At 67.2% G+C, this 49,463-nt stretch carries 46 protein-coding genes; 20 read left to right on the forward strand and 26 right to left on the reverse strand.

Going from position 1 to position 49,463, the window contains the following annotated elements; genetic code table 11:
- Both EPO41_RS08595 and tldD read left to right on the forward strand, forming a co-directional pair.
- Positions 1-232: zinc-binding dehydrogenase (locus EPO41_RS08595; protein ID WP_296323276.1), on the forward strand; the 232-nt coding region annotated here is incomplete at its 5' end.
- A gap of 201 nt (positions 233-433) precedes the next feature.
- Complete coding sequence (gene tldD / locus EPO41_RS08600; RefSeq protein WP_296323417.1) at positions 434-1,795, forward strand: metalloprotease TldD; 1,362 nt, start codon at positions 434-436, stop codon at positions 1,793-1,795.
- A gap of 62 nt (positions 1,796-1,857) precedes the next feature.
- Here the strand turns inward: tldD and EPO41_RS08605 are convergent, their stop codons facing one another.
- The 6 genes from EPO41_RS08605 to EPO41_RS08630 all read right to left on the reverse strand — a co-directional run bounded on the left by EPO41_RS08605 (position 1,858) and on the right by EPO41_RS08630 (position 6,982).
- Positions 1,858-2,259, reverse strand: coding sequence for a DUF1801 domain-containing protein (locus EPO41_RS08605; RefSeq protein WP_296323281.1), 402 nt, complete (start codon positions 2,257-2,259; stop codon positions 1,858-1,860).
- A gap of 2 nt (positions 2,260-2,261) precedes the next feature.
- Positions 2,262-3,248 (reverse strand): 2-dehydropantoate 2-reductase, encoded by a 987-nt coding sequence (locus EPO41_RS08610; protein ID WP_296323285.1) that lies wholly within the window; start codon positions 3,246-3,248, stop codon positions 2,262-2,264.
- A gap of 1 nt (position 3,249) precedes the next feature.
- On the reverse strand, positions 3,250-3,795 hold the full coding sequence (locus EPO41_RS08615; RefSeq protein ID WP_296323288.1) for a hypothetical protein: 546 nt from the start codon (positions 3,793-3,795) through the stop codon (positions 3,250-3,252).
- 20 nt (positions 3,796-3,815) lie between these two features.
- Positions 3,816-4,670 carry a VOC family protein gene (locus EPO41_RS08620; RefSeq protein ID WP_296323290.1) on the reverse strand — a complete coding sequence of 285 codons (855 nt, stop codon included), beginning with the start codon at positions 4,668-4,670 and terminating at the stop codon, positions 3,816-3,818.
- Positions 4,671-4,684: 14 nt separating this feature from the next.
- Entirely contained in the window at positions 4,685-6,049 is a 1,365-nt protein-coding gene (locus EPO41_RS08625) for a glutamate--cysteine ligase (protein WP_296323294.1), read from the reverse strand.
- Positions 6,050-6,193: 144 nt separating this feature from the next.
- Entirely contained in the window at positions 6,194-6,982 is a 789-nt protein-coding gene (locus tag EPO41_RS08630) for a 16S rRNA (uracil(1498)-N(3))-methyltransferase (protein ID WP_296323297.1), read from the reverse strand.
- A 60-nt stretch (positions 6,983-7,042) separates the two neighbouring features.
- Between EPO41_RS08630 and ubiA the strand changes: the two genes are divergently transcribed.
- The 3 genes from ubiA (at position 7,043) to EPO41_RS08645 (ending at position 9,460) form a co-directional block, all read left to right on the forward strand.
- A complete protein-coding gene (ubiA, locus tag EPO41_RS08635; RefSeq protein ID WP_296323300.1) occupies positions 7,043-7,966 on the forward strand; it encodes a 4-hydroxybenzoate octaprenyltransferase in 924 nt (307 codons plus the stop codon).
- Positions 7,966-8,637, forward strand: coding sequence for a 50S ribosomal protein L11 methyltransferase (locus tag EPO41_RS08640; RefSeq protein ID WP_296323304.1), 672 nt, complete (start codon positions 7,966-7,968; stop codon positions 8,635-8,637). Before ubiA ends, EPO41_RS08640 begins: the two co-directional genes overlap by 1 nt.
- Positions 8,638-8,707: 70 nt before the next feature.
- Positions 8,708-9,460, forward strand: coding sequence for a hypothetical protein (locus EPO41_RS08645; RefSeq protein WP_296323307.1), 753 nt, complete (start codon positions 8,708-8,710; stop codon positions 9,458-9,460).
- 4 nt (positions 9,461-9,464) lie between these two features.
- Here EPO41_RS08645 and EPO41_RS08650 read toward each other — a convergent pair whose 3' ends face one another.
- Positions 9,465-10,730, reverse strand: a complete 1,266-nt coding sequence (locus EPO41_RS08650; protein WP_296323310.1) for a M28 family peptidase — start codon at positions 10,728-10,730, stop codon at positions 9,465-9,467.
- A gap of 4 nt (positions 10,731-10,734) precedes the next feature.
- A complete protein-coding gene (locus EPO41_RS08655) occupies positions 10,735-11,613 on the reverse strand; it encodes a LysR family transcriptional regulator (RefSeq protein ID WP_296323313.1) in 879 nt (292 codons plus the stop codon).
- 116 nt (positions 11,614-11,729) lie between these two features.
- Here EPO41_RS08655 and EPO41_RS08660 point away from each other — a divergent pair, with 116 nt between their 5' ends.
- The 5 genes from EPO41_RS08660 to EPO41_RS08680 all read left to right on the forward strand — a co-directional run bounded on the left by EPO41_RS08660 (position 11,730) and on the right by EPO41_RS08680 (position 16,276).
- Positions 11,730-12,494, forward strand: coding sequence for an amino acid ABC transporter ATP-binding protein (locus tag EPO41_RS08660; RefSeq protein ID WP_296323316.1), 765 nt, complete (start codon positions 11,730-11,732; stop codon positions 12,492-12,494).
- A 25-nt stretch (positions 12,495-12,519) separates the two neighbouring features.
- The gene (locus EPO41_RS08665; protein WP_296323320.1) at positions 12,520-13,329 is read left to right on the forward strand and encodes an ABC transporter substrate-binding protein; all 810 of its coding nucleotides are present in this window, start codon (positions 12,520-12,522) and stop codon (positions 13,327-13,329) included.
- A gap of 79 nt (positions 13,330-13,408) precedes the next feature.
- Positions 13,409-14,074 carry an amino acid ABC transporter permease gene (locus EPO41_RS08670; RefSeq protein WP_296323323.1) on the forward strand — a complete coding sequence of 222 codons (666 nt, stop codon included), beginning with the start codon at positions 13,409-13,411 and terminating at the stop codon, positions 14,072-14,074.
- The gene (locus EPO41_RS08675; protein WP_296323326.1) at positions 14,074-15,330 is read left to right on the forward strand and encodes a M20/M25/M40 family metallo-hydrolase; all 1,257 of its coding nucleotides are present in this window, start codon (positions 14,074-14,076) and stop codon (positions 15,328-15,330) included. Before EPO41_RS08670 ends, EPO41_RS08675 begins: the two co-directional genes overlap by 1 nt.
- Position 15,331: 1 nt before the next feature.
- Positions 15,332-16,276: an arginase family protein gene (locus tag EPO41_RS08680; protein ID WP_296323329.1), complete on the forward strand. Its 945-nt coding sequence runs from the start codon at positions 15,332-15,334 to the stop codon at positions 16,274-16,276.
- 85 nt (positions 16,277-16,361) lie between these two features.
- Here the strand turns inward: EPO41_RS08680 and EPO41_RS08685 are convergent, their stop codons facing one another.
- Both EPO41_RS08685 and EPO41_RS08690 read right to left on the reverse strand, forming a co-directional pair.
- The gene (locus EPO41_RS08685) at positions 16,362-17,147 is read right to left on the reverse strand and encodes a dienelactone hydrolase family protein (RefSeq protein WP_296323331.1); all 786 of its coding nucleotides are present in this window, start codon (positions 17,145-17,147) and stop codon (positions 16,362-16,364) included.
- A gap of 15 nt (positions 17,148-17,162) precedes the next feature.
- Complete coding sequence (locus EPO41_RS08690) at positions 17,163-18,143, reverse strand: tripartite tricarboxylate transporter substrate-binding protein (protein WP_296323334.1); 981 nt, start codon at positions 18,141-18,143, stop codon at positions 17,163-17,165.
- Positions 18,144-18,203: 60 nt separating this feature from the next.
- Here EPO41_RS08690 and EPO41_RS08695 point away from each other — a divergent pair, with 60 nt between their 5' ends.
- Positions 18,204-19,889 carry an amidohydrolase family protein gene (locus tag EPO41_RS08695; protein ID WP_296323337.1) on the forward strand — a complete coding sequence of 562 codons (1,686 nt, stop codon included), beginning with the start codon at positions 18,204-18,206 and terminating at the stop codon, positions 19,887-19,889.
- Between the two features lie 9 nt (positions 19,890-19,898).
- On the opposite strand, the gene EPO41_RS08700 is transcribed toward EPO41_RS08695, so the two are convergent.
- Entirely contained in the window at positions 19,899-20,333 is a 435-nt protein-coding gene (locus EPO41_RS08700) for a hypothetical protein (RefSeq protein ID WP_296323340.1), read from the reverse strand.
- A gap of 369 nt (positions 20,334-20,702) precedes the next feature.
- On the opposite strand from EPO41_RS08700, the gene EPO41_RS08705 reads away from it, so the two are divergent.
- Together EPO41_RS08705 and EPO41_RS08710 are read left to right on the forward strand one after the other, a co-directional pair.
- Positions 20,703-23,891 (forward strand): efflux RND transporter permease subunit, encoded by a 3,189-nt coding sequence (locus EPO41_RS08705; RefSeq protein ID WP_296323343.1) that lies wholly within the window; start codon positions 20,703-20,705, stop codon positions 23,889-23,891.
- Positions 23,888-25,072: an efflux RND transporter periplasmic adaptor subunit gene (locus tag EPO41_RS08710; RefSeq protein WP_296323348.1), complete on the forward strand. Its 1,185-nt coding sequence runs from the start codon at positions 23,888-23,890 to the stop codon at positions 25,070-25,072. The genes EPO41_RS08705 and EPO41_RS08710 overlap by 4 nt, the downstream gene beginning before the upstream one ends.
- 22 nt (positions 25,073-25,094) lie before the next feature.
- Here the strand turns inward: EPO41_RS08710 and EPO41_RS08715 are convergent, their stop codons facing one another.
- The 5 genes from EPO41_RS08715 to EPO41_RS08735 form a co-directional block, all read right to left on the reverse strand.
- Positions 25,095-26,156 carry a serine hydrolase domain-containing protein gene (locus EPO41_RS08715; RefSeq protein WP_296323351.1) on the reverse strand — a complete coding sequence of 354 codons (1,062 nt, stop codon included), beginning with the start codon at positions 26,154-26,156 and terminating at the stop codon, positions 25,095-25,097.
- Positions 26,153-26,461 (reverse strand): RNHCP domain-containing protein, encoded by a 309-nt coding sequence (locus tag EPO41_RS08720; RefSeq protein WP_296323355.1) that lies wholly within the window; start codon positions 26,459-26,461, stop codon positions 26,153-26,155. The genes EPO41_RS08715 and EPO41_RS08720 overlap by 4 nt, the downstream gene beginning before the upstream one ends.
- 91 nt (positions 26,462-26,552) lie before the next feature.
- Positions 26,553-26,786 (reverse strand): bacteriocin, encoded by a 234-nt coding sequence (locus EPO41_RS08725; protein WP_296323358.1) that lies wholly within the window; start codon positions 26,784-26,786, stop codon positions 26,553-26,555.
- A 319-nt stretch (positions 26,787-27,105) separates the two neighbouring features.
- The gene (locus EPO41_RS08730) at positions 27,106-28,053 is read right to left on the reverse strand and encodes an OmpA family protein (protein ID WP_296323360.1); all 948 of its coding nucleotides are present in this window, start codon (positions 28,051-28,053) and stop codon (positions 27,106-27,108) included.
- Between the two features lie 144 nt (positions 28,054-28,197).
- The gene (locus EPO41_RS08735; RefSeq protein WP_296323363.1) at positions 28,198-28,434 is read right to left on the reverse strand and encodes a hypothetical protein; all 237 of its coding nucleotides are present in this window, start codon (positions 28,432-28,434) and stop codon (positions 28,198-28,200) included.
- Between the two features lie 70 nt (positions 28,435-28,504).
- On the opposite strand from EPO41_RS08735, the gene EPO41_RS08740 reads away from it, so the two are divergent.
- Complete coding sequence (locus EPO41_RS08740) at positions 28,505-29,389, forward strand: TauD/TfdA family dioxygenase (protein ID WP_296323365.1); 885 nt, start codon at positions 28,505-28,507, stop codon at positions 29,387-29,389.
- A gap of 24 nt (positions 29,390-29,413) precedes the next feature.
- Here the strand turns inward: EPO41_RS08740 and EPO41_RS08745 are convergent, their stop codons facing one another.
- Both EPO41_RS08745 and EPO41_RS08750 read right to left on the reverse strand, forming a co-directional pair.
- Positions 29,414-30,982, reverse strand: a complete 1,569-nt coding sequence (locus tag EPO41_RS08745; protein WP_296323367.1) for an ABC transporter substrate-binding protein — start codon at positions 30,980-30,982, stop codon at positions 29,414-29,416.
- Positions 30,975-32,624 (reverse strand): GMC family oxidoreductase N-terminal domain-containing protein, encoded by a 1,650-nt coding sequence (locus tag EPO41_RS08750; protein ID WP_296323370.1) that lies wholly within the window; start codon positions 32,622-32,624, stop codon positions 30,975-30,977. The genes EPO41_RS08745 and EPO41_RS08750 overlap by 8 nt, the downstream gene beginning before the upstream one ends.
- A gap of 103 nt (positions 32,625-32,727) precedes the next feature.
- On the opposite strand from EPO41_RS08750, the gene EPO41_RS08755 reads away from it, so the two are divergent.
- Positions 32,728-33,870 carry an amidohydrolase family protein gene (locus tag EPO41_RS08755; RefSeq protein ID WP_296323372.1) on the forward strand — a complete coding sequence of 381 codons (1,143 nt, stop codon included), beginning with the start codon at positions 32,728-32,730 and terminating at the stop codon, positions 33,868-33,870.
- A gap of 57 nt (positions 33,871-33,927) precedes the next feature.
- Here the strand turns inward: EPO41_RS08755 and EPO41_RS08760 are convergent, their stop codons facing one another.
- The 6 genes from EPO41_RS08760 to EPO41_RS08785 form a co-directional block, all read right to left on the reverse strand.
- Positions 33,928-34,542, reverse strand: coding sequence for a hypothetical protein (locus tag EPO41_RS08760; RefSeq protein ID WP_296323375.1), 615 nt, complete (start codon positions 34,540-34,542; stop codon positions 33,928-33,930).
- 14 nt (positions 34,543-34,556) lie between these two features.
- Positions 34,557-35,087 (reverse strand): TIGR00645 family protein, encoded by a 531-nt coding sequence (locus EPO41_RS08765; protein WP_296323378.1) that lies wholly within the window; start codon positions 35,085-35,087, stop codon positions 34,557-34,559.
- The gene (locus EPO41_RS08770; RefSeq protein ID WP_296323381.1) at positions 35,084-36,154 is read right to left on the reverse strand and encodes a serine hydrolase; all 1,071 of its coding nucleotides are present in this window, start codon (positions 36,152-36,154) and stop codon (positions 35,084-35,086) included. The genes EPO41_RS08765 and EPO41_RS08770 overlap by 4 nt, the downstream gene beginning before the upstream one ends.
- A gap of 95 nt (positions 36,155-36,249) precedes the next feature.
- Positions 36,250-36,489 (reverse strand): Lrp/AsnC family transcriptional regulator, encoded by a 240-nt coding sequence (locus tag EPO41_RS08775; protein ID WP_068194247.1) that lies wholly within the window; start codon positions 36,487-36,489, stop codon positions 36,250-36,252.
- Between the two features lie 27 nt (positions 36,490-36,516).
- Positions 36,517-38,079, reverse strand: coding sequence for a DEAD/DEAH box helicase (locus EPO41_RS08780; protein ID WP_296323388.1), 1,563 nt, complete (start codon positions 38,077-38,079; stop codon positions 36,517-36,519).
- Positions 38,080-38,230: 151 nt separating this feature from the next.
- Positions 38,231-38,530, reverse strand: a complete 300-nt coding sequence (locus EPO41_RS08785; RefSeq protein ID WP_296323392.1) for a cupin domain-containing protein — start codon at positions 38,528-38,530, stop codon at positions 38,231-38,233.
- 77 nt (positions 38,531-38,607) lie between these two features.
- Between EPO41_RS08785 and EPO41_RS08790 the strand changes: the two genes are divergently transcribed.
- The 3 genes from EPO41_RS08790 to EPO41_RS08800 are packed head-to-tail and all read left to right on the forward strand — an operon-like array spanning position 38,608 to position 41,126.
- Entirely contained in the window at positions 38,608-39,960 is a 1,353-nt protein-coding gene (locus tag EPO41_RS08790) for an MATE family efflux transporter (RefSeq protein ID WP_296323395.1), read from the forward strand.
- Positions 39,961-40,016: 56 nt separating this feature from the next.
- Positions 40,017-40,700, forward strand: coding sequence for a class I SAM-dependent methyltransferase (locus EPO41_RS08795; RefSeq protein WP_296323399.1), 684 nt, complete (start codon positions 40,017-40,019; stop codon positions 40,698-40,700).
- 12 nt (positions 40,701-40,712) lie between these two features.
- Positions 40,713-41,126, forward strand: a complete 414-nt coding sequence (locus EPO41_RS08800) for an MAPEG family protein (protein WP_296323401.1) — start codon at positions 40,713-40,715, stop codon at positions 41,124-41,126.
- A 6-nt stretch (positions 41,127-41,132) separates the two neighbouring features.
- Here EPO41_RS08800 and EPO41_RS08805 read toward each other — a convergent pair.
- Together EPO41_RS08805 and EPO41_RS08810 are read right to left on the reverse strand one after the other, a co-directional pair.
- Positions 41,133-42,078, reverse strand: a protein-coding gene (locus EPO41_RS08805) for an IS630 family transposase (protein WP_296323404.1) whose coding sequence is annotated in 2 segments (ribosomal slippage) — positions 41,133-41,744 and positions 41,746-42,078 — 945 coding nt in all. Because the reading frame shifts where the segments join, the coding sequence is not laid out codon by codon here.
- 286 nt (positions 42,079-42,364) lie between these two features.
- Entirely contained in the window at positions 42,365-45,868 is a 3,504-nt protein-coding gene (locus tag EPO41_RS08810) for an FAD-dependent oxidoreductase (RefSeq protein WP_296323408.1), read from the reverse strand.
- 150 nt (positions 45,869-46,018) lie between these two features.
- On the opposite strand from EPO41_RS08810, the gene EPO41_RS08815 reads away from it, so the two are divergent.
- Both EPO41_RS08815 and EPO41_RS08820 read left to right on the forward strand, forming a co-directional pair.
- Complete coding sequence (locus EPO41_RS08815; protein WP_296323410.1) at positions 46,019-47,041, forward strand: COX15/CtaA family protein; 1,023 nt, start codon at positions 46,019-46,021, stop codon at positions 47,039-47,041.
- Between the two features lie 329 nt (positions 47,042-47,370).
- Positions 47,371-49,463 (forward strand): SEL1-like repeat protein (locus EPO41_RS08820; RefSeq protein WP_296323414.1); only part of this gene is annotated, 2,093 nt, incomplete at its 3' end.

Consider the following 49,463-nt stretch of genomic DNA (forward strand, 5'->3'; position numbering starts at 1 on the left):
CGACCTGCATGCGCTGAAGCGCATCGACTATATCGGCGTCACCTTCCGCACCCGCAGCCCCGAGGAGGTGCGTGATATCGTGCACGCCGCCCGCAGGGACCTCTGGCCCGCCATCGAGGAAGGCAAGCTCAGCCTGCCGATCGACAAGACCTTCCCCCTGTCCGAGGCCGCCGCCGCGCTTGCGCACATGAAGGCCAATGCCCATTTTGGGAAGATCGTATTGGTCGTCTGAGACCCATTGTCGTCCTGAGCGCAGCGAAGGACCTGGCCTCGCAACTGGCGGAGTGTCTGTCGCCGGCGCTAGGTCCTTCGCTGCGCTCAGGACGACATAGAGAGAAGGTGTGCCGCAATGAGCAAGTCGATCAACCATCTCGCCACCGCCGACGGCCTGTTCTTCGGCAAGGACGGCCTCGACAAGCGCAAGACCGAGAAGATGGTCGACGACGCGCTGGCCGGCACCGACGACGGCGAGCTGTTCCTCGAATATGTCCAGAGCGAGAGCCTGTCGTTCGACGACGGCAAGCTGAAGAGCGCGTCGTTCGACACCTCGCAGGGCTTCGGCCTGCGCTCGGTGGCGGGCGACGTGACCGGGTTCGCCCACGCCTCGGCGCTCGACGAGCAGGCGCTGAAGCGGGCGGCCGAGACGGTGAAAACCGTGCGGTCGGGCCGCGGCGGCACCTCCGACGAGTCTCCGCGCGGCACAAACCGGCTGCTCTATGCCGACGACAATCCGATCGACGGCGTGCCCTTCGCGCAGAAGGTTGCGCTGATGCAGGAGATCGACGCCTATGTCCGCGCCAAGGAGCCCAAGGCGCGCCAGGTCTCGGTCTCGCTGTCGGGCTCGTGGCAGGTCGTGGAGATCGTGCGCGCCGGCGGCTGGCGTGCCGCCGACGTGCGGCCGCTGGTGCGGCTGAACGTCAGCGTCGTCTGCGCCGACGGCTCGCGCATGGAGGCCGGCAGCACCGGCAGCGGCCGCCGCGCCGCCTATGGCGACATCTTCCTGCCGGGCTACTGGCAGAAGGAGGCCGACGAGGCGATCCGCCAGGCGCTGGTCAACCTCGACTCGATCGACGCGCCGGCCGGCGAGATGCCGGTCGTGCTGGGCGCCGGCTGGTCGGGCGTGCTGTGGCACGAGGCGGTCGGACACGGGTTGGAAGGCGACTTCCATCGCAAGAAGACCTCGATGTTCAGCCATCTGATGGGCGAGATGATTGCCTCGCCGGGCGTGACCGTGGTCGACGACGGCACGCTGAACGACCGCCGCGGCTCGCTCACCATCGACGACGAGGGCACACCCACCCAGCGTAACGTGCTGATCGAGGACGGCCGCCTGGTCGGCCTGATGCAGGACCGCATGAACGCCCGCCTGATGGGAGTGAAGCCGACCGGCAACGGCCGCCGGCAGGGCCATGCCTATGCGCCGATGCCGCGCATGACCAACACCTTCATGCTGGGCGGGGACAAAGACCCGAAGGAGATCATCGCCTCGGTGAAGAAGGGCCTCTACTGCGCCAATTTCGGCGGCGGCCAGGTCGACATCGTGTCGGGCAAGTTCGTGTTCAGCGTGACCGAGGGCTACCTGATCGAGGACGGCAAGCTCGGCCGCCCCGTGAAGGGCGCGACCCTGATCGGCGCCGGCTCCGAGGCGCTGACCCGCGTCGGCATGGTCGGCAACGACATGTCGCTCGATCCCGGCATCGGCACCTGCGGCAAGGACGGCCAGGGCGTTCCCGTCGGCGTCGGCCAGCCGACCCTGCGCATCGACGCCCTGACGGTCGGCGGCACCGCGACCTGACTTGAGCTTCCCTTTCAAACTCCTCTCCCCCTATCGGGGGCGAGGGACATGAGTGGTGCTCGCTACCGCTTCTTCTTTTTCGCGGCCCGCTCGGCCAGCGCTTCCTTGTTCGCGGCCACAGCGGCGCGGATCAGGGCCTTGAAGGCCGCCTCGTTCAGCTTGCCGCCTTCCGGAATGTCGATGGCGCGGCGGACATTGCCGTCGAGGCTGGCGTTGAACAGCTTCTTCGCATCCGGCAATGCCGCACCCCGCGCGAAGGTGAGCTTCACGACCTGCTTGTAGGTCTCGCCGGTGCAGACGATGCCGTCATGTTCCCACACGGGCACGCCGCGCCATTTCCATTCCTCGACGATCTCGGGATCGGCGTCATGGATCAGCTTGCGCACGCGGGCCAGCGTCTCGCCGCGCCAATCGCCCAACGTCTCGATGCGCTTGTCGATGTTGGCGGAAGCGGCGGCGCTCATGCTCAGGATTGATAGAGCTGCTTGGATTCGGCGAGGCTGACGACGATCGATTCGATGGCGTCGAGCGTGGGCGTATCGATGCCGGCGCTGCGTCCGAAGGCGAGCGGTGCGCGCACGATCGCCTCGACTTCCATCGGCCGGCCACCTTCGTAATCCTGCAGAATCGACGGGCGGTGGTCGGGATAGACGCGCTTGGGCCCGTAGCGGACCTCGGGCGAATCGTCGAGCACGACGCCGTTCGCGGCGGCGATGGCCAACGCCTCGGCATGGGCGCGGCGGGCCAGACGATTGACCATCGGCGTCGCCTGGATGGTCGTGGGCTGGCGCAGGATGAGGCACAGCGTCGAGCCGGTGAAGTTGGCCATCAGCTTGTGCCAGATGTCGTAGCGGATGTCGGTGGTCGAGGGTGAGGCGATGCCGGCGGCGATCAGCGTCTCGCGCAGCTTCCCGATGCGCGGCGTCTGGCGATCGTCCGGCTCGCCAACCCACAGCACATTGCGCTCGGGAGAAATGTTGCGCACTACGCCGGGCTCGATCACGTGATTGGACGAGGTGATGACACCGCCCAGCGTGCGGTCGAAGCCCACCGTCTTCAAAAGAGCGCCGCCCGGATCGAGCCGCGACAGGTCGGGCGCCTTGGGCCGATCCTTGCCCAGCCCATGGCCATACCACCAGGGAATGCCGTTCTGGGCGAAGACCACCGGCGTGTCCGGCCCCAGCAGAGGCGCCACCGTGTCGGCGATCGCCGACAGGCTCGAGGCCTTCAGGGTCGAGATCACCACGTCCTGCGGACCGAGATCGGCCGGCTTGTCGCTGGCCGCGACCTTGGCGACGATGGTCTTGTCGCCGGTCAGCAGGGTGAGGCCTTTGGCGCGGATCGCGTCGAGATGGGGACCGCGGGCCACGACGGAGACCTCGTTGCCGGCCGCCGCGAGACGGGTCGCATAGTTGCCGCCGATGGCGCCGGCGCCGAAAACGCAGATACGCATCCTAGCTCTTGGTCTCCGCGAACCGGAGCGAACCCAGGAAACGCGCGGCCGCGGCCTTCGTCTCCTCGTCGCTCTTCGCCGTGACCAGCAGGCGATAGAGCCGGTCCTTCACGATATAGGTGCGCATCATCACCAGCGAGCCCTGCTGGTCGGCGATGTCGAGCGCATAGCCGTCCCAGCCCTGCAGGGTGACCGGCTCGTCGAGCACGTACTTGAACTTGGCGCGCGGGAAGGCCTTCTCGGCTTCGCCGCGCCCCAGCTCGCGCGCCATCTCCTTGCCGTCCTTGGACGAGAACCAGCCCGGCTCGTAGTCGACATAATCGAAGTCGAACATCTCGTCGGCCCGCTTGGAGGCCCAGGCGACCCGCTCGCCGGCATGGCCCTTCTCCTTCTCGGCCGCCGAGGTCTTGTTGACCGGCGCCGGCATCTCCAGCCGGAAGCGCAGGTCGGGCCCGACCACGGTCTGCCACTGGTCGGGCTGGGCGTAGACGACCGTCGGTACGGCCGACAGAGCCGGAGCCGTGAAGACGAACGAACGACGGGTCATGCCAAAACTCTTGAAAAAACTCATACGGGGGGCACCAGTTCTTCGCGTCCGGACCAGTCCCAGGCGAGACCGGTACGCGAGACGCCGAGCAGCAGCCCGTGCAGTTCCTTGGGATGAATCCAGCCGCCGTCGGGATCGGTCACAGGATCGGCGCCGCGCGGGGTGTAACGGGCGTTGGCGTCGAGCAGGCGCTGGCGCACGTTGGGCCAGTCATGGACCTCGACGTAGCACATGTAGAGCGAGTCGCCGTGCTTGTGGGCGAAGCGCCCCATCGCATGGACGTTGTCGGTGACCTGGCTCAACTCGATGCGGTCGAGCCGGTTGGGCGGATCGAACAGGGTGAGCGTGCCGATGTAGCCGAAGCGCTCGCTGCCGATCTCACTGAAGCGCGACGGATCGAGCCCGAACAGGCCGGCATAGACCGCGGCGACGCGGCGCCAGTCGCTCATCAGCGTGTTGGTCGTCTCGTAGAGGAACGACACCGGGCCGACCCGCGGCCGGTAGGTGCTCTCGGAGATCACGATGGGCAGCCCGAAGGTCGCGTCGCTGGCGAGGTAGAGCTGCCCGTTGTCGCGGTCGTAGCCGACGCCGAGACCTTCCCAGCGCTTCACCATGCCGTCGAGATCGGCGGTGCAGTAGCCGGCGGTCATCAGCCCTTCGCCGCGGCGGCTCAGGAATTCCTGGGTGAGACCCGCGCCGTCGGGCTCGCAGAGCTCGAACTCGCTCTCGCCAACCGCGAGGATCGTGCGCCTGGCCGAGAGGTGGCGGCTATGGTCATGCCGCGCCACCTGGCTGCCGAGCAATTGGCCGAAGCGCCGTGCCGCCTTGGCGGCGTCGTGCACGGCGATCTGGACGCGGTCGCAACGGTCGAGCATGCGGCGACCTTACCTCAGTAGGCACAGTCGCGGAACAGCGCCGCGAAGGACCCTTTCCATTCGCCGTGCCACTTGGCGAGGAGTTCGTCGGCCGGTGCCTGGCCGCTGGCGACGGCGCGGTCGAGCGGTGCCAGGTACAGGGTCTCGTCGGCGCCGTCCGCGTTGAGCTGGTTGCGGGCCCGCAGGCCGGCATGGGCAATCTCGACGACGTCGCGCGCCAGTTCCGAGAGCACACGGCCCCGGAACAGGGTGGCGAGGCCAGACTTCGGCGTCTCGGCGCGCAGGAAATCGTGGTCGGCGGTGCTCCAGTCCTTCACCAGGTCCCAGGCCGCGTCGAGCGCGCCCTGGTCGTAGAGCAGTCCGACCCACAGCGCCGGCAGCGCATTGAGCGCGCCCAGCGGACCGGCATCCGCGCCGCGCATTTCGAGGTAGCGCTTCAGCCGCACCTCGGGGAAGGCTGTGGTGATGTGGTCGGCCCAGTCGTTGATCGAGGGCAGCTCGCCCGGCCGCGCCGGCAGCTTGCCCTTCAGGAAATCGCGGAAGCTCTGGCCGGACGCGTCGATATACTTGCCATCGCGATAGACGAAGTACATGGGCACATCGAGCATGTAGTCGACGTAGCGCTCGAAGCCGAACCCGTCCTCGAACACGAAAGGCAGCATGCCGCAACGGTCGGGATCGGTGTCGGTCCAGATGTGGCTGCGGTAGCTCTTGAAACCGGCTTCCTTGCCCTCCTTGAAGGGCGAGTTGGCGAACAGGGCGGTGGCGATCGGCTGAAGCGCCAGCGAGACGCGGAACTTCTTCACCATGTCCGCTTCGGACTCGAAGTCGAGGTTGGTCTGCACGGTACAGGTGCGCAGCATCATGTCGAGGCCGAGCTTGCCCTTCTTGGGCATATACTCGCGCATGATCTTGTAGCGGCCCTTGGGCATCCAGTGCATGTCCTCGCGCGTCCATTCGGGCGCGAAGCCCAGCCCGATGAACGACGCGCCGATCTCGCCGGCGACCTGCTTCACCTCGTCGATATGCTGGCCGTTCTCGGCCGCCGCTTCGTGCAGCGTTTCCAGCGGCGCGCCGGACAGCTCGAACTGTCCGCCCGGCTCCAGGGTGATGCTGGCCTTGCCCCGCAGCAGGGCGATCGGATTGTTGCCCTCGACCACCGGCTCCCAGCCAAATCGCGTCAGCCCTTCGAGCATGGCGCGGATTCCGTCCGGCCCATCATAGGCCAGCGGCTTCAGGGTCTTGGTGTGGTAGCCGAACTTCTCGTGCTCGGTGCCCATGCGCCACTTGGCCCGCGGTTTGTTGCCGGCCGCGAAGTATTCAATCAGCTGCCGCCGATTTTCGATCGGCGCGCCGCCGCCCGACGGAGGTGCGGACATACGATCAACTCTCCCTGATCGCTCCGCGCCTTGTGAGGGCTGATGGAGCGGCGCGGTCGCATGAGAAAACCTCACCCGAGGCCGCGGCTGGTTCATCCTGTTCGATTCGCTCTCTCCCACATCGCCGGGGGCCTGCGCAAGCGCTCAGACGGTAACCCTGGAGGCGCGATAATCGCCGCTGAGACGCGGTGTCGGGCGCCGCCAGTCGCCCAGCAGCGCCTGCCAGCATGCCAGCGCTGCCAGCGCCGCGGTATCGGCCCGCAGGATGCGCGGACCGAGGCCCACAGACGTTACATCCTTTATGCGACGCAGCGCCTGCAGCTCGGCTTCCGCGAAACCGCCCTCCGGTCCGATGACGATGGCCCAGGGCGCAGTCCGCGCGGCCTCGTCGAGCTGCGACAGCGCCTCGGCGATCGGCGGCCCGCCGCCCGTCTCATCGCACATCATGAGTCGGCGACCCTCCGGCCAGGCGTCGAGCAGCTTTCCGAGGTCGATCGAGTCGCGCACCTCGGGCACCGTCAGGCGCTCGGTCTGTTCGGCCGCTTCCACCGCATTGGCGCGCAAACGGCCGACATTGACCCTCTCAACCGCCGTGTGGCGCGTCACCACGGGCTGCAGGACCGACACACCCAGCTCGGTCGCCTTCTCGGCGATATAGTCGATGCGCGCGCGCTTCACCGGCGCGAAGCACAACCAGACATCGGGCTCGGGCGCCTGCTCGCGCGTGCGTTCGCCCACTTCCGCAACGGCGGCTTTCTTGCCACGGGACGACAAGGTGCCGCGCCATTCGCCGTCGCGGCCGTTGAACAGCAGCAGCGGCGAACTGTCGGGCCGGCGCATCACGTTGCGCAGGTAATGGACCTGGGCCTCGTCGAGCGGGGCTTCGCCGCCAGCCGCGAGATCGGCCCCGACGAAAAGACGCGTCACACTCATCTATTTGCCTTCATGGATCATTGTCGCGCATAGCTGCATGATGACGCGCATGATGACGCCATGACCACCGGGCGGACAACCGGCTTCACCGATATCGACAGCACGCACTGGACGCTGCGCTACCTGCCGCCCTGGGCGCGCCCCTATGGGCGGCTGGCGCGCTGGGACCGGCCGATCGGCATCTGGCTGCTGCTGTTTCCCTGCTGGTGGTCGTCGGCGCTGGCCGCCGCGCCCAACTGGGCCCAGCTCGCGGGCTTCATGGCGCTGTTCACGGTCGGCGCCATCGCCATGCGCGGCGCCGGCTGCACCTGGAACGACATCCTGGACCGCAAGGTCGATGCCGGCGTCGAGCGCACCCGCGGCCGGCCGCTGCCGTCGGGCGAGCTGAAGCTGCACCACGCTCTGATCTGGATGGCGCTGCAGGGCGCGGTGGGCGCCGCCGTGCTGTTCAAGCTGAACAAGTTCGCGGGCGGCGTGGCGCTCCTGTCGCTGCTGCTGGTCGCGATCTATCCGACGATGAAGAAGATCACCTCGTGGCCGCAGGTGGTGCTGGGCTTCGCCTTCAACTGGGGCGCGCTGGTTGGCTTTGCCGCCGTCACCGGGACGCTCTCCTGGGCCACGGTCGCGCTCTATCTCGGCGGCGTCGCCTGGACGATGGTCTACGACACGATCTACGCCATGCAGGACCAGCGCGACGATGCGGTGGTAGGCGTGCGTTCGACGGCACGCCGCTTTGCCGCCGCGCCACGGCGCTGGCTCAGCCTGTTTGCCGTGCTGGCGATCGGCTTCTGGATCGCCACCGGCCTGCTGGCGCCGCTGGGCGTCGGCTACTTCGTGCTGCTGGCCGGCATCGCCCTGCACCTCTGCTGGCAGATCGCTCTGCTGAAGCCCGAAGACCAGGCCGACTGCCTGATGCGCTTCAAGTCCAACCGGCTGGTCGGCTGGTTGATGCTGTTGGCCCTCATCGTCGACAAGGTCCGCTGATGTCCAGACTGCCCGAGAATCCCGAAGAATTCATCCGCACCAACACCGCGCTCGAAGCGCCGGCGATGGTGCCGGAGTTCAGGCTCTGGCTGGCCACCGAATACGTGCCGATCTGGCAGGCGACCGAGGCGTGGCTCGAGGAAAAGAATGTCGATCCGCCCTACTGGGCCTTCTGCTGGCCGGGCGGCCAGGCGGTCGCGCGCTACCTGCTCGACAATCCCGAACTCGTCGCCGGCAAGCGCGTGATCGACTTCGCAGCCGGCTCGGGCGTCTCGTCGATGGCTGCGGCGCATGCAGGGGCGGCGTCGGTGGTGGCCAACGACATCGACCGGCTGTCGCTGGTCGCCGCGCGCCTCAACGCCGCGGCCAACGGTCTTTCCATCGACACGAGCAGCGAGGACTGGCTGGCGGCGGCTCCGGGAAACCCCGAGGCCGACGTGGTGATCGCGGGGGACGTCTGCTACGAGCGCGAGATGTCGGTCCAGGCGCTGGCCTGGCTGCGCAGCCACGCCGCGAGGGGCCGGCTGGTCCTGCTGGGCGACCCGGGCCGCAACTATTTCAGCGCCCAGGGCCTGGAAGAGCGCGGCCGCTACGAGATCCCGACCTCCCTGCAGCTCGAGAACCGGGGCATGCGCGAAACCGTCGTCTGGCGGGTCCTGCCGGTTTCGTGAGGTCATTCGGCGGCAGGCTGTTATAATTCCGTAACTGTTCTTTCACAGATGGATCGGGGTACAGCAGACCATGCCCCCTAGCACCAAGAAATCAAAGATAAGCTCGGCCGACTTCGCGAGCCTCTATGACGGCTTCAATGCCCCGGTCTCGCGCTTCGACTGCGGCCGCAAGTGCGCCCCGCTGAACGACGGCGAGCCGGTCTGCTGTTCCACGCAAAACGCCGTGCCGGTGGTGCACAAGGTCGAATGGGACCTGCTCAAGACCCGCACCGACCTGTGGTCCAAGTTCAAGCCCTACGACTACTCCACCCGGATGATCGTCGAGGAGCTGACCTCCGACTGCATGGCCATCCACTGCAAGGGCGCGCGCCATTGCGAGCGCGACAATCGCACGATCGCCTGCCGCGGTTTCCCCTTCTATCCCTACCTGACGCGGCAGAAGGAATTCGTCGGCGTCGGCACCTACTGGGTGTTCGAGGATCGCTGCTGGATGATGTCCAACCTCGAGGTCGTCGACCGCAAGTTCGTCGAGGAGTTCATCGCCACCTACGAGGCGCTGTTCGTCAAGGACAAGGACGAGTTCGACACCTACGTCACCTTCTCGGCGACAGCGCGGCGGACCTTCTCGCGCTGGAAACGCGAGATCCCGCTGCTCGGCCGCAGGGGCGAGCTGCTGATCGTCACGCCCTCGACCGGCGAGATCCGCCCGGGCAAGTCGAAGGACTATCCGAAGCGGGAGCCCTTCAACTCCGAGAAGAACTACAAGCAGGCCATCAAGGACGCCGGCGGCGAATACCCGAAGGACGGTCTGCGCCCGGCCTGACCTCTCAGCGCCGCCACGTCGCGGCTTCGGCCGGATCGGCATTGCAGGCGGCGGCAACCAGGGCGGCCGTCAGCAAGGTCGCCTGCCGCAATTCGCTTTGCGCGACCTTGTCGCGCGTGTCGGCGGGCGTGAGCACGACGCGCAGATGGGCGTTGGGATCGTCGAAGCCCGCCACGAGCCGGATCGCCGGAATGCCGCCCGCCGCGAAGTTCGCGTGGTCGGAATTGGTCATCAGCGGGCGCACGCTGCGCAAGCTTTGGCCATTGGCTTCGGCCACGCCCAGCAGGAACGGCTCGACGCCGGCAAAGCCGCTGGTGAGCGCCGCAAGGTTGGGACTGCCCGCCACCGAATCGAGATTGACGTTGAGGGCGATCTTCGCGCGTTCGGCGTCGCTCAACGCCTTCACATATTGTGCCGATCCGGTCAGCGCCCATTCCTCGACGCTGAAGAACATGACGCGCAGGCCACGCCGCCACTTCGCGATCTCGGGTGCCAGGGCGCGCGTCACGGCCAGGACCGCGGCGAGGCCGGAGCCGTTGTCCATGGCGCTCTCGGCCAGGTCGTGGCCATCGACATGGGCCGACAGGACCACCCATTCGTCGGTCTGGCCGGGATAGTCGAAGACCAGCGTCTCGGTCTCGGCCGGCCCCTCCGCGGTCTCGATGGCGATCGTGACGGTGGGAAAGCCCGTCGACCGGCGCGCCAACTTCGCCGCCGTTTCGGGCGAAATGCCGAGCGCGGGAATGCCCTCGCCGGAATCGCGGCCAGAGGAACCCGCCACAACATGTCCCGCCAGCGGGCCGCCGATCAGGAAGCCCACGGCACCATGGGCGCGCGCCATGTCGTACTTGCGGCGGCGGTGGATCGTGCCCGCCGCGAACATCAGCTCGTGTCGCACCAGCACGATGCGCCCCGCGATCTCCGCCTTGTGCGCCTCGAACTCGTCGGGCGTACCGCGACCGAGATCGATCACCTCGGCGGTCAGGCCGGGCGTCGCGATCGTGCGCACCAGCGGATGGCACGGCGCGAAGGCCCCGCCCGGCAGCCTGAGCGTCGCCGACTTCGCCTGCCAGCCATTGTACGGCACGGGAATCGACCGGCCCGAATTGGCCGGCGACGCCGCGTGAACCCTCTCCCGCAGCAACGCGAATGCCTTCTTTTCGCTCTCGGTGCCCGCGAGACGACCGCCGCAATCGCAGATGTCGTTGAAATCGCGCCACAGCGCCTCGTCGGCGGCGAGCCGACCCATCAGATTGGCGTCGAGACGCATTCATTCACCCTTTCAGTTTGTCGTCGAGCATGTCGAGGAACGCCGTCGCCAGCACCGAAGGCTCGCGATCGCGGCGATGGAAGGCGCCGATCTCGTAGGTGACGGCCGGCTCGAAGGGCCGCGTCACGAGACCGAGATGCTCGAAACTGCGCGCCGACAGTGGATCGACGATCGACCAGCCCGTTCCGGCCGCCACGAGGCCGCAGAGACTCGCGAAGAACTCGGCCTCGACCACGGCATTGATGGATACGCCCGCCGCCGAGAAGACGCCGCGGATGCGGTTGGGCACCTGATGCGAGCGCGCCGGCATCACCATCGGGTATGGCCCGAGCAGTTGCGGCGTCAGCAGCTTGCGCGAAGCGAGTGCATGACGCGGCGGCAGGATGGCGACGCAGCGCATCGCATAGCGCCGGACCTCGACCTGGCTTTCGTCGATCGGCAGCTCGGCGATGCCGATGTCGAAACTCTCGGTCGGCAGGAGCTGGCTCACCACGTCGGAATGGCGCGAGATCAGCCGAACGGAGACTCCGGGACGCTCAGCCAGGAACTGCGCCACGAGATCGGGCAACAGGGAGATGGCGGCCGAGGGATGGCTGGCGATCGCCAGCCGCCCCGACTGGCCCCCGCGGATCTGCGCCGTCGCCGCCTGCAGCCGGTCGACCTCGCCCAGCACACGGCTTGCTTCGGCATAGAACAGCATGCCCTCGGCCGTGGGCGTCAGCCGGCCGTTGGCGCGCTCGAACAGGGAGAAGCCCACCGTCTCCTCCAGGCGCGCAATCTGGGTGCTGACCGCGGGCTGGGTCACGCCCATGGCGCCGGCAGCGGCGGTCATGGAGCGGTGGTCCACCACCGCACGGAAGGCTTCGAGGAGCTTGACGTCCATACTCTATAAACAGCCGTTATTGGTCATTCAGACAGTTATCCCGCCAACTCCTAGCAAAACTCCTGCCGATCCGGCAGGCTTCCATGGAGCGGCATAGGAATTGCTTATGGAGTGACATGAGCAGCACGAGCCCCCTGATCCTCGCGGACGGCGTCTCCAAGAAGTTCGGCATCAACCAGGTGCTGACGCGCGTGACGCTGGAAGTCCTGGAACGCGACGTGGTCTGCGTCGTGGGCCCTTCGGGATCGGGCAAGACCACCTTGTTGCGCTGCCTCGCCCTGCTGGAGGAGCCGAGCGAAGGCCAGGTCGTCATGGAAGGCGTGCCCATTTCGACGCCATCACCGGACAAGCAGGTGAAGGCCGCGGCCCGCGAAGTGCGCTCCGAGATCGGCATGGTCTTCCAGCACTTCAATCTGTGGCCGCACATGTCGGTGCTGCAGAACCTGATCGAAGCGCCGATGCGCGTGAAGAAGATGCCCAGGGACAAGGCCGTCGCCATCGCCGAGTCGCTGCTGAAGAAGGTCGACCTGTTCGAGAAGCGCGACGCCTATCCCGCGCGCCTGTCGGGCGGCCAGCAGCAGCGCGTGGCGATTGCCCGCGCGCTCGCCATGTCACCCAAGGTCCTGCTGTTCGACGAGGCAACCAGCGCGCTCGATCCCGAGCTGCGCCGCGAGGTGCTGGCCGTCATGCGCCAGCTCGCACGCGAGGGCATGACCATGCTGGTGGTCACGCACGAAATGGGCTTCGCGCGCCATGTCGGCACGCGCACCGTGTTCATGGATCGAGGCGAGATTGTCGAGGCGGCGCCGGGTTCGGCCTTCTTCGATGCGCCGCAGACGGAGCGCGCCCGGCGCTTCCTGCAGCAGTTCGCGGACGAGTGATGGGGAAGGTCAACAAGGGAGACCGATGATGGGTGTGGCAAGGATACTGGGTGCGCTCGCGCTGGCCGGCACGGTTGGCGCCTTTTCGATCACGGGCGCGGAAGCCCAGCAGACGCAGTCGCGTCTCTACGAGGTGACCAAGAGCAAGAAGCTCCGGGTCTGCCAGTTCCCGCTCTACTATTCGATCTCGTTCCGCAATTCCAAGACCGGCGAGATCGAGGGTATCGATGCCGACCTCGCGAAGGAATTCGCCAAGGAGCTCGACGCCAAGCTGGAGATCGTCGAATCGAGCTTCGGCTCGTTCATCGCCGACCTGCAGGCGGGCAAGTGCGAGATCGGCATGTTCGGCGTCGGCGCCACGATGAAGCGCGGCCAGGCGGTCGAGTTCTCCAAGCCCTACCTGCTGACCAACCTCTATGCGGTCACGCGCAAGGACAGCAAGATCAAGAAGTGGGAAGACATCGACCAGAAGGGCGTGAAGGCTGCCGTTTCCCTGGGCAGCTACATGGAGCCCTTCATGAAGGGCTACGTGAAGAACGCCGAGGTCGTCTCGGTGGCGCCGCCCAACACGCGCGAGGCCGAGCTGGTCGCGCAGCGGGTCGACGTCATCATCACCGACTTCCCGACCGCCATCAAAGTGACCGACGAGTTCGACTGGGCGACCTACATCCTGCCCAACGAGAAGCTCGCCATCACGCCCTACGCCTACGTCGTGCCGCAGGGCGACCAGATCTGGCTGAACTACGTCAACCTGTTCGTCGACACGATCAAGCTCGACGGCCGGCTGCTGAAGTACGCCAAGAAGCACAAGCTCGACCCGATCGTCGCGCCGTAGCTCATTGGAGCGCGCCACTCCAGTGGCGCAAATCATCCGGGAGAGCGCCACTGGAGTGGCGCGCTCCACCGAGGCTTGAATGTTCAAGTACCAATTCCGCTGGGACACGGTCTGGGGGAGCTTCGACTTCCTCATGGGCGGCCTGCAGATGACGCTGATCATCTCCGCCATCACGCTCGTCCTGGCGATGGTCGGCGGGCTGATCATCGCCCTGCTCGACATGTCGCGGTTCCGGCCGCTGCGCTGGATCGGCATCTCGATCGGCGAGGTCGTGCGCAACACGCCGATCCTGGTGCAGCTCCTGTGGGTCTACTACGTGCTGCCGATCGTGTTCGGCGTGCGCATCGAGGCGCTGGTCGCCCTGATCATCGGCCTCGCCCTCTACCAGGCCGCCTTCATTTCCGAGGTCTATCGCTCGGGCATCCAGAGCGTGCCCAAGGGCCATCGCGAAGCGGCCCAGGTGCTGGGGCTGACGCCGTTCCAGTCGTTCAACCGCATCGTTCTGCCGCAGGCGATCCGCATGACCCTGCCGCCGCTCGCCTCCAACTTCGTGCAGCTCATCAAGTTCTCCTCGCTGGGCGCCGTCATCTCGGTGAGCGAGATCACGCGGCGCGGCATGGAGCTCTCCGCGACCAACTTCCGGCCGCTCGAGACCTTCACCTTCATCGCCGTCGTGTACTTCTTCATCTGCTGGCCCCTCGCCATGGCCATCCGCTTCTGGGAACGCAGGCTGCAGGCTCGCTGATGTCTCCGAGAATTCGCAACGAGCTGGCGCGCAAGGTCGACGCCTCGCTGGACCGTCTCATCGACGTGACGCGGCGGCTGGTCGCGGTTGCCTCGCCCAACCCGCCGAGCGACACGTTCGATGTGGCGCAGGTGGCCGAGGCCCTGCTGCGCGAGATTCCCGGCATCGAGATCGAGCGGGTCGAGCCCGAGCCGCGCGTCGTCTCGCTGATCGGCCGCATCCGCGGCCGCGAGCCCGGCCGACGCCTGATCTTCAACGGCCATCTCGACACTTTCCCGCTGCTGGAGAACCTGCCCTGGACCGTGCCGCCGCTGGGCGGTGTGCTGAAGGACGGCAAGCTCTACGGTCGAGGCGTCTGCGACATGAAGGGCGGCATCGCCTGCTCGCTGCTGGCCGCGCTGCTGCTGGCCGAAAACCGCGACGCCTGGGACGGCGAGGTCGTTCTCACCCTGGCGGGCGACGAGGAAAACATGGGCTCGCTGGGCTCGGGCTACCTCCTCGAGCATTTCCCGCACGCCGCCGGCGACGCCAACATCTGCGGAGACGTCGGCTCCCCCAAGGTCGTGCGCTTCGGCGAGAAGGGCCTGATGTGGGTCGAGGTCGAGGCCACCGGTTCACCCGCTCATGGCGCCCACGTCCACAGGGGCGCCAACGCCATCGACCGGCTGCGGACCGCGCTCGACTATCTGAAGCAGCTCGAGGACGTGCCCTTCCAGTCGCCGCCGGTCGTCACCCACGCGATCGGCAAGGCCAAGCCGATTTCCGAGCCGCTGTCGGGCACCGGCGAGGCCGACACGCTGTCCCGCGTCACCGTGAACATCGGAACGATCGAGGGCGGGACCTCGCCCAACCTCGTGCCCACCCACGCCATCGCCCGCGCCGACATCCGCCTGCCCGTGGGGATCACGACCGATGTACTCGCCGCCAAACTCGACGAATGGCTGGCGCCGCTGGAGGGCGTGAGCTGGAAGGCCATCCGGCGCTTCGAGCCCTCCTTCACCGATCCCGGCCACGAGATCGTGACGCGCACGGCCTCGGTCGCCGCCGAGGTGCTGGGCGAGATGCCTGCCGTAAACATGAGGGTCGGTGGTTCGGACTCGCGCTGGTATCGCATGTTCGACGTGCCGACGGTCGTGCTGGGCCTCACGCCCTTCAACATGGGCGGCGCCGACGAGCATGTGCTGGTCGACGAGTTGCTGGCCGTCGCCAAGATCCACACTTTGGTGGCCTACGATTTCCTCTCCTCGGAGACCTGACATGGATCGCCTGTCCGACGACGAGCTGTTCACCCTGCCGCTCACCTTCATGGGCGTGCCCTACGGGCGTCCGGGCCCGGCCAACAAGGCCGCCATCCTCGGCATCCCATTCGACTGCGGCACCAACATGCGCATCGGCGCCCGCGGAGGCCCCGACTCGGTGCGCCAGCAGTCGCAGCTCATGCGCCGCTTCAACCCGACCAATGCCGACTTCGATCCCGCGCTGGCACTGGGACTGGTCGATTGCGGCAACGTGAAACTCACGCCCTCGAAGATCGTCGATGCCTTCGAGCGGATCGAGCAGGCGGCCGATCGCATCGTCGAGGCCGGCGCCGTGCCGATCACCATCGGCGGCGATGGCTCGGTCACCGTCCCGGTCGCCCGCGCCGTCGGCAAGAAATATCCGAAGATGGCGGCACTCCATATCGACTCGCACACCGATTCCTATCCCTACGGCTCGGAGGAAAAATACAACTCCGCCACCCAGTTCACCCATGTCGCCGAGGAAGGCCTCGTCGATCCCGAGTTCTCCTGGCATGTCGGCATCCGCAGCACGACCTACGCTCAGGGTGTCGTGCCGCGTGCCCTGAGCCTCGGCTACAAGGTCGTGTCGATCGACGAGCTGGTGCGTGGCGGCTTCGCCCAGCGCATGGCCGAGTTCCGCGACAAGGTCGGCAAGCGGCCGGTCTATCTCTGCTTCGACATGGACGTATTCGACCCGTCCTGCGCGCCCGGCGTCTGCACGCCCTCGTGGGGCGGCCTCAGCGCCCGAGAAGGCATCGACCTGCTGCGCTGCCTCACCGACTTGAACATCGTGGCCGTCGACGTGAACACGGTGAGTCCGCCCCAGGACGTGAACGGCATGGCCGCCCACCTCTGCTCCCACGTGATCTACGAGACGCTGGTGCTGCTGTGCCGGCAGATGGGTCTGGACGAGGTGAAGTAGCCGCAACGGAGCGCGCCACTCCAGTGGCGCTCATATGCGCTCTCGGCAAGGCATGAGCGCCACTGGAGTGGCGCGCTCCAATGAATCAGCGCAGATATTTCGCGAAGAAGGCCTTCGTCCGCGCCTCGGCATCCGGCGCCGCAACCGTGTCATAGGCGAGATGGTGCTGCTTGCCCGCTGCGCCGGGCACGGTGCGGTCGGCGGCTCTCGAATCGAAGCTGTGATAGGCATTGGGATAGTAAACCGCGTCGACGAGGCTGCCGCGCGACAGGCCGGAAACCAGCGTCCGGCAGCGGTCCGACGGCGTCCAGTCATCCTTGTCGCCGGCCAGCAGCAGGACCGGAATATCGATGCCGCCGTCGAACTTCGGATTGCAGCCGGGATAATAGGCGACGCCCGCGGCCAGGCCGCGCTGCGCGAGACCAAAGCTCTTCTGCGCCGAGCGGATCACCGTCGAGCCGCCATGGCTGTGGCCGATGATGCCGACCTTGCCCTTCAACACATCGGGCCGCGTCGCGAGATAGTCGAGCGCGCCCGCGATGTCGGCCACACGCATGTTGGGCGTCACCGCGCCGGGTGTCGTGCACACCGCCTTTGTGCCACGCGGACCGAACGAATCCGGCGCCAGCACGAGATAGCCCCAGCTCACCAGCAGCTTGCCCCAGACGTCCGTGTGCGGGTTCGTGCCGGCACAGCTATGAGCCAGGATGATCGCCGGGAACGGCCCGTTCCCTGCCGGTTTGTAGACCCGGCCCTTCACTTCCGGTCCCGCCTGACTGCTGCCGACGGTGACGCTGGGAAAGCTGACGGACTGGGCCCAGGCGGGTATGCCCAGCAGCACGAGAAGGACGATCACCAGGGCTCGGATCATGTCGCGCCCCCAGCCTCACTCCGGCTGGATGCCGGCCAGTTTGGCGATTTCGCCCCAGCTCACCAGTTCTTTCGTGATGCGCTGGGCGAAGGCGTCCGGCGCCTCGCCGCCGGGCAGGCTCGAGAGGTCACGGATCTTGGCCTGCATCTCGGGCTCGGCCAGGACGGCCACGACATCGTCGCGCATCCGGTTGGCGAGCGCCGGGGACATCTTGCCCGGCCCGAACATCGCGAACCAGGCGGTCGTGTCGACGCCCGGGACGCCGGCCTCGGCGATGGTCGGGATATCCTCGAGACCCGGCAGCCGCTTGGTGCCGCTCACCGCCAGCATGCGCAGGGTGCCCGCCCGGTGGTGCGACATCACCGTGAGCGGGCTGGTGAAGCCCACCGGGATATGGCCGCCGGCCAGCTCCTGCATCATGGGGGCGGCGCCCTTGTAGGCCACGTTCTCGATCTTGAGGCCGCTCTTCACCCGGAACAGCTCGCCCACCATGCGGGTCGTGTTCTCGGTGCTGCCGAACTGGTACTTGCCCGGATTGGCGCGCGCCGCCGTCATGAACTTTTCCATCGAGTCCATGCCCGCCTTGGGCGAGCCGACCAGCGCAAGCGCGCCCTCGATCAACGGCGTGACCGGCGTGAAGTCGCGTTCGGTGTCGTAGGGCAGGACCTTGGTGGTGTAGGGATTGATCGTGTGGGCGCTGGTCGTGATCAGCAGCGTGTAGCCATCGGGGGCCGCCTTGGCGACGATCTCGCTGCCCAGGATGCCGCTCGCGCCGCCCTTGTTGTCGATGATGACGGTCTGTTTCCACTTGTCCGCAAGCCGCGGAACGATCAGGCGCGCTACCAGGTCGGTGCCGCCGCCCGCCGGATAAGGGACCACCACGCGAACCTGCCTGGTGGGAAATTCCTGTGCGCGAACGATGGCTGGCGCCATTCCAAACGCGGCGCCCGCTGCCGTTCCTGCCGCCACGAATCCGCGGCGCGTCATGCCAGTCATGCAATCCTCCCGTTCCATTTCCTTGCCGACAGACTAGGGTTCTTTCGGGAGGAAAAAAACATGTTCGATCTGGTCATCAAGGACGCAGAAATCCACGACGGTTCGGGCGCCCCGCCGGTCCACGGCGACCTCGGCGTGAAGGACGGCAGGATTGCCGCCATCGGCCCGAATCTCGGCGCCGCCCGCGAGACCGTGAAGGCCGACGGGCTGGCGCTGGCGCCCGGCATCATCGACGGCCACACCCATTACGACGCGCAGATCACCTGGGATCCCTTCGTCGATCCCTCGCCGGCGCTGGGCGTCACGACCGCGATCCTGGGCAATTGCGGCTTCACCATCGCACCGTGCAAGCCGGCCGACCGCGACCTCACCATGCGCCACCTGACCCACGTCGAGGGGATGTCGCTCGACGCGCTGCGGGCCGGCATCAACTGGGGTTTCGAGAGCTTCCCGCAGTATCTGGACATGCTGGAGAAGAACGGCGTCGGCCCCAACGTCGCCTGCTTCGCCGGCCACTCCGCCATCCGCACCTTCGTGATGGGCGCCGACGCCACCGAACGCGCGGCCACGGCCAACGAAGTCGCGCGAATGGCCGACCTCGTGCGCGAGGCGATGGCGGCGGGCGCCATCGGGTTCGCATCCTCGACGTCGGAAGCGCACAATGGCGAGGGCGGCACGCCGATGCCGTCGCGCCTGGCCGACGACCGCGAGCTACGCACCTTGGTGAAGGCGATGGGCGAGCGCGGCACCGGCGTCTACATGCTGACCAAGGGCCGCACGACCACCATTCCCTACCTCGAGGAGATCGCCGCGGAAGCGAACCGCCCGGTCGTGATCGCCGCTCTGTTCCACTCCAATACCAACCCCGAAGCCGCCTTCACCACGCTCGACCAGGTGAACGAGGCACGCGCCCGCGGCCGCACCTTGGTGGCCCAGACCTCGTGCTGCCCGCTCAGCATGGATTTCACCTTTCACAGCCCGTACCTGTTCGAGAGCATGCAGGCGTGGAAGCCCGCCATGGCGGCGCACGGTCCGGCCGAGCTTGCGAAGATCTATCGCGACCCGGCCTGGCGCGCCTCGGTGCGCGAGGAACTGCAGGCCAAGCGTGGCCGCCTGCTGTTCAATGGCGAATGGGACAAACTGTTCGTCGTCGAAACCGCGAGGGACGAGAACCGCGCGATGGAAGGCGCGACCCTGGCCGAACTCGCCAGGCGGGCGGGCAAGGACCCACTCGACTTCATCCTCGACTTCGCCCTGTCGGAGAACCTGGACACGATGTTCGTGGCGCAGCTCCTGCACAACGACGACACGCAGGTCGGCCGCATCCTGGCCGATCCCAACACCCACATCTCGCTGAGCGACGCCGGCGCCCATCTCACCTTCTTCTGCGATGCGGGCTTCGGGCTGCACCTGATGGGTCACTGGAGCCGCGATCTCGGCGTGCTCGACCTGCCGCAGGCGGTACATCGCCTGACGGGTCAGCCCGCGAAGCTGTTCGGCATCCAGGATCGCGGCCTGCTGCGCGAGGGCCTGGCCGCCGACCTCATGCTGTTCGATCCGGCGACCGTCGCGCGCGGACCGAAGCGGCGCGCCCACGACCTGCCGGCCGGCGCGGCGCGCCTCACCGCCGGAGCGGTCGGGCTGCACGGCGTCTGGATCAACGGCGCCAAGGCTGCCGACGAAAAGGGATTCTGCGCCGATCCGGCCTCGAGGCCCGGCAAGGTCCTGCGCTCGTTTGCCGCCTGAGGGCGCCGCCTAGGAGCGCGTGCGCAGATAGACCGCGACGGCGCGACCCGACAGGTAGGTCGCGCCAAGACCGGCAAGGCTGGTCGCATGGGGAACCCACGCGACCACCTGCCCGGAGACGAGCGGCGCCAGGGTGGCGGCGACCACCGCCGCCGCGATCGCCAGGGTGACGAGCAGCCCGTCACGTGCGCCGGGCAGGCGCACCAGGCCGAACTCGTCGATGTCGGACTTGATGAACAGGCCGCGGATCACGCCCAGCGCCAGCCCCAGCCCGAGCGCGGCGCGCAACAGCCACGGCTGGCGACTCTCCGGCGCGACGAACCCCATCATGATGTAGACGCAGATCAAGGCCAGCGCCGCCGGCACCACCAGGAAGCTGCGCGAACGGGAACGGCCCTGCCATTCCGGCAGCGACACGTAGAAGCAGGCCGCAATGGCAGTCACGGCCAGAAAATGCAGGAGATTCAGAGCCCACCCCCGAGACGTCCGAGGCTTCCCCAAGCCCACGGCCCTACGTAGCTCAGCTCGCGGAACGTGTCACCGCCACCGCTTCCACACCGTAGGCCGCGGACACGTTGCAGGGGGTCACGGCTGAACTACGTCGCACCACGCGGGCGACTTCCATACGTTCGTATAGGGTGGCCATCTGCTCGTATGAATAGAAAGGCCGGTGCCGGCGGCGTCTATTGGCAGCGATCTCCCGTTGCCGGAAGGACCGCGCCGATGCCCACCGTCCCGTCGCACGCCCCGTACCTGTCGCTGCCCGTCCGGCAGCGCCCGTCGCAGCCTCTCTGATCGCCGCGGCGAACGACCATGGGTATCGTCCGGTTCGCGCTGCGCTTCCCGTACACATACTATGTCGTGGCGGCGCTGATCGTCTTCCTGGGCGGCATCGCAGCCCATTCGATGCGGACCGACATTTTTCCGGAGATCCGCATTCCGGTGGTCACGGTGATCTGGAGCTACTCCGGTCTCAGCACGCCGGAGATGGAGCAGCGGGTCACGACCTACAGCCAGTACGCCATCAGCGGCAACGTGAACGGCATCCGCAACATCGAGGCACAGACCCTGGCGGGCCTGTCGGTGCAGAAGGTGTACTTCCAGCCGGACGTGAACCTCGATCTCGCCATCTCGCAGATCGTGGCGGCGACCAACACGATCCGCGCGCTGATGCCGGCCGGCATCCAGCCGCCCGTCGTCGTGCAGTTCAACGCCTCGAGCGTCCCGGTTCTCCAGATCGCCCTGAGTTCGGACACGCTGAACGAGCAGCAGCTCTACGATTACGGCATCTACCGCGTGCGCCAGCAGCTTGCGCCGATTCCGGGCCTCACCCTGCCGACACCCGCCGGCGGCAAGTACCGCCAGATCATGGTCGACATCGATCCCGCGAAGCTCGTGGCGCGGGGGCTGACGCCGCTCGACGTCGTCGCCGCGGTCAACGCCCAGAACCTCACCCTGCCATCCGGCACCGCGAAGATCGGCGACACCCAGTACCTCGTGCGCACGAACGGAATGCCGTCGACGATCGACGAGCTGAACGACATCCCGGTCAAGGTCGTGAACGGCGCGACCGTGTTCGTGAAGGACGTGGGCCAGGTCCACGACGGCTGGCTGGTGCAACAGAACATGGTGCGTCAGGACGGCAAGCATTCCGTGCTGCTGAGCATCATCAAGAACGGCAACGCATCGACCCTGGAGGTCGTGAACCGGGTCAAGGAGGCGCTCGAGACGATCCGCAAGTCCGCGCCGCCCGGCATGGAGATCCACGAACTGTTCGACCAGTCGGTGTTCGTGCGCGATGCGCTTTACGGCGTGCTCCGGGAAGGCGCCATCGCCGCCGCGCTGACCGCCGCCATGATCCTGCTCTTCCTCGGCTCCTGGCGATCGACGCTGGTCGTGATGATCTCGATCCCGCTGTCGATCCTGGCGTCGCTCGTGGCGCTGTACTTCCTCGGTGAGACGATCAACACGCTGACCCTGGGCGGGCTGGCGCTGGCGATCGGCATCCTGGTCGACGATTCCACGGTCACCATCGAGAACACCCATCGCCTGCTGACCGAAGAGAAGATGGGGCTGCCGCTGGCGACCCTGCACGGGGCGGCCGGCATCGCCATTCCCACGCTCGTCTCGACGCTTGCGATCAGCTGCGTGTTCACCTCCGTCGTATTCCTCGACGGCCCCGCCAAGTTCCTGTTCACGCCACTCGGCCTCGCCGTGGTGTTCGCCATGCTGGCCTCCTACGGCCTGTCGCGTACCCTGACGCCGATCACCATCGGCCTGCTGCTCAAGGGCGAGCGCCATGCCGCGCCCGGCGAGACACCCGGCGTCCTTGCCCGGATCCACCGCACCTTCGACGCCGGCTTCGAGCGGCTGCGTCATCGCTACGCCCTCCTGCTCGAAGAGCTGATCGGCCGCCCGGTCGCGGTCGTCCTGGTCGCTGTCCTGGTGCTCGGCTCCGGCGCCGGCGTCTTCACCGTGGTCGGCCGCGACTTCTTCCCGGTGATCGACGCCGGCCGCCTGCAGCTCCATGTCCGCGGCCCCGCCGGCATGCGCATCGAAGCGACCGAAGGGCTCTTCCAGGCCGTCGAGAACAAGATCCGCGAGATCATTCCCGCCCATGACCTCGAGCTGATCGTCGACAATATCGGCCTCCCGGCGCGCCCCTACAATCTGGCCTTCAGCGACGGCTCGACCATCGGCGTGAACGACGGCACCGTGCAGGTCGCCCTGAAGGAAGGTCATGCGCCGACCGAGGACTATGTGAGCCGGTTGCGGCGGGAACTGCCCGCCGCGTTCCCCGAGGCGGTCTTCTATTTCCAGCCGGCCGACATGGTCACGCAGATCCTGAACTTCGGCCTGCCCGCGCAGATCAACGTTCGCACGGTCGGCTACGACCGCGCCAACAACCTGCGTGTCGCCCGCGAGATCCAGAAGCGACTTGCGGCGATCCACGGCGTCGTCGACGTGCATCTCCAGCAGGAGACCGACGCGCCGTCCTTCCTCGCCCGGATCGACCGCACGCGTGCCGCGGAACTCGGGCTGAACACCAGCACGATCGGGAGCAACATAAACATCAGCCTGAGCTCGTCGGAGCAGGTGACGCCGAACTTCTGGACCGACCCCCAATCCGGCATCCCCTACTACATCGCGGTGCAGACGCCGGAGGCACAGGTCGCCTCCCTCAACGATCTCGGCAACACGCCCGTGTCGACGGCGCTCGCCAACGGTACCGCGGTCGATGGCGGCCCGGTGCCCGGTCTCCTCAGCAACGTGGCGACGTTCACGCGCCAGAGCGTTCCGACCAACGCCAACCAGGCGAACATCCAGCCGGTCTACGAGGTCTATGCCGGCGTCCAGGGCCGCGACCTCGGGCGGGTCGCCGACGACATCCGCGCCGCCGTCCCCGATCTGCAGAAGCAGATGGCGCCGGGCAACAGGATCGAGATCGTCGGCCAGATCCAGAGCATGGACCTCGCCTTCCGCAATCTCGGCATCGGCCTGCTGTTCGCGGCGGTGCTCGTCTACCTTCTGATGGTGGTGAACTACCAGAACTTCGGCGATCCCTTCGTGGTACTGCTCGCCCTGCCCGCGACGCTGTGCGGTATCGTCGTCATGCTCTTCGCCACCGGCACGACGCTGAGCGTTCCCTCGCTGATGGGGGCCATCATGGCGGTCGGCGTCGCGTCGGCGAACTCGATCCTGCTCGTCACCTTCGCCCGCGAGCAGCGGGACGCCGGCCTCGACGCACGCGCCGCCGCCATCGCCGCCGGGCACACGCGCATCCGGCCGGTCCTGATGACCGCCGCCGCCATGATCGTCGGCATGATCCCGATGGCGATCGGCGGCGCCGGCGAGGAGCAGAACGCGGCGCTGGCCCGTGCCGTGATCGGCGGGCTGCTGTTCGCCACCCCGACCACGCTGCTGGTCGTGCCCTGCCTGTTCGCCTGGCTGCGCGCCGGGGCCAATGCCGGCGGCGGCGTCTTCAAGGAGCAGTTGCCATGACCACCACTCCCGCGCTTCTCGCCGTGACCCTCTTCTCGCTGCTGACGTCAGCCATCGGGGTCGGCGCCTGGCAACTTCATGAGCGCGACACCGGGGCCAAGGCCGCCACCGAACTCCGGCTCGCGGCCGTCTCCACCGTCCGGGTGGCCGACGTGCGCGCCGCCAGCGACGAACGGTCGGTGCGACTTCCCGCCACCACCACAGCCTTCGCCGCGGCGAACATTTTCGCGCGCGCCAGCGGATATATCGACCGTCGCAACGTCGACATCGGCGACCGCGTGAAGGCCGGCGACCTCCTCGCAACGATTGTCGCGCCGGAACTCGACCACCAGATCGCCCAGGCCGAGGCGACGCTCGTTCAACTGCAGGCGGCCCAGCATCAGGCCGAAGCCAATCAGGAACTGGCGCGCGTCACCTGGGACCGCGACCATCCGCTGGTGAAGGACGGCTGGCTGCCACAGCAGAGAGGGACGATCGACGTGCAGACGCTGAGGGCGACCGAGGCCGCGGTCGACGTCGCCCAGGCGAACGTCGCCGCGCAGGAGGCTCAACTCAAGGTGCTGCGTCAGGAGAAGGCCTATCAGCGGGTCGTCGCACCCTTTGACGGCATCGTGACCCAGCGCAACATCGACATCGGCAGCCTGGTCCAGGCCGATGCCGTGAACGCCACCTTCATGTTCGTCCTCCAGCAGAGCAGCGTGATCCGCACCCAGGTGTTCGTGCCGCAGGACGCAGCCGTCGGCGTCCGGCCAGGCATCAAGGCCGTCATCACCGTGCCCGAGTTGCCGGGACGCCGCTTCACCGGGACGGTCACGCGGATCGCCGACGCCCTGCAGCCGGGGACCCGGACGTTGCTGGCCGAGGTCGACATCGCCAACCCCGATGGCACGCTGCAGCCTGGGACCTACGCCATGGCCGAGATCCTGGTGCCACGCGCGGTTCCGGCGCTGCTGATCCCGGCCGGCGCCCTCATCTTCAATCAGGATGGCCAACAGGTCGCGGTCGTCGAGAACGGTGTCGCGCACCTGCGACGGATCACGGTATTCCGTGACCTCGGGATCGAGATCGAAGTGCGGGAGGGCGTCAAGCCGGGCGACCGGGTGATCCTGAACCCCGCCGTGGATCTCCGGGAGGGCGATCGTGTGAACGTGGCGCCCCGCACGACTCCGCCGCAGCCCTAGGCCATGCAGCTTGCCGGACGTGTCACGGCCAGCGCTTCACACCGCGGGCGGCGTTGCCCAGCGCCCCATCGAGCCCACCGTCGCCCTGCTCGCGCCCTGGCTCGGCATAGCTCACAATGTTGACGTCGAGCGCCCCCAGCCGCACCGCAAAGGTCGAATAGGAGACGTTCAGCGGTCCGTCATGGGCATTGCGCAGGTCGTAGACCCAACGGCCGGCATGCCAGAAATTGCCGCCGCCGCGTGGCGTCGGCCGCACGAAGGTGCCGAGCCCGTAATGGGTGCCACCGCCCACTTGCTTGCCGTCCGGCGACATCATCCATTGCCGCGCCCGCGGGCCGATCGCGGGATTGTCCGGCGCAAAGGCCTGGTAGAAGCGCCCGTATTCGGCCAGGGGCATGCGCCAGCCGCCGTAGCTCGACAGGATGCGCCAGGCCGGGTCCAGCACGGCGTCGCGCGCGCCGAGCGGCGTCAGGACGGCGTCCCTGCAATAGCGTTCATAAGGCTGGCCGGCCGCCTCCTCGATGATGGCGCCCAGCACCAGGTAGTTCGCATTCGAATATTCGAAGCGCTCGCCCGGCGCGTATTGCAGCCTGCGGGCGAACAGCCAGCGAAGCTGCTCGTCGAAGGCCGTGCGGCCTCCGGAGTTGCGCCGAAGCCAGTTGGCCATGTCACCGTCGCGGCCGATCGACGGACCGAAGCCGCCACGATGGACCAGGAGTTCGGAAACGGTCACCGGCAGGAGGCGCGGATCGGCCGGCCGGCCGGTCCTAGTCATCGTGCGCGCCAATGCCTGCGAAACGGGAGTGTCGAAGGAAAGCGTCCCACGCTCGATCAGGGTAGCGATGCAGACGCCGGTCACCGCCTTCGACAAGCTGGCATACGGTACCGGAGCGCCCGGCGCGAGACGGCCCATCGTGGCCTCGTGCACCGGCTGCCCGACGCGCATCACCACCAGCCCGCCGCGCGTGCGCTGGGTCTTTGACATCCAGCCGCGCCACGCCTGTTCGATATCCTCGACGCCCTGGGCAGAGGCTGGTCCGGTGGCGGCGACGACGAGCAGAACGAAAAGAAGGAGAAGCCTCAAGACATCGCCCGCCGGCGGGCGACCTCGACCAGGGCGCGCGAACTGTCCTCCGGCGAGGATTTGTTGCGCTTCACCTCGCCGCACTTCAGGCATTTGTGAACGATGACGTAGCGTCCCCGTGCCTGCTCCACCGCGATCGGCTCCATCAGCCCACCACACCCGGCGGCGCGATCGCCGGGATTCTCGTCGACATGCTTGCTGCACAGGCAGGCCGGGCAATGGTTGGTGAAGCCATTGCCTTCGACCTCGGTGCCGCAGCGTTCGCAGGTGAAGTTCTCGATGTGGCGGGTGAAGAGACGGGCCATCTCCTCAGTTTCGCATTGCCCTTGTAAGGGCGCACACGAAAAAGGGGTGGGCGCCCGCTGGCACCCACCCCGTCGGTCCGACTGTCGGTCTTTAGCGGTAGTAGCCGTAGTCGTTGCGCGGCGTCGTCGCTGCGCCGATCGCGGCGCCACCCAGGCCACCCACGACCGCGCCGGCCACCGGAGCACCCATCGTCGAGCCGACCACGGCGCCGGTGCCGGCACCGATCGCGCCGCCGGTGAGGGCGCGGTCGGTCGGATTGTTGCCGCAGGCAGCGACACCCAGGCCGAGCGCCGCGACGATCGCGATGTTGGTGAACTTCAGCATGAGAGTCTCCTGCGCGTGAATTGTTGGTAATACAACGATGGGAGAGGTTGACGGTTGCGTTACGCATTTGCGCGCCACGCGCGATCACAGGGTGGACACGACCGCTCGAGCCGCGCGAACGGAAAAAGCCGGCAATCGCGGGGATGGCCGGCTTGGATCACGAAGATGGAGACAGAGGGTCTCCGGTCGCAGCCGACGCCACTCGGGGAGAGGGTTGGAAGGCCGCAACCGGAGTGCCGGACCGTGAGGTCCGGCTTTCCTCTAACGCGTGCCACACCGGCTCGTTGCCGGTGCGGCCGACTTGAGTGAACGCTTCGTCTTACTGGATGACGATTTCGACGCGGCGGTTCTGCGGCTCGCGGACGTTCGGGCCGGTCTGCACCAGCAGACCCTGCTCGCCACGGCCGATGACGCTGATATTCGTCGCCGGCACACCCTCGCGGACCAGCGCGTCCTTGACGGCGTTGGCGCGACGCAGCGACAGCGCCATGTTGTAGCTCTCCGAGCCCGACGTGTCGGTATGGCCGGTCGCGGTGATGCGGGCGTTGCCCTTCTGCTTGTAGGCGTTGGCGGCCTGGCGGATCGTGGTCAGCGCCTGGGCCGACAGGTTCGCGCGATCCCAGTCGAAGAACACCATGAACGACGGCGGAGCGACCGTCGGCGGCGGCGGCGGCGGGGCGGCCGGCGGCGATACGAACTTGAACTGCACACCCGCCAACGCGAGGATATTGTTGTTCTGGAAGCTGACGTTCCCGAACGGCGTGTTGACGCTGGGGTTGGTCGTCCCGACGTAGCGGCCCTCGATCATGAACCGGAGCTGCTCGTCCACATTGTAGGCGACGCCGATAATGCCTTGATAGGCGAACTGCGTGCTGCCCAGCGAGCTGTTGCTGTCGACGAAGGCGACACCCGCGCCGGCGCCGATGTACGGCGTGATGACCGAGGTAGGCATGAAGTCGTACAGCAGGTTCGCCATCACGTTGAGCTGGCCGACCTTGCCGTTGATCGCCGTGCCCGGGATGTTGGCCGAGGTCGGGATCTGGCCGTAGCCGACCTCGAGTTCGAGGCGCGGCCCCACGAAGTCGTAACCGGCCTTGCCGCCGACCGACCAGCCGGTCCACGTATTGGCATTGGAATTCGAGCCGATGAACCACGCCGCCCCGCCGCCGGCGCCGATATAGAAGCCCTCCTGCGCATTGATCGTCTGCGCCTGGGCCGCAAGCGGTGCCAAAGCCACGAATGCCGCTGCTGCAAAGTACTTTTTCATTCAAGCTTCCCCGCTCGTTGAGTGACCACGAACGGTTAACTCCCCTGCCCCGATTTGGTTGCAATGCCGCCCCAGTCGCCGCATCGATTCCATATCGTGGTGCAAGGCCGCCACATTTTGCGTGCGTTGCCGAACCGTAAATATCTACAGCGTGAGCGCGAGTTGTTCGAGGCGCGTAAGCGCGTCGTCCATCGCATCTTCGTTGCCTGAAGCGATGGCCACGAAAGCCGCTTCCACGGCCTGGCGCCAGGTCGGATCCCAGGTCGGGTGATTCTCCGAGCGCATGGGCACCATGGTCAGTTGATGGATGCGCCGGGCCAGGAGCTCGGCCTTCGCCCATGCGCCCTGCTGGGCAATCACCATGCTCTCCTGCGCCGCCACGTCCGCCTCCGGCAAAAAGGGTTGCGCCGCCTAAACGTCCCGCCGCGCGAAAAGTTCAGTCCGCGCCGCCTTGCCCGCCCGTTCCGCCACCCGCATCATCGCCTGCATGGTGGACTACCGACGCATCACCGTTTCTCCCATCGCTGGCGCCCTGGGCGCGGAAATCGGCGGCGTCGACATCGGCGCCGGCCCCGACGACGCGACGATCGCGGAAATCCGTCGCGCGCTGCTCGAGCATCTGGTGATCTTCTTCCGCGACCAGAAGCTCGACGATGCGAGCCACAAGGCTTTCACCCGCCGCTTCGGCAAGATCTTCATCCATCCCAACTTCAACACTGGCGCCGGCGATCCCGAGATCGTGCGCGTCGTGCGCGCGCCCGGCGACCAGCGCATCGTCGGAGAGGAATGGCATTCCGACACCACGATGATGCCCGAGCCGCCGATGGGCGCCATCCTCTATGCGCTCGAAGTGCCGCCCTATGGCGGCGACACGCTGTTCGCCAATCAGTACCTCGCCTACGAGAGCCTCTCCGACGGCATGAAATCGATGCTGGCGGGCCTCCGCGCCGTGCACAGCGATATCCGGGTTGCCGGCCCGCAAGCCGGATTGAACGCCCGCCGCTCGATCAAGGTGCGCGAGGATTCGAATTGGCGGCCGACCGAAAGCCTGCATCCGGTCGTGCGCACGCACCCCGAGACCGGCCGCAAATGCCTGTTCGTGAACCACTCCTATTCATGCCGGTTCGAGAACATGACCGACCGCGAGAGCAAGCCGCTGCTCGACTTCCTCATGGATCACGGTCACCGGCCGGAATTCACCTGTCGCTTCCGCTGGGAAGCCGGCTCGATCGCCTTCTGGGACAATCGCTGCACCAAGCACCTGGCGATCCACGATGCCGGCGCGTTCCATCGCCGCATGCAGCGGACGCAGATCGCGGGCGACGCCGTCGTCTGATCGACGACGGCGTCCGAACGCCCGCTACTTCTTCTCGATGTTCCAGAAGACCGGCACGGGCGAGACCACGCTGCCGGTCACGTTCTTCCGGATCGCCATCGCGTTGTTGTACTGGCCGAGGAAGGCGTGCGTCGGCACCTCGGCGGCGCGCAGCTGCAGTTTCTCGACGATCTCCTTGCGCTTGGCCTCGTCGGTCTCGTCGGCGAAGGCATTGCGCAGGCGCGTGATTTCCTCGTCGCACGGCCAGCCGAACCAGGCCTTGTCGCAGGCCGCGCTGATGAAGCTGTAGGTCAGCGGATCGAGCGAATCGGCACCCGAGGTCGACGTGATGAGCACGTTCCAGCCGCCCTTGTCCGGCGCATCCTTCTTGGCGCGGCGGGCGACCAGGGTTTGCCAGTCCATCGACTGCATGTCGACCTTCATGCCCGCCTTCTCCATCAGCGACTTGGCGATCGGCGCCATGTTGGTCAGCACGTAGAGATCGGTGGAATGCAGCAGGACGACCGGCGTGTTGTCGTAGCCGCCCTCGGCCAGGAGCTGCTTGGCCTTGGCGAAATCGCTCTCGTATTTGTCGACGAAGCCCGCGGTCGTCTCGTAGGGCCCGCCGCACATGAACATGGCCTTGCAGACCATGTAGTACTCCGGGTCGCCGATGACCCCGTTCAGGAAGTCCTTCTGGTTCAGCGCGTAGAGCATCGCCTGCCGGTTCTTGGCATTGTCGAACGGCTTGTGGAGCTGGTTGAAGCGATAGATGTACTGGTTGCCCCACTTGTTGGTGGTCACCATCGAGACGTTGCGATCCTTCTTCAGCAGCGGATAGAGGTCGTGCTGCGGCGCCTCGATGATGTCGATCTCGCCGGCCTGCAGCGCGTTCACCGCCGTCTGCTGGTCGGGGATCGCGACCCATTCGACCCTGTCGACCTTGGCGATCTTGCCGCCGGCGAGGCCGGAAGGCGGTTCGGCCCGCGGCTTGTACTTCGGATTCTTCACGTAGACCGTCTTGTCGCCGGGCTTCCACTCGTCGGCCTTGAAGATGAACGGGCCGGAACCCACGAACTCCTTGATCTGGTCGGTTCCCGGCGTCTCGGCGACGCGCTTGGGCATGATGAAGGGATTGCCCGAGGGCTTCGAGAGCGCCTGCAGCACGACGCCCGTGGGCGACTTGAGCACGATCTGGAAGGTCTTGGCATCGACGGCCTTCAGCTCGGCGACCTTCGCCCACAGGATGTTGCCCAGGCTGTCGCGCGAGGCCCAGCGCTTCAGCGAGGCGATGACATCCTCGGTGGTGACGGGCTGGCCGTCATGGAATTCGAGGCCGTCGCGCAGGGTGAAGGTCCAAGTGAGCTTGTCGTCGCTCATCTTCCACGTGTCGACCATCTGCGGCTTGATCTTGAGGTCGCCGTCCAGCGCGAACAGCGTGTCGTAGATCATGTAGCCGTGGTTGCGCACGATAAAGGCCGTGGTCCAGATCGGATCGAGGATCTTCAGGTCCGAATGCGCCACCACCCGCAGCGTCGACGGCTGCTGTGCCAGGGAAACGGCCGGCACCGACAGGCCGACCGCCGCGATCAGTCCGAGAATCTTGCTACGCACGTACGTCTCCTTGTTTGTTGTCCGCGAGGACCATTCCGGCCGCCTTGTCGGCGATCATGATCGTGGGCGTGTTGGTATTGCCCGAGGTGATGGTCGGCATGACCGACGCGTCGATCACCCGCAGCCCCTGAAGCCCGATGACCCGCAGCCGCTCGTCGACCACGGCATGCGGATCCGACGGCAGGCCCATCTTCGCCGTGCCGACAGGATGGAAGATCGTGGTGCCGATGTCGCCGGCGGCCTTGGCGAGCGAGGCATCGTCATCGCCGACAGCGGGACCCGGCAGGTATTCCTCGGGATGGTAGGGCTGCATGGCGGATTGGCGCATCAGGCGCCGCGTCACGCGGATCGCGTCGGCGGCCACGGTGCGGTCCTCGTAGGTCGCGAGATAATTGGGCGCGATGACAGGCTTGGCCGACGGATCGGCCGAGCGCAGGCGGACGGTACCGCGCGAGGTCGGGCGCAGGTTGCAGGCGCTCACCGTGATCGCCGGGAAGCGATGCAGCGGCTCGCCGAACTTGTCGAGCGACAAAGGCTGGACATGGAATTCGATGTTCGATCTTTCCTGATCGGGCGAAGAGCGCGTGAAGATGCCGAGCTGCGAGGGCGACATGGTGAGCGGCCCCTTCTGCAGCAATGCATATTGCATGCCCATCAGCGCCCGGCCGACCAGCGAGTGGTAATCCGTATTGAGCGTCTTGACGCCACTCACCTTGAAGATGGCGCGTTGCTGCAGATGGTCCTGCAGGTTCCGGCCGACACCCTGCAGCTCGTGCAGAACCGGAACGCCCGACTGAGCCAGCCACTCCCCCGGACCAATGCCGGAAAGCTGAAGGATCTGCGGCGAGCCGATCGCGCCGGCCGCCAGGATGACCTCGCCCTTCGCACGCGCCTCGACGAGGCGGCCGTCCTGACGATAGAGCACGCCGGTGCAGCGCTTGCCCTCGAAGGTCAGCTTCTCGACCAGAACGCCGGTCTCGAGCTTCAGGTTCGGACGGCCGAGCACCGGCTTCAGGAAGGCGCGCGCCGCCGACATGCGGATGCCGCGCTTCTGGTTCACGTGGAAGTAGCCGACGCCGGTATTGTCGCCGGTGTTGAAGTCCGAAGTCTGCGGGATGCCCATCTCGGTGGCGGCCCGGATCACCGCGTCGAGGACTTCCCAGCGCACCCGCGATTCCTCGACCCGCCATTCGCCGCCGGCGCCGTGATGCTCGGTGTCGCCCAGGAAATGATTGTCGAGCTTGCGGAACACCGGCGCGACATCGTCCCAGCCCCAGCCGGTGAGGCCGAGCTGGCGCCAGTGGTCGTAGTCCTGCGACTGGCCGCGCATCGAGATCATGCCGTTGATCGCCGAGCAGCCGCCAATCACCTTGCCGCGCGGATAGTTGAGCGCACGGCCGTTGAGCCCCGGCTCCTTCTCGGTCTGGAACATCCAGTCGGCGCGGGGATTGCCGATCGCGAACAGATAGCCGGCCGGAATGTGGAACCAGATCCAGTTGTCGCGCCCGCCCGCCTCGAGCACCAGCACGCGGTTCTTCGAATCCGCCGAGAGCCGGTTGGCGAGCACGCACCCGGCCGAGCCGGCGCCCACGATGATGTAGTCGAAGTCCCCGTCGCGTCGGGAAGCGGCCGTATCAGTCATGGTGCGAGCCCTAGCACAAGCCGACCCGCGAAACAGTAGGAGCATTGCCCCGCCCATCAGACGGCGCATAATTCCCTCAGAAGATCAAAGGGAGCCAAACGCCATGCAATACAAGCGCATCTCGGCCGATAGCCACCTCGACCTGCCCTGGATGCCGCCCGACCTGTTCACCTCGATGGCGCCGCGCGACCTCAAGGACCGCATGCCCTACGTCACCGACACCGACGATGGTCCGAAGTGGGTGGCGAAGAACGGCGCCTCGTTCGGCTTCAAGAACGGCGTCGGCCCCTCCGGCTCCAAGTTCGTTCCAGGCAAGCATCACCGCGTCGACATCATGGCCGAGACCGGCCTCTACGCCGACGGCGCCAGGGACATCCGCCGCATCTCCGATCCGCACCTGCGCATCAAGGACCTCGATCGCGACGGCGTCGACGCCGAGGTGATCTACGGCATCCTGGGGGCCGCCAGCCGTCTCAACGACCGCGAGGCCGGCAACGAGATGCTGCGTATTTACAACGACTGGCTGAAGGACTTCTGCAGCCACTATCCCGACCGGCATATCGGCCTGGCCTGCCTGCCCTACGGCGACATCGATGCCGCGGTGAAGGAGACCTACCGGGTGGCGAAGATGGGCATCAAGGGCCTGGAGCTTTCCTGCTCGTGGGACATGGAGCCAATGTGGCATCCGATGTGGGACCCGCTGTGGAAGGCCGTGAACGACGTGCAGCTTCCGCTGCACTTCCACACCTTCCCCAACGTCCCGCCCGGCACCATCGAGAAGTATCCCGGCCGGGTCGGCCGCTCGGTGTTCTTCACCGTCGTCTCGGGCTTCCAGATGAACCTGGTGAACATCCTGGCCGCCATCATGGGCGCCAACGTGCTGGAGCGCTTCCCCAACATCCGCATCGCCTTCGGCGAATCGGGCTGCGGCTGGATCCCCTACGCGCTCGACCGCATGGATTTCGAGTGGGAAGACCGCTTCACCGATCTCGGCCTCAAGATGAAGCCCAGCGACTACTGGCGCCGCCAGTGCAAGGCCACGTTCCAGTTCGACCGCATCGGCGCCAAGCTGATCGAAGAGATGGGTGCGGAGAGCCTGATGTGGGGCTCCGACTACCCGCACGGCGACGGCGTGTGGCCGCACTCCGACAAATACATCAAGGAACAGTTCGCCGAGGTCCCTGCCGAGCAGGTGAAGATGATCACCTGCACCAACGCCGGCAAGTTCTACGGGCTGATCAACTGACAGAAGTCTTTGGACGGTGAGCGCCACTGGAGTGGCGCACTCCAGTGAGGAAGCGCCTCAACCGACGAGGTCGCTCTTCGACACAGTGTGCCGCAGGGCGAAGACCTCGCCCTCGGGCGCATGGCGGTCGCGGGCGGCCTGGGCGGCTTCGACCGACCAGAAGAAGGCGACCAGCGCCCGTTCGATCTGCAGGTCGGGCTTGCCGCGCAGGTCCTTCTCGGCCGTGTGCGCCTGCCCGACATTGGCACGACCGGTGAGCAGGTCGACGCGGGCCGTCTCCGGCGAGGCCAGCCTGTCGAACGGCGCGACGTTGCTGCCCTTCATGCGCAAGGTCAGAACGGCCGCGCCGATCCCCTCGCCCCAGCGCTGCTCGACCGCGCAGACGGTGCGCGACGTATTGCGGAACTTCGGAAAGATGGCGCGGCTCATCTCGCTGGGCGCGCGCAGCCGGGCGTAGTAGGTCTCGCTTTCGAAGGCCTGGGCATTCCCCGCATCGTAGAACAGCAGGTAGCGACCGGGCCGCGTCACGCCCTTGAAGCGACTGCCGCGCAGCCAGCCGGGACAGGAGACGCGCTCCCCGAGATGCTCGCGGCTGTGCCAGTGTTCGAAGAAGGCATCGTCGGCCGGCTCGATGTCCACCCAGATGGCGAGGACCGCCTTGCCGCCTCTCATCAATGAATCCGGGCTCAATGCCCGCCTGCCTTCTTGTCGGAAGCGATCTTGTCGATATAGGTCAGCAGCAGCGCCGAGACCACGAAGGCCATGTGCATGACGACCAGCGCATAGAGCTTGCCGTTGTCATAGTCGCCGGCCTCGAGGAAGCGCTGCAGCAGGTGGATCGACGAGATCGCCACGATCGAACTGGCGAGCTTGATCTTCAGCGAGCCGGCGTCGAGCTTGCCGAACCAGGCGAGCCGGTCGCGCGTACTGTCGACGTCGATGTGGCTGACGAAATTCTCGTAGCCCGAGATGATCACCATCACGACGAGGTTGGCGACCATGATCAGGTCGACCAGCGACAACACCGCCAGCACGAGATCCGCCTCCTCGGCGCTCACCGCCTTGCGAACGAGCTCCCAGATCTTGAAGGGGAACTTCACGACCACCACGCCCAGCACGGCGACCAGGCCGATATAGAGCGGCGCCTGCAGCCAGCGGCTGCCCATGACGATGCGCTCGACGAGCAGTTCGAGTTTCTTGGCGGGCGTCGTCGTCATGCGGGTCGGCTCTCTCGGTTGGCTGCCGCGCAGGCCGCCCTCACCGCCTGTGTGAAGGTGACGATCTCCGCGCGGCGATCGTGGTCGGTGGCGGGCACATAGGGCGGCTGCGGCAGGGCGGCAAGGGTCACAACCGACAGATCTTCGTCCCGGAAGATGTCGATGCGTTGACCGGCATGACCCAGCGCCGCCATCACCCCGTCGCCCAGCCACCAGCTGTAGCCGTAATGCGTGATGTCGGGCACGGAGGGCGCCGGCACGACGAAGGCCGGCGTCGCGGCCGCCTCGACCCAGCCCTCGGGCAGCACGCGCGTGCCGTCGATGACACCGTCGTTGCGCACGAACTCGGCGAAGCGGCCGAAATCGCGCAGGACCATGCCGGCGCGGCTGCCGCCGATCTCCTGCCCGCCATCGCTTTCGAGTGTGTAGAAGGCGTCGCATTCCATGCCGGCGGGCCGCCAGACCTTCTCCGACATGTAGTCGGCCAGCTTCCTGCCGACGGCGCGGGTGAGCGCAGCGCCCAGCAGGAACGTGTCGCCCGAATTGTAGAGGAAGGTGCTGCCCGGCGGATGGGCGCGCGGCAGCGAGGCCATCAGCTTCAGCACGCCGTCGGGCACCTTGTCGGCCAGCGACTTCGAATAGCGGTTCACGTCGGAATTCCGGTCGGGATAGACCTCGGTCCAGCGCACGCCCGACGACATCGTCATGACGTGCCGCAGGGTGACGCCCTCATAGGCCGAGTCCCTGAGCGCCGGCAGGTAGTCGGTCAGCGGATCGTCGATGGACTTGATGGCACCGTCCTGCACCGCCGCGCCGACCAGCATCGCCGTCATCGACTTCACGGTCGACATGGTCGACCAGCGGTCGTGCTCCTGCAGGCCGAGGCCGTAGCGTTCGAGCACGATCCGGCCGCGATGGATCACCAGGATGCCCACCATCACGTTGCGGTCCATGAACGAGGCGACGTCGTGCTCGCGGCCGGCGGCGACATAGACCGGCGCGATCTCAGTCCCGCGCGGCAGCTCGCGTGGGTTCGGCCCCCTGGCGATCACGCGATGGGCGAACAACTTGTCGACGTTGCGATAGGCGTAGGGCTGGATGGACGGCGGGAGGAGCAGGAAGTCCTCGCCCCTCGGCAGATGCTTCTGCGGAAGGGCCGTGCTCAGGAAAATGCCTTGAAGGTGATCAGGGTGAACGTGTCCTTCACCCCCGGCAGGGTCTGGATCTGACTCGTCACGAAATGGCCGATGTCGGTCTTCGCGTCGAGATAGCACTTCATCAGGAGGTCGTACTGCCCGGAGGTCGAATAGACCTCCGACACCTGCTCCACGGCGACGGCGCTGTCGGCAACCTCGTAGGCCTTGCCGAGCTCGCACTTCACCATGACGAAAATGGTCTGCATCAACGCCCTCCGCCGCGACGCGCGATCCTAGCGCGTCGGACGGGCGAGGAAAGCCGGCACGTGATCGCCGAGGCCCATCGGCGCCGGCGTATCGTCACGGTCGCGACGATCCTGACGTGGACGGTCGGACCGCTCCGGGCGGCGCTCGCGCGGCGGCCGCGCTTCACGCTCGGGACGCGCCTCACGCTCGGGACGCACCTCACGCTCGGGACGCGGCTCGCGCTCAGGACGCGGCTGGCGAGGAGGACGCTCGGCCCGCGGCTCACGTGGCGGCCGTGCTTCGCGTTCCGGACGGGCCTCCCGCTCGGGACGGGCTTCACGCTCGGGACGCACCTCGACATCGGGACGCGGCTCGCGCGGCGGACGGCTGCTGGAGCTGGAACTGCGGCTACGAGTGCCGCTGCTCGAACTGCTCCGTCCACGGCCGCGCCCGCGACGGCGTCCGTCGGACGCCTCGAAGGCCACAGTCTGTATGCCCGGAACCTCGACCCTCGGAATCTCCGTGCCGATCAGCTTCTCGATCGCCTCGACCAGGCCGCCCTCGTCGGGCGACGCCAGCGTGAAGGAATGGCCGGTCAAACCGGCGCGGCCAGTGCGGCCGATGCGATGGACGTAGTCCTCGGGCGAGAACGGGACATCGAAGTTGAACACATGGCTCATCGCCACGATGTCGAGGCCGCGGGCGGCGACATCGGAGGCCACCAGGATCTGGATCTCGCCCTGCTTGAACTTCTCCAGCGTCTCCATGCGCGCGGGCTGGCTCATGTCGCCGTGCAGCGCGCCGGCGTTGAAGCCGTGCTTCTTCAGCGAGCCCTGCAGGATCGCCACGTCCTTCTTGCGGTTGCAGAAGACGATGGCGTTCTTGATGTCCTGTTCCTTGATCAGGGCCCGCAGCGCCTCGCGCTTGTCCTCTTCCGGCACGACCGCGAGGCCCTGCACGATGTTCTTGGAGGCGGAGGCCGGCGCCGAAACCGTGACTTCCTTCGGGTTGCTCAGGAAGCGGTCGGCCAGGCGCTTGATCTCCGGCGGCATGGTCGCCGAGAAGAACAGGGTCTGGCGCAGCGGCGGCAGGGTGGCGACGATGCGCTCGACGTCGGGGATGAAGCCCATGTCGAGCATGCGGTCGGCTTCGTCGATCACCAGGATCTTGACGTCGTTCAGCAGGATGCCGCCGCGCTCGAAATGATCGAGCAGCCGGCCGGGCGTGGCGATCAGCACGTCGGCGCCGCGCTCCAAGGCACGCTCCTGGTCGGGGAAGCTCACGCCGCCGATCAGCAGCGCCATGTTGAGCTTGTGGTACTTGCCGTAGATTTCGAAGTTCTCGGCCACCTGGGCGGCCAGTTCGCGGGTCGGCTCCAGGATCAGCGAGCGCGGCATGCGTGCCTTGGCGCGGCCCTCCGAGAGAATGTCGATCATGGGGAGGACGAAGGAGGCGGTCTTGCCGGTGCCCGTCTGGGCGCATCCGAGGACATCGCGACCCATCAGGCAGATGGGGATGGCCTTTTCCTGGATGAGGGTCGGCGTCGTGTAGCCCTTTTCGGCTACTGCCTGCAGTACCGGGGCGCTCAGCCCCAAACTCTCAAAACTCATTTAATTTCCGTGGTTTAGTCCATTCTTTCCGCTGGACTTGGAGCAGTCACATAAGGCTCGAGGATCGAGCGAGACCGCTGGGCGGACCCCATATGACCCCTTGAAGGGACCAAGTCAATGCGACCGGGCGCGGGGCAGCCCGGCGGCAGCATCAGGCCTTGACCTCGATCTCGACGAAAACGAACTCGAAATCGTTGGGATTGATGACGTCGTGCTCGACGCCCGTCTGCCGGGAATAGGACACGCCGGCCCGCAGCGGCGCCGGCACCGTCGCCTTACCGTCGAAAATGTGCAGCTCGCCCGTGGTGATGGGAACCACGACATAGTCGTGATTGTGGCGATGCCAGCCCGTGTGGCCTCCCGGCGGGAAGCGCCATTCCGTCACGATGACGCGGTCGTTCTCGACCTGGACCGAGGGCTTGGCGAGGGGGCGTTCTGTCTGCTGGGTCATGGCCGAAAGCTAATGCCTCCCTCAGCGTTTGTAAGGTGACACGAGGGCGCGGCCTGATAATGTGCATATGCACCTAATTGGAGCCTTCCCTGTCGCATCCCCTTCTCACCGCGCCCATCGGCAAGAGCCTGTGGAGGCTGTCGGCCCCCACCACCGCCGTCATGATCGTCCAGACCCTGGTGGCCATCGCCGAGACGTTCATCTTCGGGCGGCTGGGCACCGAGGCGCTGGCAGGCTTCGCGCTCGTCTTCCCGCTCATGATGATGATGACCATGATGGCGGCCGGCGGCATGGGCGGCGGCGTGGCGGCCGCCATGGCCCGCACCCTGGGAGCCGGCCGGACCGCTGACGCCCGCGCCCTGGTGCTGCACGCGCTGGTTCTCGGCGCGGTGCTGGCCCTGTTCTTCACCCTGCTCGCCTGGACGGTCGCGCCTTCGCTCTACCGGCTGCTGGGCGGCGAAGGGGCCGCGCTCGCCAGGGCGCTCACCTACTCCCACGTGCTGTTCACGGGCTCGCTGTTCATCTGGGCCAACTTCTTCCTCTCGGCCCTGCTGCGCGGCGGCGGCGATGCGGCAACTCCCGGCCGCTACATGCTGGTCTCCTCGATCGCCCAGGTGCCGCTCTCCTACGTACTGGCGCTGGGCATCGGCGACTGGCCGGGCATGGGCATGGCCGGTCCTGCCATCTCGTCGCTGCTGACCTCGGCGGTATCGGCTCTGCTGCAGGCGCGCGCGCTGTGGGCCGGCAAGCTGGGCTTCGTGCCGGCCCTGTCCGGTATCCCCCTCCAGGGGCGCCTGTTCTGGGAGATCCTGCGGGTCGGCCTGATCGCCTCCTTCTCCGCCTTCACCGCGAACCTCACCGCCATGCTGGTCACGGGCCTCGTCGGCCGCTTCGGCGTCGCGGCGCTGGCCGGCTATGGCATCGGCGTGCGCCTCGAATTCATGCTGGTGCCGCTGGCCTTCGGCATCGGCTCCGGCCTCACGACCATCGTGGGCGTCGCCGCCGGCGCCAACGACTGGCGGCGGGCGGTCCGGGCCGCCTGGATCGGCAGCCTGGTCGCCGGGCTGGGCATCGGCGCCTTCGGCTGGGTCGTGGCGCTGTTCCCCGAGGGCTGGGCCCGCCTCTTCACCGACGATCCCGACGTGATCGCCGCCACCGTGGCCTATGTCACCCGCGTCGCGCCCTTCTACTTCGTGTTCGGCATCGGCATGACGCTGTCCTTCGCCAGCCAGGGCGCCGGCCGCATGAAGGCGCCCTTCGCCGCCGGCGTGACGCGGCTGCTCGTGGCGTCGCTGGGCGGCCTGTTCGCGATCGAACATCTCGGCTGGGGCCTGCCGGGCGTCTTCACGGCCATAGCCGTCGGCATCGTCACCTTCGGCAGCCTGATCGCGGGGCCGCTCCTCGTTCACCCGTGGCGCGGCCGGGCCTGATTAGGGCGGGCGCAACAATGGCGTGATAGGCTCGCTTCTTCCCGAAGGAGGAAGCGATGCAACGGTCTTCCATCATCCGGACCTGGAACCGCAACGCCGCCGACGAGGAGGCGATGGGTGCCGCCCACGCGCCGATCTGGCGGCGCATGATCGACGTTTCGATCCACGAGGATCTCCGCCAGTCGACCATCCTGGACTATGGCTGCAACCAGGGCGGCTTCCTGCGGATGCTCCACGATCGCCATCCCTTCCAGTCGGCGGTCGGCATCGACATCGCCCGCGAATCGGTGGCCCGCGCCGACCTGCTGAAGGGTTATCGGCCCATCGAGTACAAGGTCGGCGAGAGTGCGGCCGCGCTCGGCCGGACGTTCGACTTCGCCTTCAGCCACGAGGTCCTCTACCTCCTGCCCGACCTCGCCGTGCATGCATCAGACATCAAGGCGGCACTCAAGCCGGGCGGGACCTACGTCGCGGCCATGGGCTGCCACAAGGACAGCGCCGTCTGGCCGCGCTGGCGCAAGGTGATCGCCGAAACCTCGTCGATCCCGCTCTACGACCATTCCCTGGACAGCGTCGCCAAGGCGTTCAGCGACGCGGGCTTCCATGTCGCCGTGCGCCCGCTCGATCTCGACGCCTTCATGCCGGTGACGGTGGGCAGCGAATATTTTCCGAAGGTCGTGGACCAGCTGCGCTATTACAGCCAGGACAAGGTCCTGTTCCGTTTCGTGCGCGCTCCCTAGGAGACATCATCCATGGCAATGCCGGCCCTGCCGTTCGTCACCGCTTTCTACGCCGCTCTGACCGGCTTCCTCTGCGTGCTGCTCGCGGCGCTGGTGATCCGTCAGCGCCAGCGGAGCCGGGTCAGCATCGGCGATGGCGGCGACGCCGACATGAGCCGGATGAGCCGGGTCTTCGGAAATTTTGCCGAATATGCCGCGCTGGCGGTGGTCCTGCTGGCACTGCTCGAGATCTGCGGCGGCTCGCGGGTGCTGGTCCATGCGCTGGGCATCGCCTTCATCGTCGCCCGCCTGGCCCACGCCTTCGGCCTCGCCAGGACGACCGCCGTCAATCCCGGCCGGGCCGCCGGCATCGTCGTCACGCTCCTCGTCATCCTCGTCGCGTCCATCGCGCTGCTGCTGATCGTTGCGCGGAAGATCTTCGCCTAGAGCGTTTCATGTTTTGACGTGAGCATATCCGGCGTTGTGGATGTAGTTGCAGCATTCGGATTGGCGGATGGTCTTGATGAGCTTTCCGAGGTGGCGCGAGAGGGCTTCCGGTGTTCGCTTCTGGGCGATGCGCATCCAGTGTTTGATCTTGGAGAAGGCCTGTTCGATCGGGTTGAGGTCGGGGGAGTACGGCGGCAGGTACCAAAGCCTTGCGCCTGCGGCTTTGAGCATCGGGCGCAGGGTCTTGGCTTTGTGGCTGCCGAGATTGTCGAGAACGACGATATCGCCTTGCTGCAGCGCCGGCAGGAGCAGCTGCTCGACGTAGGCTCGGAAGCATTGGCCGTTGATCGGACCGTCGAAGATGCAGGGCGCGGTGAGGCCATCCCAGCGGAGCGCGCCGAGGAAGGTCAGGGTTCTCCAGCGTCCCTGAGGGGCGAAGCCGCGCAGGCGCTGGCCCTTTGGCGCCCAGCCGCGCAGGGGGACCATGTTTGTCTTGATCCAGGTCTCGTCGATGAAGACCAGGCGCCGCGGATCGAGCCCGGCCTGCAGGGCTTGCCAGCGTCGCCGCCGACGGGCCACGTCGGCACGGCCCTGCTCAAGGGCGAACAGTGTTTTTTTTGAAGCTCAGCCCTTCGCGGCGCAGGAACGTCCACACCGCATTGTGCGAGACGACGACGCCTCGAGCGGCCAGCTCGTCCTTGAGGCGATGTAAAGTCAGGTGCGACGTCTGGTCGATCCGCTGGCGGATGAAAGCCCGGTGAGCATCCAGCACCGGCTTGCGATGGCCGCCGACCTTCCCCGGGGCCACCGACCCCGTCCTTCGGTAGCGCTGCGACCACTTCACGACTGTCGACGCCGCAACGTCAAACCGGGCCGCTACGGACCGGCAGCTCTCACCGCCGCTGACCGCCGCAACGACACGCTCACGCAGGTCATTCGATAGAGGGCGCATTCAGGCTGGCCTCCAATCCAGCCTGCATCTTGAATCACAGTCTCGCCCCATCGGGAATCCCCCTTCGATTCCCTCAAGGAATGAAACGCTCTAAGGGGTTGATTTCAATGGGAATTTCACCTCAAACGAAATATTCGAAATAAACGAATCAGACGAATCAAAAAATCCCCGGCGCGCGATTCCCGAGTTTCGGCGGCCCGGATATCGCGTGGCCCGTGCACGGATGTCCTGCGCAATCTCGGCCCGGCCTGGGCGCAAGCCGGCTTCGTTGGAGCGCGTCTGAACGCTAGCCGCGCAGCCCGAGTTGCCTGAGCGAGCGGTCGATCCAGAGGGCCCCGATCTTTTCCTGCACGGAGTTCTGTCGCAGGCGCTGGCGCAGGTTGTTGAAATCGACCAGGTCGAGCCGCTGGTCCTGGTTGAAGCAGGAGAAGACCACCGTCTCCTTGCCGGTCTCGGGATCCCGGTGCAGCTGCAGGCACTGGGCGCAGATCTCCTTCATCATGCATTGCATGGGGGAGTTGATCGAGCCGAAGGCCACGTGTTCGGGCTTCAGGTACGGCTTCAGCGCCGCATGCCGCGCCAGACGCACCGCATTCATCATGCCGTCGGAGCCGATGGCCACGATGCGGTCGGCAGCGCTGTAGGGGATCGGCTGGTCGCCGAGTTCGCCCGAGGCGTACTGGCGCATCGCCTCGACGATGTTGGTGACGACCGATTTGTCCTGCGGCCGCCCGGGCTCGAAGCCAGGGGCCTCGTCGCAGCACCAGACGACCACGTCGGCCGCGGCCTCGATCTCCTCGACCTTGTAGCGGTCGATCACGCGCTTGTAGCCGGCGAAGTAGAGCACCTTGCTGCCAGCCTTGCGGAACGCCTGCCCGATCGAAAAGAGCACCGCATTGCCGAGACCGCCGCCCACCAGAACGACGGTCTCGCCGGGCTCGATCTCGGTCGGTGCGCCGGTCGGCCCCATGACGATCACCGGCTCACCGGGCTTCAGCTGGGCACAGAGGTCGGACGAGCCACCCATCTCCAGGGCAATCAGAGACAGCAGGCCCTTCTCCTTGTCGACCCAGGCGCCGGTGAGCGCGAGGCCCTCCATGGTCAGCAGGGTGCCCTCGGCGCGCAACGACCGCGCCTCGTAGTTCTGCAGGCGATAGAACTGGCCGGGCTCGAAGTTGCGAGCCGCGGCCGGCGCCTCGACGATGACCTCGATGATGGTGGGCGTCAGCCGGTCGACGCGCACCACGCGGGCGCGCCAGGAACGGTTGGCCTCGTCGAGGATCTGCGCCGGCGTGCGCCAAGAGGGCGGCAGCGCCGTCATCGCCCGCGTCAGCACCGGATAACCCTGCTTGGCCCCGCCCATCGCCTTCACGACATTGCCGGCGAACGAGGGATGCAGGTCGCCGAAGAAGGACATGAAGCGATCATCGGCGTGACGGTACATCAGCACGCGAACGTCGCCCGGCTTGCAGACGCGCTCGGGCGTCACCGGGTTTCCCGCCTCGTCGAGCGCGCGGAAATACTTGCCGTCGATGAAGGCATGCGTTGCATCCTCGCGCGCCAGCACCGTGTTGGGCTGCGTGCCCGCGGCGACGAGGATGGTGCGCGCCGGCAGGGTCGCCTCGACCCTGGCGCCGTTCTGCTCGCCTGCAACCTTCAATGCCTTCGCCTGACCCGCCTCGTCGATCTCGACCGCGGCAGGGGAAAGGCCCTCGACGAAGCGGATGTCTTCCTCGAGCGCCTTCAGCACTTCCTCGTGGTTCAGCGTGTAGGACGGCGAATCGATCAGCCGGCGGCGATAGACCAGCGACACGCCGCCCCAGCCGTTGACCAGCTTCGTGATCGCGGGCTCGCGGCCCTCGCGTGCCGCCTGTTCGCGCTCGGCCCGGATCGCCCGGGCATGGGCAATGAACTCCCCGGCGATCTCGCGCTCCTCGGGCGACCAGTTGGCGCCCACCGCCGCCTCGCCGCGCTCGGCGACCAGGGTCTCGTGGCGGGCCAGGAACTTCTCGACCTGGAGCGGGTAGTAGGCCAGCGACTCGGTCGCCGTGTCGATCGCGGTCAGGCCGCCGCCGATCACCACCACCGGCAGACGGATCTGCAGATTGGCGATGGAATCCTTCTTGGCCGCGCCGGTGAGCTGCAGCGCCATCAGGAAATCCGACGCCGCGCGCACGCCGCGCGCGAGACCGTTGGGCAGGTCGAGCACCGTGGGCTTGCCGGCGCCCGCACAGAGCGCGATGTGATCGAAGCCCATGGCGAAGGCGCTCTCGACCGTCACGGTGCCGCCGAAGCGCACGCCGCCGAACATCGAGAATTGTGTGCGACGCTCCAGGAGCAGGCGCACCATCTTGAGGTAATTCTTGTCCCATCGGACCGTGATGCCGTACTCGGCGACGCCGCCAAAACCCGCCATCGCGCGCTCGCCGAGATTCTCACGCAAGGTCGCCACGTCCTTCACCGCGGCGAACGGCACGCGCGTTCCATCCATCCTGACGCCCGACTGCGCCTCGGGCAGCGGCTCGATCTTCAGCCCGTCGATGCCGACCACGGTATGGCCGTCGTTCATCAGGTGATGCGCGAGGTTGAACCCGGCGGGACCGAGGCCGACCACCAGCACGGTGCGCCCCGTGGAGGGACGCGGGATCGGCCGGCGCAGGTTCAGCGGATTCCAGCGCGTCAGCAGCGAGTAGATCTCGAAGCCCCAGGGCAGCGCGAGCACGTCCTTGAGGGTGCGGGTCTCGATCTGCGGGATGTCGACCGGTTCCTGCTTCTGGTAGATGCAGGCCTTCATGCAGTCGTTGCAGATGCGGTGGCCGGTGGCCGCCAGCAGCGGGTTGTCGACCGCGGCCATCGCGAGCGCGCCGATGGAGAAGCCCTCGCTCTTCAGCAGGTTCATCTCCGAGATCTTCTCCTCGAGCGGGCAGCCCGCAAGCGTCACGCCGAACGGCGACTTCTGGAAGGCGCCCGTCTTGCGATCCCTGAGGCCGCGCGAGCAGCTGTCCTTGCCCTGGTTGTGGCACCAGATGCAGTAGTTGGCGTGGTCGAGGGCGCGCACCAGGTCGAAGCCCTGGTCGGTGAGGGCAAAGCCCTCGCGATGGCGCAGCATCGGCCGCGGCAGCTTCATGCGGGTCACGCCGTCGACGATCTCGGTCTCGATCGGCACGAGATGCTCGAAGTCGAGCTTGTGCGGCACCTTGAACAGCGGCCCGTCCTGGTGACGGCGCCTGCCCTCGGGATGATGCAGCGCCCAGGCGGCGTATCGCGTCAGCGCCTCGACCTCGGGCGTCGGCACCTCGACCTTGAACTCGGCCCCGATCAGGTTCCGAACCTTGAGCGCAAAGGCCAGTTCCCAGGCTTCGAGTCCGGCCTCGAGCGTGACCGGGAGGTTCGCGGCGGCCGTCACGGCGGCGCCGTCCAGGGCCGCCGCAGCGTCGGGCTTGAGGGCGCGGGCGACGTAGCGCTGCACGAACAGGCGCTTGCAGTCGTAGAGCGGCGCGAGGCGGCTGTGGCGGGCGCGCAGGTCGGCCGCTTCGCGAGCGACGCCGAAGAGCGCTCCGACAAAATCTTCGAGCGGACGCGCCAGCTCGATCAGCAGATTGGATTCGTCCTTGGCGGCCATCGCGTCCGGCGCAGCACGCGCCGCCAGCAGGCGGGTGTGGACGTCGACATTCGCGTCCTTGAGCCACTCGACGAAGGCGGCATCCAGCCTGACGAGACCTTCGCGATCGTAGAAGTCACTGAAGCTCGACCCGAAGGTGACCGGCGGGGCCAGCGGGGACGCAGTCATTGCGATGTTCCGGAAGGATGGATGAAAATTGTTCGTATGCGAACCGTTAAACAAGGCGGAGAGCGAGCGCAAGACGCCCGAACGACGCCATCCTTCGCGACATTTATGCCTGATGACGGCGCCTCCCGCTTCCCCCATGTTCCGGCGGCCATGCAGCAAGTCCCCGCCTCCGTGCGCCAGTGGCTGATCGTCGTCGCCGGCATGATCTTCTTCATGATCGTGATCGGCGCGCTGACCCGGCTCACCGAATCGGGCCTGTCGATGGTCGAATGGCGGCCGGTCACCGGCTGGCTGCCGCCGCTCTCCGACGCGGCCTGGCAGGCCGAGCTGCAGAAGTACCTGGCCTCGCCGCAGGGCCGGATGGTGAACCACACCTTCACGGTCCCGGAGTTCCGGGAAATCTTCTGGCTGGAATACATCCACCGCCTGTGGGGCCGCCTGATCGGCGTCGTGTTCGCGCTGCCGCTCGCCTGGTTCTGGTGGCGCGGCGCCCTCAACGCGCATCTCAAGCCGCGCCTGTTCGCCCTCCTCGTGCTGGGCGGGCTGCAGGGCGCACTGGGCTGGGCGATGGTGGCCTCGGGCCTCGTCGACCGGCCGTCGGTCAGCCATTACCGGCTTGCCGCCCATCTCATGCTGGCGGTCGTGCTCTATGCCTACACGGTCTGGCTGATTCTCGACCTGATCCCCCACGGCATCCGGCGCGGCGATCCGAAGACCGCACGCAAGTCGACGGCGCTGATCGGCTTCCTGCTGGTGGTGATGATCTGGGGCGCCTTCATGGCCGGGCTGCGTGCCGGTACCGCGCACAACACATTTCCCACCATGTCGGGCTACTGGATCCCGCCCGGCCTGTTCGACCTCTCGCCGTGGTGGGTCAACTTCTTCGAGAACGGCACGACCATCCAGTTCGTCCATCGCTGGCTGGCGAAGCTCCTGTTCCTCGGCGTGCTGGTCATGGCGTGGCGTGCGCCGCGATCCGAGACCCTGGCCGCGGCGGCCATGGCCTTCCTCCAGCTCGGCCTCGGCATCGCCACGATCCTGAGCGGCGTCAGCATCCCGATCGCCACGCTCCATCAGGCCGGCGCCGTGCTGCTGCTGACCGCCCTGATCGTCGTGCGCCATCGCGCGATGCCTTCGCCGCAGCGGTCCGTCTCGGCTATTCTTCGGGGATGACCGGCAAGCCAGCCGCCGCCTCCTCCCTGCTGAAACGGCCCGTTGTCGTGGCGTCGTTCGCGATTGTCGTCGCGACGGCGGCGGGTGTCGGCGCATGGGTAAGCCGCTCGCCGGAGGACGCCCCGGGAGCACCGGCGGTCGTGGCGCTGAGCGAACCGCCGGACCCTCCTCCTGCAGCCCCGCCGGCGGCCTCCGCGGCAGCGCCGCCACCGGCCCCGCCGACAAGCCCTCCGACCGTGAGGGCCGAGACGATTTCCGCTGCTCCGCCACCGTCGCCTGTCCCCGTTCCCGAACCGGCGCCCGCCGCTCCAAGAAGCGATCTGCTCCGCGTGCCTGCTCCCGATCCGGCGCTGGCACGGCCCGCGCCTTCTCCAACGCTGGTACCGCCGACGCCGGACAAGCCCGTCGATTGGGCAACCCTGCCGGTCGACGAGTTGCGGCGCCGCGCCGAGGCCAACGACATCGCCGCCATGGAGGAACTCGCGCGCCGGCTCGTGCAGGGCGTCGGCATGCCGAAGGACCAGCAGGCCGGCGCAGGCTGGCTCCTGCGCGCGGCGCAAGCAGGCTCCGCGCAGTCGGCCTTCAATGTCGCGGTCATGTACGAGCGTGGCTTCGTGATGGAGCGCAACTTGCCGCGGGCCATCGCCTGGTATCGCAGGGCCGTCGAAGGCAACCTGGCGCTCGCCAAGCACAACCTCGCCCTGATGCTGCGAGACGGCAAGGGCACCGCCCGTGACGGCAAGGAGGCGGTCGAGCTTCTGCAATCGGCCGCGCGACAGGGAATGGCCGCTTCGATGTTCAGCCTGGGCGACATCTACGAGCGTGGCGAGGTGGGGCCAAAGGATGAGGCCATGGCGATGGCCTGGTTCGCGATCGCCGCCGAGTTCGAACGACAGACGAACAAGGGCGCCGAGACGGCGCTGGCCAGGACGTCGGCGACCCGCGCGCAGGCACTGCAGCGCGGTCTGACGCAGGAAGACCTGCAGAAGGCCGAGCAGATCGGGCAGGGCGAATTCAGGCGCATCGTCGAGGCGATGCAGCGACCGGCCAGGCCGCAGGTGCGACTTGCCCCTGTCCCGCCGGTCGAAGTCGCTGCCGCGATACCTCCACCCGCACCGCCCCGCACGGGCGCTCTTCCCCCACTGCCGCCGCCGGACCTCGATCCGCCGGACTGGCCCAAGGCCAGCAAGGATCAGGTCCGAATCATCCAACAGGCGCTTTTCGATCTCAGGCTTTTGCGCGACAAGCCCGACGGCGCATTGGGACCGATGACACGCGCCGCCATCCGAACCTTCCAGCGCATCAACGCCCAGCGCGAGACCGGCGAGCCCACCAAGGAACTCTATGCGGCGCTGAAGGAAGCGGTCTCGCGTCGCGACACGACGCCACCGGCAAGGCCGGAGGCCAAGCCCGAGCCGCCGGTTGCGGTCGCTGTGGCGAAGCCGCCGGAGCCCATCGTCATCGCAGCGGCCGAGACGACGCCGCCACCAAGCTCGGACGACATCGCGAAGCTCATGCCGGCGCCACCCGAGCCGCCGAGGCCCATCGAACTCGCTGCTGCCGAAACGACGCCACCACCGAGTTCGGACGACATCACCAGACTCATGCCGGCACCGACCGAGCCGCCCAAGTCCATCGAACTCGCAGCCGCCGAGACGACGCCGCCACCAAGCTCGGACGACATCACGAGGCTCATGCCGGCGCCACCCGAGCCGCCCAGGCCGATCGAACTCGCAGCCGCCGAGACGACGCCGCCACCAAGCTCGGACGACATCACGAGGCTCATGCCGGCGCCTGAGCCGCCGAAGCCAATCGAGCTCGCCGCCGCGGCACCGCCCCCGCCACCGCCCACCTCGGCCGACATCGCAAAGGCCACTCCGCCGGCGCCGCCTCCGCCAAAGCCGATCCAGCTCGCTGCGACGGTACCGCCACCGCCGCCGCCCACCTCGGCTGACATCGCAAAGGCCACCCCGCCTGCACCCAAGCCGATCCAGCTCGCCGCCGCGGCACCGCCCCCGCCACCGCCCACATCGGCAGACATCGCGAAGGCCACTCCGCCGGCGCCGCCTCCGCCGAAGCCAATCCAGCTCGCTGCGACGGTACCGCCACCGCCGCCGCCCACCTCGGCTGACATCGCAAAGGCCACCCCGCCTGCACCCAAGCCGATCCAGCTCGCCGCCGCGGCACCACCCCCGCCGCCGCCCACGTCGGCCGACATCGCGAAGTCCACTCCGCCGGCGCCGCCTCCGCCAAAGCCGATCCAGCTCGCTGCGACGGTACCGCCACCGCCGCCGCCCACCTCGGCTGACATCGCGAAGGCCACCCCGCCTGCACCCAAGCCGATCCAGCTCGCCGCCGCGGCACCGCCCCCGCCACCGCCCACCTCGGCCGACATCGCGAAGGCCACTCCGCCGGCGCCGCC

It is taken from the genome of Reyranella sp., assembly GCF_004297265.1.
Classification (GTDB): Bacteria; Pseudomonadota; Alphaproteobacteria; order Reyranellales; family Reyranellaceae; genus Reyranella.

Coding starts and splice junctions, on each gene's coding strand:
- EPO41_RS08630 (WP_296323297.1), bottom strand. CDS start 6,982: ATGAGTGTGACGCGTCTTTTCGTCGGGGCCGATCTCGCGGCTGGCGGC.
- EPO41_RS08615 (WP_296323288.1), bottom strand. CDS start 3,795: ATGACCCGTCGTTCGTTCGTCTTCACGGCTCCGGCTCTGTCGGCCGTA.
- EPO41_RS08685 (WP_296323331.1), bottom strand. CDS start 17,147: ATGATCCGAGCCCTGGTGATCGTCCTTCTCGTGCTGCTGGGCATACCC.
- EPO41_RS08680 (WP_296323329.1), top strand. CDS start 15,332: ATGGATCGCCTGTCCGACGACGAGCTGTTCACCCTGCCGCTCACCTTC.
- EPO41_RS08800 (WP_296323401.1), top strand. CDS start 40,713: ATGGCAATGCCGGCCCTGCCGTTCGTCACCGCTTTCTACGCCGCTCTG.
- EPO41_RS08710 (WP_296323348.1), top strand. CDS start 23,888: ATGACCACCACTCCCGCGCTTCTCGCCGTGACCCTCTTCTCGCTGCTG.
- EPO41_RS08755 (WP_296323372.1), top strand. CDS start 32,728: ATGCAATACAAGCGCATCTCGGCCGATAGCCACCTCGACCTGCCCTGG.
- EPO41_RS08655 (WP_296323313.1), bottom strand. CDS start 11,613: ATGGACGTCAAGCTCCTCGAAGCCTTCCGTGCGGTGGTGGACCACCGC.
- ubiA (WP_296323300.1), top strand. CDS start 7,043: ATGACCACCGGGCGGACAACCGGCTTCACCGATATCGACAGCACGCAC.
- EPO41_RS08695 (WP_296323337.1), top strand. CDS start 18,204: ATGTTCGATCTGGTCATCAAGGACGCAGAAATCCACGACGGTTCGGGC.
- EPO41_RS08625 (WP_296323294.1), bottom strand. CDS start 6,049: ATGTCCGCACCTCCGTCGGGCGGCGGCGCGCCGATCGAAAATCGGCGG.
- EPO41_RS08720 (WP_296323355.1), bottom strand. CDS start 26,461: ATGGCCCGTCTCTTCACCCGCCACATCGAGAACTTCACCTGCGAACGC.
- EPO41_RS08705 (WP_296323343.1), top strand. CDS start 20,703: ATGGGTATCGTCCGGTTCGCGCTGCGCTTCCCGTACACATACTATGTC.
- EPO41_RS08775 (WP_068194247.1), bottom strand. CDS start 36,489: ATGCAGACCATTTTCGTCATGGTGAAGTGCGAGCTCGGCAAGGCCTAC.
- EPO41_RS08725 (WP_296323358.1), bottom strand. CDS start 26,786: ATGCTGAAGTTCACCAACATCGCGATCGTCGCGGCGCTCGGCCTGGGT.
- EPO41_RS08730 (WP_296323360.1), bottom strand. CDS start 28,053: ATGAAAAAGTACTTTGCAGCAGCGGCATTCGTGGCTTTGGCACCGCTT.
- EPO41_RS08765 (WP_296323378.1), bottom strand. CDS start 35,087: ATGACGACGACGCCCGCCAAGAAACTCGAACTGCTCGTCGAGCGCATC.
- EPO41_RS08760 (WP_296323375.1), bottom strand. CDS start 34,542: ATGAGAGGCGGCAAGGCGGTCCTCGCCATCTGGGTGGACATCGAGCCG.
- EPO41_RS08605 (WP_296323281.1), bottom strand. CDS start 2,259: ATGAGCGCCGCCGCTTCCGCCAACATCGACAAGCGCATCGAGACGTTG.
- EPO41_RS08675 (WP_296323326.1), top strand. CDS start 14,074: ATGTCTCCGAGAATTCGCAACGAGCTGGCGCGCAAGGTCGACGCCTCG.
- EPO41_RS08620 (WP_296323290.1), bottom strand. CDS start 4,670: ATGCTCGACCGTTGCGACCGCGTCCAGATCGCCGTGCACGACGCCGCC.
- EPO41_RS08780 (WP_296323388.1), bottom strand. CDS start 38,079: ATGAGTTTTGAGAGTTTGGGGCTGAGCGCCCCGGTACTGCAGGCAGTA.
- EPO41_RS08640 (WP_296323304.1), top strand. CDS start 7,966: ATGTCCAGACTGCCCGAGAATCCCGAAGAATTCATCCGCACCAACACC.
- EPO41_RS08665 (WP_296323320.1), top strand. CDS start 12,520: ATGATGGGTGTGGCAAGGATACTGGGTGCGCTCGCGCTGGCCGGCACG.
- EPO41_RS08650 (WP_296323310.1), bottom strand. CDS start 10,730: ATGCGTCTCGACGCCAATCTGATGGGTCGGCTCGCCGCCGACGAGGCG.
- EPO41_RS08660 (WP_296323316.1), top strand. CDS start 11,730: ATGAGCAGCACGAGCCCCCTGATCCTCGCGGACGGCGTCTCCAAGAAG.
- EPO41_RS08815 (WP_296323410.1), top strand. CDS start 46,019: ATGCAGCAAGTCCCCGCCTCCGTGCGCCAGTGGCTGATCGTCGTCGCC.
- EPO41_RS08750 (WP_296323370.1), bottom strand. CDS start 32,624: ATGACTGATACGGCCGCTTCCCGACGCGACGGGGACTTCGACTACATC.
- EPO41_RS08645 (WP_296323307.1), top strand. CDS start 8,708: ATGCCCCCTAGCACCAAGAAATCAAAGATAAGCTCGGCCGACTTCGCG.
- EPO41_RS08810 (WP_296323408.1), bottom strand. CDS start 45,868: ATGACTGCGTCCCCGCTGGCCCCGCCGGTCACCTTCGGGTCGAGCTTC.
- EPO41_RS08690 (WP_296323334.1), bottom strand. CDS start 18,143: ATGACTGGCATGACGCGCCGCGGATTCGTGGCGGCAGGAACGGCAGCG.
- EPO41_RS08670 (WP_296323323.1), top strand. CDS start 13,409: ATGTTCAAGTACCAATTCCGCTGGGACACGGTCTGGGGGAGCTTCGAC.
- EPO41_RS08610 (WP_296323285.1), bottom strand. CDS start 3,248: ATGCGTATCTGCGTTTTCGGCGCCGGCGCCATCGGCGGCAACTATGCG.
- EPO41_RS08795 (WP_296323399.1), top strand. CDS start 40,017: ATGCAACGGTCTTCCATCATCCGGACCTGGAACCGCAACGCCGCCGAC.
- EPO41_RS08785 (WP_296323392.1), bottom strand. CDS start 38,530: ATGACCCAGCAGACAGAACGCCCCCTCGCCAAGCCCTCGGTCCAGGTC.
- tldD (WP_296323417.1), top strand. CDS start 434: ATGGTCGACGACGCGCTGGCCGGCACCGACGACGGCGAGCTGTTCCTC.